The sequence below is a fragment of the Actinocrinis sp. genome (assembly GCF_035653575.1).
Classification (GTDB): domain Bacteria; phylum Actinomycetota; class Actinomycetes; order Streptomycetales; family Catenulisporaceae; genus Actinocrinis.
The window spans coordinates 1-42,205 of record NZ_DASRBQ010000092.1 but is presented as its reverse complement, the minus strand read 5'-3'; the positions used below and the strand labels follow the sequence as shown (position 1 = coordinate 42,205).

Below are 42,205 nucleotides of genomic sequence, written 5' to 3'. Positions count from 1 at the left end.
GTCGTCACCACCGTCTAAGGCAGCTGACGCAGCTGAGCAGCGAGCGAGGAAGGGTCAGGGCGTCCTAAGCGCCGCACCACCACCCACCACGCTGTAACCCCGCAAAGCGCTGTGGCCCGCCGGATTCCGGCGGGCCACAGCGCTTTCGTCAGTGCGCGAGGCGGGACTCGAACCCGCACGCCTTATCAGGGCACTGGGACCTAAACCCAGCGCGGCTGCCAGTTACGCCACTCGCGCGCGCCCACCATGGTACGGCACCGGCAGGCTCGGGCGGGGCCGATATCACGCCTGCTCAGGCGGCGAGATCGGCGGGGATCAGGGAGAACAGGACCATGTCCTGCTGGCCGTGGTGGGTGAAGCCGGAGTTGCGGGCGACGCCCTCGCGCACGAAGCCCGCCTTCTCGGCGACGCGCTGGGAGGCGGTGTTGCCGGTGGCGGCGAAGAGTTCCACGCGGTTGAAGTCCTGCTCGCACAGGATCCACTCGGCGGCCGCGCGCAGTGCCTCGGGGGCGTAGCCGCGGCCGCGGGCCCAGGGCGCCATCGCGTAGCCGATCTCGGTGGAGCGGCGCAGCCAGTCGGTGCCCTTGACGCCGATGCCACCGAGGTAGCGGCCTGACTGAGCGTCGGTGATGGCCCAGTGGATGCCGTCGCCCATCGCGCGCAGCAGGTGCGCGGTGTCGGTGCACCAGCGGCGGCCCTCTTCGAGGGTGTAGGGCTGGGGCGCGGAGAGCCAGCGCTCGGACAGCTCGTCGCCGAACATGGCGACCGTCGGCTCGATGTCCTGCTCGCGGTGTGCGCGCAGCAGCAGCCGGGCGGTCTTCAGTTCGGTCATCGGGAACATGTGCACGAGCATCAGCCCAGCTTCGCAGGTCGCGTTTGAGAGTGGAATCACAGCCGGTAACGTGAAAACGCCGCTGGTTGGGTCGACGCGGCGTGGCAGCATGGGCTGGCATTCGGAAACGTCGGAAAGGGGCGATCGCGATGACGGCGCAGCCCAGCGTCTCGTATTCGATCACGGTGCGGCTTGAGGCCCCGGCGCGCGGTAGCGCGGTGTCTCACCTCACCAGGGTGGTCGAGGAGGCCGGTGGCGCGCTTACCGCGCTCGACGTATCCGGTTCCGGCAACGAGCGGCTGCGCATCGACGTGACCATCGCCGCGTCCAGCAGCGAGCACGCGAAGCGGATCACCGAGGCGATCGACGCCATCGACGGGATCGAGGTCGGCAAGGTCTCCGACCGCACCTTCCTGCTGCACCTCGGCGGCAAGATCGAGATGCAGTCGAAGGTTCCGCTGCGCACCCGCGACGACCTCTCGATGGCTTACACCCCGGGCGTCGCGCGCGTCTGCATGGCGATCGCGGAGAACCCGGAGGACGCGCGCCGGCTGACCATCAAGCGCAACGCGATCGCCGTGGTGACGGACGGCTCGGCGGTGCTCGGGCTCGGCAACATCGGGCCGCAGGCCGCGCTGCCGGTCATGGAGGGCAAGGCGGCGCTGTTCAAGCGGTTCGCCGGGATCGACGCCTGGCCGATCTGCCTGGACACCCAGGACACCGAGGAAATCATCCGCACGGTCAAGGCGATCGCGCCGGGCTTTGCCGGGATCAACCTCGAGGACATCTCGGCGCCGCGCTGCTTCGAGATCGAGCGGAGGCTGCGCGAGCAGCTGGACATCCCGGTGTTCCACGACGACCAGCACGGCACCGCGATCGTGGTGCTGGCCGCGCTGACCAACGCACTGCGCGTGGTGGGTAAGGACATCGGCCAGGTGCGGATCGTCGGCTCGGGCGCGGGTGCGGCCGGAACGGCGATCCTGCGGCTGCTGCGCGACGCGGGGGCGAAGGACATCACGGTGGCGGACTACCACGGCGTGGTGCACGCGGGACGCGATGACCTCGGCGGCCCCGACTCGGATCTGCGCTGGGTCGCGGAGAACACCAATCCAGGCGGCTACACCGGGACGCTGCGCGAGGCACTGGTAGGCGCGGACGTGTTCATCGGGGTTTCCGCGCCGAACATCCTGACCGGCGACGACATCGCGACGATGGCGCCGGACGCGATCGTGTTCGCGCTGGCCAACCCGGACCCGGAGGTGGATCCGACGGCGGCGCAGGAGCATGCGGCGGTGGTCGCGACCGGCCGCAGCGACTTCCCGAACCAGATCAACAACGTGCTGGCGTTCCCCGGGGTCTTCCGCGGCCTGCTGGACGCGCACGGCCACAAGGTATCGCAGGCGATGCTGCTGGCCGCGGCGCGCGCGTTGGCGGATGTGGTGAAGGAGGAGGAGTTGAACGCGAACTTCATCGTGCCGTCCGTCTTCAACCCGGAGGTGGCGCCGGCGGTGGCCGCGGCGGTCCGCGAGGCCGTCGACGGCAAGAAGTAGTAGCCGAAGAGCCGACACGGCCGAGAGGGCTGGAAGAGCCGAAAGAGCCGAAACCCCGGCCCGCTCATCGGAAAGGCGATGAGCGGGCCGGGGTGTTTTGCGGGCGGTGCGCTTACCGCTGAGGCGCGGCCGAGACCAGGCCTATTGCTCCGAAATGAGCAGCACCCGCGACGCGAGAGGCGCGGGCAGCACGGCTCGAAGCCTGGCCTACTGCTCGGGGATGAGCAGCACCTTGCCGGTGGTCGCGCGCGAAGCGAGAGCCGTGTGCGCGGCCGCGGCTTCGGCGAGCGGGTAGCGGGAGCCGATCGTGATGCTCAGCTTTCCTTCGGCGATCGCGCCGAGGAGCTCGCCGGTGCGCCACGCCAGCTCCTCAGGGGCGGCGATGTGGTGCGTGAGCGTCGGGCGGGTGATGAACAGCGAGCCGGCCGCGTTGAGGCGCTGGAGGTCGAACGGCGGGACCGGGCCGCTCGCCGCGCCGTAGAGCGCCAGCAGGCCGCGCGGGCGCAGCGACGCCAGCGAGGCGTCGAAGGTGGTCTTGCCAACCCCGTCGTAGACCACGTCGACACCGCGCCGGTTCTCCGTCAGGTCGCGCACCGCGCCGGCCAGGTCGTCGACCTCCGTGTAGCGGATGATCTCGTCCGCGCCCACCGAGCGCGCCAGATCTTCCTTCTCCTTCGTGGACACGGTGCCGATCACCCGGCCGCCGCGCGCCTTGATCATCTGGGTGAGCAGCAGGCCCATGCCGCCCGCGGCCGCGTGCACGAGCGCCGTGTCGCCCGCCTTGACCGGCCAGGTCGACGTGGTCAGGTAATGCGCCGTCAGACCCTGCAGCATCGCCGCGGCTGCCGTCTCCAGCGGGATCTCCGGCGGGACGCGCACCGCGCGGGTCGCCGCCACCAGCGCGCGCTGCGCGTAGCTGCCGCTGATGCTGTCCACCGAGGCGACGTGGTCGCCCACGCTGAATCCGGTCACTCCCTCGCCGACCGCTTCCACCGTGCCGGCGAACTCGGCTCCGGGCGTGAACGGCAGCGGCTTCTGGTAGATGCCGGTGCGCTGGTAGATCTCGATGAAGTTCACGCCGACCGCGGCCACCTTGACCAGCAACTGGCCAGGTCCCGGTTGCAGGTGCGGCCCCTCGGTGTACTCCAGCACCTCAGGGCCGCCGGTCTTGCTGATGACGATCGCGTTCATGCGCGCCTCCGCGTTGGTCGATGGTTATCGGACCAAAGAGCGTGCCGGGCGGCGTTATTCCGGCTGTTACGGGCTATCGCAGGCGTCCGGTCTCGCTGCGTCAGTCGGTGAGGAACTCGCCGAACTCGAACCGGGCACCGAGCGCGTTGAGCTTGTCCGCGAAGTCCTCGTAGCCGCGGTTGATCAGCGAGATGCCGTGCACCGTCGAGGTGCCCTGCGCCGCGAGCGCCGCGATGAGGTACGAGAAGCCCGCGCGCAGGTCCGGGATCTCCAGCTCGGCCGAGTGCAGCTTGGTCGGCCCGGAGATCACCGCCGAGTGCATGAAGTTGCGCTGGCCGAACCGGCAGGGCGTGCCGCCGAGGCATTCGCGGTACAGCTGCACCTGCGCGCCCATCGAGATCAGGGCACTGGTGAAGCCGAGCCGCTTCTCGTACACCGTCTCGTGCACGATGGACAGGCCCTGAGCCTGCGTCAGCGCGACCACGAGCGGCTGCTGCCAGTCGGTCTGGAAGCCGGGGTGCACGTCGGTCTCCAGCGCCAGCGCCTTGAGCGCGTCGCCGGGGTGCCAGAACCGGATGCCCGGGTCGCCCGGGGTGTCGTCGACCTCGAACGCGCCGCCGACCCGGCGGAAGACGTTCAGGAAGGTCATCATCGAGCCCTGGTGCGCGCCGCGCACGAGGATGTCGCCGCCGGTGGCCAGCGCCGCGCAGGCCCACGAGGCCGCCTCAAGCCGGTCCGGCAGCGCGCGGTGCGTGTAGCCCTCAAGCCGGTCGACGCCGGTGATGTGGATGACCCGGTTGTCCAGTACCGAGATGATCGCGCCCATCTTCTGCAGGACCGCGATCAGGTCCACGATCTCCGGCTCGGTGGCCGCGTTGCGCAGCTCGGTCACGCCCTCGGCAAGCACCGCGGTCAGCAGCACCTGCTCGGTGGAGCCGACGCTCGGGTACGGAAGCGTTATCTTCGTGCCGCGCAGCCGCTGCGGGGCCTGGATGTGCAGGCCGTCGGGCCGCTTCTCGACCACGGCGCCGAACGCGCGCAGGGCGTCGAGGTGGAAGTCGATCGGCCGGTCGCCGATGCGGCAGCCGCCGAGGTCCGGGATGAAGGCGTGCCCGTTGCGGTGCAGCAGCGGGCCGCACAGCAGGATCGGGATGCGGCTCTCCCCGGCGTGCGCGGCGATCTCGGCGTGATCCGCGGCGTCCACCGAGGTGGGGTCGAGGACCAGCTCGTCGCTCACGTCGCCGGTGCGGACGGTGACGCCGTGCGCCTCCAGCAGGCCGGTGACGATACGCACGTCACTGATCCGCGGGACGTTGCGCAGCCGGCTCGGGCTGCTGCCGAGCAGCGCGGCGACCATGGCCTTGGGCACGAGGTTCTTCGCGCCACGCAGGGTGACCTCGCCGGTCAGCGGCGTGCCGCCGGTGACGTGGATACGGTCGGGCCGCGGCGCGAGCGCGCGGGCGGCGTGTGCGACCGAGTCGGGCACGGGCGCGGCGAAGGGACGGGGCAGGGCGGTTGCGGGTGCGCTGTTCATGGCTCCGTGTCTGCTTCGGCCCGCGGACGGGCTCCTCAGGACTTGGAGTCCCGACCCGTCCTGCTTTCCGGCGGCCCTCCGGATCTCGGGGCGGAACAAGCGGTAAGTCTGCCAGACGCGCAGTGCCCGGTTCCAACACCACTATGCGGCGGTTCGAACAAGCGCATCGCGGGCCCTCGGACCGGCCCTGGCCGCCGGATCAGCGCCTAAACGCCTGGAAACCGGCCGATCGGGCACGTCAGGTTCGGTGAGAAGAGTGAGCGGCGGCGGCGGATCGGTCGGCGGGAAAGCCCCTGCGCGCGCGGCCGACACCCGATCGCGACCAACGCTCCGCGCCGGATGATCCTCCTGAGAAGATGGCTTCATGACCGAGGTCGCATTGACCGGGCGACTGCTGATCGCCACGCCGCTGCTGGTGGACCCCAACTTCGACCGGACCGTGGTGCTGGTGCTCGATCACGACGGCGACGGCACGTTGGGCGTGGTGGTCAACCGGCCGACGGCGGTGCCGGTGCGCGAAGTGCTGCCCGCGTGGAGCGAGCTGGCCGAGCCGCTGCCGATGGTGTTCCAGGGCGGTCCGGTGGCGCTGGACTCGGCCCTCGGCCTGGCCGAGCTGCGCTCGGTGCCCCGACCGGGGGCGGGCGAGCCGCTGGGCTGGCGCCGGGTGCACGGCGATCTCGGCCTCGTGGACCTGGACATCCCGCCGGAGATGCTGGCCACGGAGATATCGGCGTTCCGGGTCTACGCCGGATACGCGGGCTGGAGCTCGGGGCAGCTGGAGCGGGAGCTGGCCCAGGGCGCCTGGTACGTGGTCGATCCGGCGCCCGGTGACGCTTTCACGCTCGATCCGGATCGCACCTGGCGGGCGGTGCTGCGCAGGCAGCGCGGCGAGCTCGCGCTGCTCTCGACGTTCCCGGAAGACCCGGCGATGAATTAGATCGTCCGTTGTTACTTCGTATCGCCAACTGCTCCACAGCGAGGCGCATGCACTCGTAGACTCGCCTCATGAGTACGGCAGAAAAGCTCTCGGGTGGCACCGCCACTATCACCGACGAGCGGGTCGAGTACAGCACCGACAACGGTGATCACGAGCGGTTCTCCCATTACGCGGAGAAGGACAAGATCACCGAGGCGCTGGTGCTCGGCACCCCGGTGACCGCGCTGTGCGGCAAGGTGTGGGTGCCGAGCCGCGATCCCAGCCGCTTCCCGATCTGCCCGACCTGCAAGGAGATCTTCGACGATCCGAACTTCTTCTACGACGACGACAACGAGTCGTCCGGGGCCGGGGAGAAGTAGCGGCGATGGGATCGGGGACCGTGGTCGCCGAGCGGGCGGTCACGTTCCCCGGCTCGGTGCGTGAGGCGCTCGACGTCCTCGCGGCGTGCCCTGACGCGACCGTGGTGGCCGGCGGCACCGAGGTGATGGCGCTGGTCAACGCGGGCGCGGTGGTCCCGTCCCGGCTGGTCGTGATCGACCGGATCGAGGAGCTGCGCGGAGTGTGGTTCGCCGACCAGGAGATCGTGCTGGGCTCGGCGACGACGTGCATGGATCTGATGCACAGCGATGTGCGTGGCGTGCTGCCCGCGCTCGCTCAGGCGGCGCGCGCGATCGGCGCGCCGGGGATCCGCAGCCGGGCGACGCTGGGCGGCAATCTGCTCTCCGGCAAGCGGTCCGGCGGCCCGACCGCCCCGGCGCCGACCCGCGACCTGCTGACGGTGCTGGTCGCGTTGAACGCGGTCGCGGTGTGCCGGTCGGCGGACGGCTGGCGGCAGATCCCGGTGCTGGAGCTGTACGCGCGCGACGGCGGCGTGGACCTGCCGCCCGGCGAGCTGCTGACCGCGCTGCGGGTGCCGATGAGCGGCGGTCCGCAGGGCTTCATGAAGGTGGGCACGCGGGCCGGGGCCGCGCGTCCGCTGGTGACCTTCGCGTTGGCGGCGGACTTGCCCACCCGGACGGTGACTTGCGCGATCGGCGGGTTCTCCCCGGCGGCGGTGCGGGTGGATCACGCCGGTCAGTGGCTGGCCGAGCATGTGGACTGGGAGAACTGCGCCATCCCCGATCCGACGACGTACCCGCGGTTCGCGCGGCTGATCGCGGAGGGGCTCGTGGTCCCCAGTTCGGCCGGCCCGGCGGGCTGGACCACGGCCACAGTGCCGCAGGAGTACCGCGAGCTGGCCGCCGAGGTCTGCGCTCGGCGGGCGCTCGTGCGGGCGCTGCCGCCGGCCGGCTGGCTGGAGCAGGTGGCCGAGTATCAGCAGCGCGCCGAGTTCCTGCGGCACCGGGCGAAGGTGGAGCGTGCCGAGCGCGGCCTGCGTGCCGAGCCGCCGGTGCCTGGTCAGGGAGCCGGGTTCGAAGGGATGCGCGGTGAGTGAGCCGGGTTTGAGCGGGCCGGGCCCGGAGGACTCGGGTACCCCGGGGTCAGCCGGCGTGCAGTCCGGCGCCGTGGCGTGGGCGACCGCCGGTTTCGAGCTGACCGTCAACGGGGTGGCGCAGCCGGTCTCCGACGCGTGGATCGGCGAGAACCTGCTGTTCGTGCTGCGTGAACGGCTCGGGTTCACCGCCGTGAAGGACGGCTGCGGCGAGGGCGAGTGCGGGGCGTGCACGGTGCTGATGGACGGTCAGCCGACCGCCGCCTGTCTCGTTCCCGCGGTCGCGGCGGCCGGACGCGAGATCGAGACTCCGGAGCTGCACGCGGTGCCGCAGCCCGACGCGGTGGCCTGTGCGCTGGCCGCGCACGCGGGTGCGGGCTGCGGGTTCTGCCTGCCGGGGATCGGGATGGAGCTGCGCGCGCTGCTGGCCCGCAATGCCAAGCCGAGTGCGGCGGCGATCCGCGAGGCGCTGAGCGGGCACCGCTGCCGTTGCCTGCCGCCGGAGCGGTTCATCGCGGCGACCGACCAGGCGGCCACGGCGCTGGCGCGCGAGCAGGCGCGGGTCCAGGCCCAGGCCGAGGCCCTCACGCAGGCGGAACTGGACGCGCGAGCGCAGCCGATGCGCGAGTCGCCGGTGCTGAAGTCCGCGAACTACGGGCGCGTTCCGGCCCAGGGCGCGAGCCGGAGCCATCCGACCGGCGAGCATGAGCAGTCCGGGGTGCGGGCGTGACCACCCCGACCTCGCTGCCGGGCTTCCTGATCGGCGAGCAGCTGCCGGAGCGATCCGAGGACGCGGCCCAGCCGGTCGAGTCCGAGCTCGCCGAGTACGGTCCGAACCTCAGCGAACCGAGCCCGGCGGCCGGGGACGGGGTCGGGAAGGTCGTGCCGACGGCCAAGGCCAACGGCCGCTATCCCTACGCGGCCGACTTGGGCGTGCCCGGCATGCTGTGGGCGGCGATGACGCGCAGCCCGCATCCGCACGCCACCATCGTGGGCTGCGATACCGAGGCGGCTAAGGCGCTGCCGGGTGTGCACGCGGTGCTCGCGGGGCCCGATCTGGGCGTGAATCAGGTCGACTACCTGGGGCAGTGCGTCGCCATCGCGGCCGCTGAGCACCCGGCTATCGCTCAGGCCGCCCTGAACGCCATCACCATCGATTACCAGCCGCAGGAGCCGCTGACCGATCCGCGGCAGGCGTTCAACGCCGCGCCGATCCACGCGGACGGGAACGTGGCCGCGCACCGGTTCTTCAGCACAGCGCACGATGCGACGGCCGCTCAGCCGCGCAAGCCCTCGCCTTCGGCGCGGCGCGCGGAAGCGTTGCAGGGCTTGACGGGTGCGAACGCGCAGGCCGCCGACGGGCCCGAGGTGCCGCCGCGCAGCGTGTCGGTCATCCACGGGTACGAATTCGCCCGGCCCGCGGACTGGCCCGCCGGTCCGGGCACCGTGTTCGCCGTGCCGCACGGAGACGGCGTCGAGATTCACACGCTGAGCGTGGATCCGGGCCGTGACCGCCGCGCGCTGGCCGCCGCGCTGGGCCGGCCCGAGGCGGAGATCCGGCTGGTGCCCGCGCCGTTCACCGGCGGGTCCATCGCGGATGACGCGGACCTGCGGGTGGCTGCCGCGCTGCTGGCCGCGCGCACCGGTCGGCCGGTCAAGGCTGTGGACGGCAGCGTCGGGCACTGGCCCGCCGGTACCGCCGAGCCCGCGGCCCGGGTGCACGCGATCCACGTCGCGGACCAGGACGGCACGCTGCGTGAGGTGCGCCTGGAGCTGGTGATCGACGGCGGCGCGGAGCCCGCGGCGGCCGAGGCGCTGCTGGACGAGTACTGCCGGCTGGCCGCGGGCCCGTACCGGGTGCCGAAGGTGGAGGTGCAGGGCTGGGTCGTGCGCACGCACAATCCGCCGCTGGCCCCGTGGCCCGGAGGCGGCGCGGCGCTCGCCGCGGTGGTCGCCGAGGCACAGATGGACGCGGTGGCCGCCGAGCTCGGCATGACCGGGCTCGAAGTCCGGGTGAAGAACCTGATGCGCACCGGGGACAAGCTGCCGGACGGCCGCAAGGTGGTCGCCGCGGACATGCTGCCGGAGCTGGTGACCGCGGTGCTGGACGCGTCGGTGCCGCCGTTCCCGCCCGGCCCGGACGTGCGCGAGTTCCCCGGCACGGTCGGGCGCACCGGGGAGATGACCCGGCTGCGGCGCGGGGTCGGCGTGGCGCTGGCGATGGTCGACCTGGTGCCGCCGGGCCTTGCCGAGGAGCTGGCCACGGCGCAGGTGGCGCTGACCTCCGACGTGCACGGCCCGATCGCGCACGTCAGCACGGCGATGGTGGACACCGGCGCCGGGCAGCACGCGCTGCTGCGGCGGATCGTGCGCGAGGTGCTGGGCGTGCAGCGGGTGCTGGTGCGCCGGCCGACCGCGCCGGGGGCGCTTCCGGCGACGCCGCTGGCATCCGGGCGCGCGGCCTGGCTGCACGGCATGGCGGTACAGCGGGCGGCGCGTGCGGTTCGTTCGCAGGCGCTCGCCGCGGTCGGCGCGGAACTGGCGATCTCGCCGGAGCTGCTGGAAGTTCGCGGGGACCGCGTCGTCAGCTACGACGGCATGCTGTCGCGGCCGCTGGACGCGGTCTACCGGGCCGCGCTGCGCGGCGCTGCGGTGTATCTCGCGGACGGCGAATTCCGGGTACGCGGCTCCGGGCCGGCCGAGCCGGGCGTTTTCGTTCCGGAGCCCGGACAGGCGCACGTGGCGTTCGCGGTCCACCGGGCGGTCGTCGACGCGGACACGGAACTCGGGTTGATCCGGCCGGTGCGGGTGACGGCAGCGCACGACGCGGGCCGCGCTCTGGTGCCGGGGCGGATCGAGGCGGCGATCGCGGCCGGGGTGATGTCGGCGGCCTCCGCGGTGTTCGCGGACGAGGCTCCGGCGGCGCGAGCCGAGGCCGGGGCGCTGGCCTGCGCGCAGCTGCCGAGCGCGCTGGACCTGCCGGAGGTGGACGTGCTGCCGCCGATCCAGTCCTCGATCGGGGAGCTGGAGACCACGGCGCTGCGGCGGCGCGGCTTCTCGGCTCCGCTGCCGCTCGGCTACCAGCCGGTGGGCCGGATCGCGCACGCGGCGGCGGCCGCGGCGCTGGCCTGCGCGGCACGAGACGCGTTGGGCGCACACCGCACGGCGATCCCGATCCGGCCCTGGGAAACCGGCCGCGACAGATAAGCCTCCTTACAGGCCCCTGCATGCGTAATGGCCAATATCCACTTGCGCCCATGACGTAGGCTGGAGAGATGGCCAGCTTCGTCGAGACCTCACCGGACCCCGTGCAGACCACCGAAATCGTTCAGCTCGACGGGCTGTTCTCGTCCAAGTACCTGGCCGTGACGATCGGCATCATCGCCTCGGTGCTGCTGACCGCGTTCGAGGCGATGGCGGTCAGCACGGCGATGCCGGCCGCAGTCGCCGACCTGCACGGCCTGCCCTACTACTCGCTCGCGTTCAGCGCCTTTCTGACGCTGAGCCTGCTCGGCATGGTGCTCGCCGGGCAGCGGGCGGACGCTCGCGGGCCGCGGCTGCCCTACCTCGGCGGGTTCGGCCTGTTCGGCGTCGGGCTGCTGGCGGCCGGGACCGCGACGAGCATGGCGCAGTTCGTGCTCGGCCGCGCCCTTCAGGGTTTCGGCAGCGGGCTGATGATCGTCTCGCTGTACATCCTGGTGGCGCGGGCGTATCCGGAGCGGCTGCACAGCAAGGCGTTCTCGGTGATCGCGAGTTGCTGGGTGCTTCCGGCCATCATCGGGCCGTTCATCTCCGGAGTGCTCACCGAGGACGTTTCCTGGCGCTGGGTGTTCCTCGGCGTCGCGGCGCTGATCGCGGTTCCACTCGGCTTCCTGGTGCAGCCGCTGCGCAACGTGCCCGACCTGCCGGCCCCGCCCGAATCCGCCGCCGCGGACGCCGCTTCCTCGAAGGAGGCTGCTTCCTCGACGGACACCGCTTCCTCGACGGACACCGCCGCTCGGCAGCGCACGGTACGGATCTGCGCCGCGCTGACCGCGCTCGGCGCCGGGCTGTTCCAGTTCGGCAGCCAGCAGCTCAACTGGGTCGGCGCGGTGCTGGTGCCGCTGGCGGTGGTGCTGCTGGTGCCGAGCGTGCCGAAACTGCTGCCGCGCGACATCTTCCGGGCCGGGCGCGGGCTGCCCACCGTGGTGGCGATGCGCGGGCTGATGGCCGGGACCTACTTCGGCATCGAGGCCTTCATCCCGCTGATGCTGGTTCAGGAGCGCGGGATGAGTGTGACCGCCGCCGGGCTCTCGCTGACCGGGGCGGCGATCAGCTGGGCCGCCGCGGCGTGGGCGATCAACCGGCCGTGGCTGCGCGCGCGGCTCTCCCAGGCGGGCATGGTGCGGCTCGGCGCCGGTATCACCACGACCTCGCTGCTGCTCGCGATCGCGGCGATCAGCCCGCACGTGCCGCAGTGGACCGCGGCGGCGGCGATGTTCTTCGCCGCCGCCGGGATGGGCCTGGTCTGGCCGAACGTCAGCGTGCTGACGCTGGAGCTCTCGGCTCCGGGCGACCAGGGCGCGAACGCCGCCTCGCTACAGGTCGCGGACGGGCTGAGCAGCACTCTTTCCATTGCTGTCGCCGGGGCCGTCTACCATGCGCTGCACACCTCGGCGGCCGCGGATCGGCCGGTGTTCGCGCTGATGTACGGCATGTTCATCGCCGTCGGCGCGGTCGCGTGGCTGATCGCGCCCCGGGTGCGGGTACGGTAGATCTCCGCGCTCGCACGCGCGGTGTCCGGCGGTAGGCGAATGAAGGGGGCAGAACTCTGAGCACGTCCGCAGCGTCCCACCTGTCCCCGGCCTATCCCGACCGAGCCCCGTGGGGCACCGCCGGGCGCCTGCGCGCCTGGCAGCAGGCCGCGCTGGAGTCGTATCTGGCCAACGAGCCGCGTGACTTCCTCGCGGTCGCCACGCCCGGCGCGGGCAAGACCACGTTCGCGCTGCGCATCGCCACGGAACTGCTGGACCGTCACATCGTGCAGCAGGTCACGGTCGTGGCGCCGACCGAGCACCTCAAGCACCAGTGGTCCGAGGCGGCGAAGAAGGTCGGGATAGGGATCGACCCGACCTACTCAGGCGCGTCGGGCGGCACCTCGCGCGATTACACCGGCATCGCGGTCACGTACGCGGGCGTCGCCGCGCACCCGATGCTGCACCGGCGTCGCGTGGAGAATCGCAGGACCCTGGTGATCCTGGACGAGATCCACCATGCCGGGGACGCGTTGTCCTGGGGTGACGCGGTCTTCGAGGCCTTCGAGCCCGCCGCGCGCCGCCTGGCGTTGACCGGAACCCCGTTCCGTTCGGACACCGCGCCGATCCCGTTCGTGACCTACGCCCCGGACGCCGACGGCGTGCGCCGCTCGGTCGCGGACTACACCTACGGCTACGGCGGTGCGCTCGCGGACGGCGTCGTGCGGCCGGTGATCTTCCTCTCCTACGCGGGGCAGATGCGCTGGCGCACCAAGGCCGGCGACGAGGTGGCCGCGAGCCTCGGCGAGCCGATGACACAGGACGCGGTGGCGCAGGCCTGGCGTACCGCGCTGGATCCGGAAGGCAACTGGATGCCCGCCGTGCTGCGGGCCGCCGATCGCCGGCTCGACGAGGTGCGCCGCGCGGTCCCGGACGCCGGCGGCCTGGTCATCGCGACCGACCACAACGCGGCGCGCGCCTACGCGAAGATGCTGCGGGAGATCTCCGGCAAGCCGGCGACCGTCGTGCTCTCGGACGATCCCAAGGCTTCGAGCCGGATCGCGAAGTTCAGCGAGTCCGAGGACAAGTGGATGGTCGCGGTGCGGATGGTCTCCGAGGGCGTGGACGTGCCGCGGCTGGCCGTCGGCGTGTACGCGACCTCGATCTCGACCCCGCTGTTCTTCGCCCAGGCGGTCGGCCGGTTCGTGCGGGCGCGGCGGCGCGGCGAGACCGCCTCGGTGTTCCTGCCCTCGATCCCCTCGCTGGTCCAGTTCGCCAACGAGCTGGAGCTCGAACGCGACCATGTCCTCGACCGCAAGAAGCGCGGCGAGGGCGACTTGTGGAGCGAGGAGGAGGACCTGCTCGCGGACGCCAACAAGACCAAGGACGAGGCGCCGCTTGAGGAGTTCACCTTCAAGGCGCTCGAGTCGGAGGCCAACTTCGACCGGGTGCTCTACGACGGCGGCGAGTTCGGCGTCGCGGCGGAGGTCGGCAGCGCGGAGGAGGCCGACTTCCTCGGCATCCCCGGCCTGCTGGAACCCGAGCACGTACGCACTCTGCTGCAGAAGCGGCAGGCGCGGCAGATCTCCCGGCAGCGCGGGTCGCGCGGCGGCGCGGCGGCGGTGCCGGCGGAGCAGCGTCCGGTGGTCAGCCACCAGCAGCTGCTCGAGCTGCGCCGGGAGCTGAACAACCTGGTCGGCGCCTGGCACCACCAGACCGGGCTGCCACACGGGGTGATCCACGCGGACCTGCGGCGCAGCTGCGGCGGGCCGCCGACCGCGCAGGCCACGGCCGCGCAGCTGCGCAGCCGGATCGACACGGTACGCAAGTGGGCCGCGAGCCGCGCATCGTGAGGGTGAGCCCTGAGCGGCGAGCGGATTTGACGAGCTTCTCGACCGCGCGTCCTAGACTCTCGCTGTGACGACGACCACGCACCACCCGGAGACCTCGCAGACCCTGGACCGGGGCCTGCGCGCGCTCGAAGAGCTGGCCGACGCACCCACGGGGCTCACCGTCACGGAACTGGCCGACCACCTCGGGGTGAATCGCACCATCGTCTACCGGCTGCTGGCCACGCTGGAGCTGCACGGTCTGGCCCGCCGGGACGCGGCAGGGCGGGCGCGGCTCGGCATCGGCGTGCTGGCGCTGGCCCGCCGCGTGCAGCCGCTGTTGCGTGACGCGGCCGCGATCCCGCTGCGCCGCCTGGCGGAGGAGGTCGGCGCGACCGCGCATCTGACGGTCGTCGACGGCACCGAGGCGCTGGCGGTCGCGGTGGTCGAGCCGACGTGGACGGACTATCACGTCGCGTACCGAGTGGGTTCGCGACACCCGCTGGATCGGGGCGCGGCCGGCCGCGCGATCGTGGCGTACCGCGACAGCGGGACGAAGACGTACAGCGTCACGCAGGGAGAGCTGCAGGTCGGCGCGTTCGGAATCGCGGCGCCGCTGGTGGACGTGCCGGGGATCGAGGCCTCAGTCGGCGTGATCTCGTTCGGCGAGCTCGATCCGGCCCGCACCGGACCCCGCATCGTGCGCGCCGCCGCCGAGGTCGCCAAGGCGCTGCGCTGAGACGGCGTTCTCGCGGGCGACGGCGCAGGCCGGAGTCGAACCCGGCAGCCGGTACCGGTTCACCGAGATGAGGTGATACGCGCCGGCCGCCAGCCATGAGATCGGCGGGACCAGCATCAGCGCGCCGATCGGCCGCCACGGCCAACGCGAGCGCAGCAGCACCCGCGCCACCGCCGCCGCTCCGGAGCGGATCGGCGCGTCCGCGGCTACCGGAAGCCATTGCACGGCCTTGCTCACCTGCTGCTCGGTGAGCCCGTGCGCGGCGAGGTCGAGCATCTGCCAGGGCACGAACCGCACGTCAGGCCGGCACCAGGATTCGAGAATGTGCACCGAGGCCGTGCAGAAGCCGCAGTCGCCGTCGAAGACCAACGTCGGGCGCACCGCCGCGGGCTGTCGTCCGGTACTGATTCCGTCTGCGTTCGTCTCGCCTGCGCTCATGCTTTGAGCGTAGGCCGGTCCGAGCAGGCGGCGCCCGACCGCCGCCCAGAACCGGTCGGGCAGGAAGATCGCGTCACCGACCAGCATGATCGCGGAGAAGAAAGGCAAGGCGAGCAGCACCGCGATCGAGACGTGCATGAGCACGAGGACGGCCAGGGCCGGGTACTTGAGGCGTGGGCTGAAGACGATGAACGGGAAGCCTGCCTGCACGAATACGGTGACGTACCCGGCGATCGCGATGGCGATCGCATGCCCGGCGAGCCAGGCCGACAGTCCGGGCCAGGGATGGAACCAGTTAAGTCGTAGGACGTAGCTGAGCGCCGAGCCGTTCTGCCACATCGAGCCCTGGACCTTGAGGAAGCCCGCGGTTCCGTAGATGACGCAGATCTGCGCGGCGATCACGAGCACGGCGCCGTTGTGCGCGACTATCGCCATCCGCCGCCGCGCCTCGGCCAGCTCGGCGCGCCAGTCCGGTGCGTATTCGACTGCGCGATCGAGCGCCGAGTCAGAGCTCTGCGCTGGCAAGTCACCTGCGAGCAGCGCCGCCCGCGCCTGCGCGTTTGCCCGCAATCCGCGCCTGCGCGCATCAAGCGACCAATGCGTACCGCAGGCCGTGAAGACGAGATAGACCGACATCAGCGTCAGTACGTTGTCGCCGCCGTCGGTGAGCAGCGGTGCGCGGTTTTCCAGTGCCACCACGACGAATGCGAACAGGATGGAGACGATTCGCGTGTGCCAGCCGAGCACGAAGGCCACGCCGACCGCGATCGCGGCGATATAGAAGAGGTCGAATTCAGCGCTGGTGAGGCCTGCCACCGCGGTGAACCACGCGCGCAGCAGTCCCGACCAGCCGGATCCCGTGGCGTACGCGCGATCGAGCGCCGGGCTCCAGGTGGCGTCCGGACCCCACATGGCCTCGCGCTCGCCCCACTCGCGCAGCAGGAACAGGACCCACAGCGTGCCGTACCCGAGGCGCAGCACCGCGAGGCCGCGCGCGGCGATCAGGCGCGTCGTCACGGTCTCGTATCGGTCGCCGAACCACCACAGAGCGCGGCTGAGCAGGCCCGGGTTCATCCGGTGCCTACTTGCGTGACACTCGAATCGCTCGAATTGTGCGTCACGGACCACCAGTCGAGCGTGCGAGTCTGCGGTGCGGTCTGCGCGGGCGTGCGGCCGGGTCCGGGGATCAACGTCGTGATGGCGCGGATCTGCACCGAGCCGATCGTTCCGCGGCCGACGTGCCCGCTGAGCCGTTCGAGGGCGACGGCCATCAGGTACTTCTGCATGACGTCGGCGTTCGCGCCGGTCGGGTTGCCGTTGCTGTCGTGCGTATCAAGCCATTGGAACCAGGCGTTGCGCAGCTGGTTCTCGGTGATGTGGCCGGGTACCGGATTCCCGAGCTCCGCCGCCTCGTCCTGCGCCGAGAGGTTCACCCAGCCGGTCAGCCGTCCGTCCGGGTCCAGGCTGGCGCGCGCGTCGATCTCGATGTTCTCCGAGACCGGGTTCGGCGCGAACAGCTGCCAGTTCTGGGTGAACAGCGGCTGCATCCACCGGTTCACCGAGCTCGCGTAACGCTGCGAGACCGGGTTGGCCGGGGCGTTGTAGAGGAAAGTCGCCGCCAGATGCAACGCCACGACCAGGAGCACGGCCAGCGTTGTGCCGCCGACCAAGGCGCGCGACCAGGAACGGGTCAGCGGCCTCGGGTTCAGTGCAGGCTCGCGCCCGGGCGCGGTGCCGGAACCGGGAGTCGAGGCGCTCATAGCCGTCCGAGCGTACCTGCGGATGTGCGGCGCCGGGACTGCTTCGCGCGGGTGCCTTTCCGCTAATCTCCCCTAGTACAAGTTGCGGTGACGTGGCGACTTAGGGGATTGCGGGGCGGAGCCATGACTACGGGACCAGAGGCCGGTTACTACGCCGATCCGTCCATACCGGGGTATATCCGCTACTGGGATGGCACTCAATGGGTGCCGGGCACGAGCCGACCGGGCCCGGAGTTGCAGCAGCAGGAAGATCAAGCCGCGCTTCAGCAGTCCGTGGCCGCGCAGTTGACGCAGGCGCTTCCGGCGCAGGTTCCGCCGCAGACTCAGGCTCAGGCTCAGATTTCGGCGAACCCGGCTCCAGCGCAAACGCCGACGCACACACCGACGCCGACCCCGACGGCACAGACCGGTTATCCGTGGCAGCAGGACGCGGCCGATATCGATAACCAGGCCGTCAGCTCCGTCGCAACGATGGTCGTTCCCTCCGCTTTCGCCAACCGGGGAGCATACGGATCCGGGTGGTCCAGCGGCAGCAGCTCGCCGTTCGACGCGATACCGGGCCTGTACCGCGCGAACGAGCAGGAGGAATCGAAAGAGGCGGAGGTGCGCGTCGTCGAGTTGGCATCGGCAGGCTCGCGCATCCTGGCGCGCATCATCGATCTCTGTATCGCAGTCGTGCTCTCGCTCCCGGCGACGGTCACGCTGATGCTCATCGCCCATCGGCACGACCACGCGTACGTCAACGAGCTACGGCTCCACGCCACGACGACGTACCGCACGCTCGGCATGGACGCGATGGGCATCACGCTGTGGGCCGCAACGATCGCGGTCGTGCTGTTGACCGCGATCATCCTTGAGGCATACCGGCTCCCGCGCACCGGGCAGACGACCGGGCGCCGGATGGTCGGTGTCCAGGTGGTGACTGCGGGCACGGCCGAAGAGGTGTCCGGTGGCGCGGCCTCGACCCGCGCGTTCCTGTTCTGGTTGCTGGCGCTGATCCCGGTCGTGGACGTGCTGGCGCTCGGTGGCGTGCTGTGGGGCCGTCCCTATCGGCAGGGCCTTCACGAGAAGCTGAGCAGAACGCTGACCATACGCGCCTGATCGACAGCGGCGACGGAACGCGACAACGGAACCAGCCGCGAGAGCCGTCAGCCGCCGGCGAGTCGAGGAATCCGGGCGCGGCCGGCGCAGAGTACCGGCAAGCTCGAGTTAGCGCACTTACCGGACGCCGGCCCCGTCCCACGATTCCGGCATCACCTTGGGCAGCAGGTCGAGGTCCCGCAGCGAGTCCACCACGGGCGCGACCCGCGGTACCGCGAAACCGTCCAGCAGGGATCTGATCTGCCGCGCGGTCTCATCGTCGAGCTCGCATATGTCGTCGACGATCTCGACCCGATCCGTCCGGGCGAGTTGGGCACCGATCTGCGCTCCGCCGCCGCCGCGCAGTGCGGTGGCCGTGGCGAGCAGCACGTTGAGAATCCCGGGCAGCTGCGCGTCCCAGGGATCAGTGACCGCCCGCCACAGTCCACAGGACCAGGAGAAGGAGCAGCGCTCAGCCACCGCCGCGCGGATCGCCTCGACCAAGATCGGGGCGTCGGGCGCGTCCACGCCACAGACCGCGAACCGGACCGACCGGCCGCGCGCGATGATCATGCTCAGCGCGTCTCGCCAACCGGGCTCCAAGGCCAGTCCCACGGTGACCGGAACCGTCCGGGGAAGTTGGGTCAAACGGGCTAGGCTCCGGTGCACCGACTCGCCGCAGTGCCGATCCCGCTCATGCGGGATGTCGATGCCCACCGCCGGCCGCGAAGCCGCCGCGCTGCGATAGCCGGCCAGCGCCCGCGCCGCCGTGCCGTGGATCATCACCGGCAGGTCCGGCACCCCGTCCGCAGGGGCCGCGGCCGCATCAGGCCAGGCCTCGGCGTGTACTACCCGCCGCCCGATCGCCGGAGAGACCGGCTCCGCGGAGCGCGGCGCTCCTCCGGCGCGCCCGGCCCCGCCTCCCGCGCCCGGCCTGCGGATCATCGAGAAGTCGTCCAGCAACGCGTTGAGAAGGAGCCTCGGTACTGCCTGTGACATGCCGGTCACGGTAGCGCCGAGCCCAGCTCCCGACAATGCGGACGATGTTAATTCGGGGCGTCGATTCACCACTAAACCGAACAAGCTGCCCGGCCTCATCGCGGGCACCCTCTGTCCACATTGTGAAATACCGTGCGCTCGCTTCACGGCAGGCCCAAGCTGGAGACAATTAATAGGGAGGGACCATGAATATTAATCGGCCAGGGCGCTCCGGGGCCTTCGGGGGCCGCGCGGCGGGGCAAGCCGAGGGCGGCATCACGGCCGAGAACCTCACCAAGGTCTTCCACGTCTCGGCCCGCAGACCCGGCCGCTTCTCCGCGGTCAGATCCCTGATCAGCCCGCAGCGCGTGGCCAGGACGGCGGTCGACGGCGTCAGCTTCCAGATTCAGCCGGGCGAGCTCGTCGCGTTCCTCGGGCCGAACGGCGCGGGCAAGTCGACTACCATCAAGATGCTGACAGGTATCCTGACGCCGAGCAGCGGCCGGGTGGAGGTCAACGGCCTGGTCCCGCACCGCGAGCGGATCGCGAACGCGCGGCGGGTCGGCGCGGTCTTCGGCCAGCGCTCGCAGCTGTGGTGGGACCTGCCGGCCCGTGACTCGCTCAGCGTGCTGGCGGACATCCACGGCGTCGGGCCGGAACTCTTCCGCGAACGGGTCGCGGCGTTCGACCGCATCCTGGAGCTCTCAGCGTTCTGGGACACCCGAGCCCGGCAGCTCTCGCTTGGCCAGCGGGTGCGCTGCGACCTCGCGGCGGCGCTGATCCACGACCCGGCGGTGCTGTACCTGGACGAGCCGACGATCGGCATGGACGTGGTGGTCAAGGAACAGGTCCGGGAGTTCCTGCGGGACCAGGTCGAGAACCGCGGCCGCACAGTCGTGCTCACGACGCACGACATGACCGAGGTGGAGCGGCTGGCCGAGCGGGTGATCCTGATCAACCACGGCCAGATCGTGTACGACGGCGATTTGAGCACGCTGCGCAGGAACCATTCGGACACTGATGAGCCCGACGGGAACGCGGACCTGGAAGACGTCATGCGCCGCGCCTTCGGCCGCCAGGCCAGCGAGCTGCTGGGCGAACGCGCCGAGTCGGAGTCAAGCACTCGTCTCGGCGGCACAGGCGAACGCGCGGGAGCCCAGAACGCGGACAAGCCGCAAGCGGCGATGTCGTCGTGAGCGAGGTCGCGCTTAATCCGATGACAGGTTCCGGGGCGCCGCAGGCACCGCTTCGTACCCTCGCCGACGGGCGGCAGTCGCGGCGAGCCTGGCGAGCCGCGCGCGTCACCGTGCTCAGTGAGTTCTACGAGTGGGGACGCGTCGCCTCCACCCTCGGCATGCTGGTGATCCGCGCCGCGCTCACCTACTGGCTCTGGCAAGCCCTCTACGCCACCACCAAGTCCAGTGCCGGCCTCGACTCGCGCCAAGCCACCACCTACGCCCTGCTCGGCGTCTTCTACGTGGCCTTCCGGGCGGTCAATCGGTGGGCGGCGCGGGACAACATGGTCCAGCACATGCTGGAGGGCACGATCGCCTACTGGTTTCTGCGCCCGGTGAGCCCGCGCAGGTTCTACTGCATCAAGGCCTGCGGCGACCTCGGCTACGGCGCGTGCTGGGGCGCGATCGCCTACATCGTCTGTCTCACGACCGGCGTCATCGCACCGCCGGTCAGCGCGCGAGCGGGCTTGGCCGCGCTCGCGTGCATGGCGCTCGGCCTGGTCACGCTGTACTACCTCAGACTGCTGATCGACCTGGCCTGCTTCTGGACCGTGGTGAACAACCAGTTGGTGATCATGTACGAGATCGTGCAGAACGTGCTGGCCGGAGCCCTCGTTCCGCTGTGGTTCTTTCCGGCCTGGTTCGCCGCCTTCGATCGGCTGCTGCCGTTCCAAGGCACGCTCAACGTGCCGTTGTCGCTGTACATCGGCCGCACGCCGGTGAACCAGTTCGCCGGCGCGCTGGAGGTTCAGGCGCTGTGGATCGCGATCCTCGCGGTGCTCTCCACGCTGGTCTGGCGGCGCGCGTCCGCCCGAGTGACGGTGCTTGGAGGCTCAGATGACCACGACGATGGACGCGGGTCGCGCACGCGGGATCCGCGCTGACCTCGACCGCAAGCCAGGCCTACGCGAGCAGGCCGCGCTGTATTACCGAATCAGCCGGCTTAACCTCAAGGCGCAGACGGCGTACCACGGCGAGTTCGTTCTCGGCCTCCTGTTCGGCCTGGTGTGGCAGGGCTCGATGGTGCTGTTCGCCGGGGTGTTGCTGCTGCGGTTCCCCGGCCTCGGCGGCTGGAAGCAGGGCGACGTGCTGCTGATCGCCTCGATGCGGTTGGTCTCGCACAGCTTGTACGTGGCCTGCTTCAGCAACATCGCGATGCTGTCCATGACGGTGCAGGAGGGCCGGATGGACGGCTTCCTGCTGCGGCCGATGCCGGTGTATCGCCAGGTGCTGCTCTCCCGCTTCCAGGTCAACTCCTTCGGCGACCTGCTCGCGGGCGCAGGCATCTTCGTGCTCGCGCTGTTCCGGCTCGACCTCGGCTGGACGCCGCTGAAGGCCGTGTACGTGGTCTGCGGCATCCTCGGCGGCACGTTGGTCGAGGCCGGGGTGCAAACCCTGCTGGCGATCGGGGCGCTGCGCTTCACCGGCCTGTTCACCTGGACAAGCTGGGTGGACCAGACGATCTCCACCTTCGGCAACTACCCGCTGAACGTGCTGCCGAGCCCGGCGAAGGACGCGCTGACCTTCGTCTTCCCGGTCGCGTTCATCGCGTACCTGCCGGCGGCGATCGTCACCGGCCACACCGCGACCACCGGCCTGCCGCTGTGGCTGACCGCGGCGGCCCCGCTGCTCGGCCTCGGGTTCTTCCTCCTGGCCAAGGCGGTCTGGTACCGATCGCTGCGGCTGTACCAGTCGGTGGGCGGCTAAACGGTAGCTGCGGCGTTAGTCTTCCCAGGCGCAGAACTCGATCAGCGTGCCCTCCGGAGCGCGCACGTGGGCGACTCGCATGCCCCAGGCCGGCTGGTCCACCGGTGCCGCCGCGGACTGAGCGCCGCGCCCGATCGCCTCGGCGTAGGCGGCGTCCACGTCCGGCACCCGGAAGGCGAGGACCACGTGGTCCGCCGAACCACGCTCGCCTGCGCCATCGCCCCCGACCGCCTTGGCCATCAGCGCGCGGTCGAACAGCGCCACGTCCGTGCCGCCTTGCTTGTCCTTGAAGGCGCCGTACGGACCGGCCTCAGCCTGGGCCGGGTCCTCGCCGGTCTCCTGCGGCGAGAGTCCGAGCACGTCGCGGTAAAAGCGGTAGCTGGTGGGGAAGTCGTCCACGAGAATTCTGATCTGGCTCAGCATGGGCCCATTCTCGCCCAGGAGCGATCATCTACGGAGGGAACGCGTGGAACTCGATCTCTTTCCTCCCTCCTTGCCAGTGGTCGCGACGGTGAACCAGTACGACGACGGTCCGGCCTGGCTCGCGAGGTTGCCCGGAGTCGTCGAGGAACTACGCGAGCGTTGGTCGCTACGCCTCGGCGCGCCGTTCCACGGCGGTAGCTGCTCGTGGGTGGCGCCTGCTTGGACGCCTGATGGCGAGCCCGCGGTGCTCAAGGTGACCTGGCCGCATCGCGAGGCGATAGGCGAGGCGGAGGGCCTGCGGCTGTGGTCCGGGCGCGGAGCGGTGCTTCTGCTCCAGGAGGATCGCGAACAGCTCGCGGTGCTCATCGAGCGGTGCGAGCCCGGAACGACACTCGCGGAATCGGATCAGCTCACCCCGGACAGGCGGCTGCTGATCGGCGCGCAGCTGTTGTACGAGCTGTGGTCGGCGACGCCGCCGGAGCAGACCGGCCTGGAACCGCTCGGCGAGGTGACCGCCGAGTGGGCCGACCTGGTCGAGGCTCGGATGGCGCGCTTCAAGCCGGACTTCGATCCCGGCCTCGTCGCGCTCGGCGCGCGACTGCTGCGCGAGCTTCCCCACAGCGCCGAACGCCGGGTCGTCGTGCACGGAGACTTCAACCCGGGCAACATCCTCGCGGCGCAGCGCAAGCCCTGGCTCGTGATCGACGCCAAGCCGATGATCGGCGACCCGGCCTACGATGTGTGGCCCTTGATATCGCAGATCGACGACCCGTTCGCGCACGACGACGCCCAGAGCGTCCTCGCCGAGCGCATGTCGCTGGTCGCGGGCATGGTCGGCGAGGACGTGCGGCGCTTGGCGGCGTGGGCGTTGGCGCGTGAGATCGAGTTGGCGTTGTGGTCGCTCGCGCATCCGGACGCGCCGCCGCCCGCGGGTTCGATCGAGAAGGCCCGCGCGTTCGCGAAGCTCGCCGAACTGTAAAGCAAGATCCACGAAGAGCCCGATGCGCGTCGGCCTCTGAGCGTCAGGGCACCGCGACGACCCCGGCGTCCTCGAAGTCCGTCAGCGCCTTGGCCAGCGTCACCGGGGACACAGCCGCGGTCTTGTCCAGCAGCACGCGCACCGCGAGGCCGTTCGCCGCTGCGTCCAGAGCCGTGGCCCGGACGCAGTGATCCGTGGCGATGCCGACGACATCGACCTCGGTCACGTCGTGCTCGCTCAACCAGGCTGCCAGGGACTCGCCGTCGGTCGTCGAGCCCTGAAAGCCCGAGTACGCCGCCTCGTGCGCGCCCTTGCGGAATTCAGCGTCGAACGAGAGGCCCGCCACTGCCGGGTGGAAGTCAGCGCCCTCGGTCCCGACGACGCAGTGCACCGGCCAGCTGTTGACGTAGTCCGGGCCGTCCGGCGGTGTACCGAAGTGCGCGCCCGGATCCACGTGGTAGTCACGGGTAGCGACGGTGAACTGCGCCCCTCCGGAACCCTCCGCGACGTACCGCGCGATCAGCTCGGCTGCGGCGGCGCCCCCTTCCACCGGCAGCGAACCGCCCTCGCAGAAGTCGTTCTGCACGTCCACCACGATCAGTGCCCTGTTCATCAGCGCGCTCGTCCCTCTTCTAAGGCGTTCAAGGACATCAGACGTTCTCGTAGACGGTAGGGATCACCGCGTCGCCGCGCGAGAGCTGCGTCGCGGAGATCGGCAGCTCGGCGAGCGAACGGCGGTGCAGCTCGCGGGCCTCCTCCAACGTCGCCCGGTCCACCAGCTCGCCATCCACCATCAGGGTCTTGATCAGGCTTCGGCCGCGGTCGGCCAGGTCCGCCGGGGGTTCGCCGATGCCGATGACCTCCGCGGTGGCCACGCCGTCGCCGTCGATGCGGCGGTAGGCGTACTTGCGGCCGCCTTGGCTGGGCTTGTCCGGCGACCGCTTGGATACGGGCACGAGCTCGCCGTCGGGCTGCTCCGATTCGGCCCGCGCGACCAGCTTGTAGACCATCGACGCGGTCGGTGCGCCGCTGCCGGTGACCAGCTGCGTGCCCACACCGTAGGAATCCACCGGAGCGACCGCGAGCGCGGCGATGGCGTACTCGTCGAGGTCGCTGGTGACCACGATCTTCGTGTTGCGCGCGCCGAGCTCGTCGAGCTGCTTGCGCACCCGGTGCGCCATCCACAGCAGGTCGCCGGAGTCCAGCCGCACCGCGCCGAGGTCGGGACCGGCCACCTCCACCGCGACGCGCACGGCCTCGGCCACGTCGAACGTGTCGACCAGCAGCGTGGTGCCCTTGCCGAGCGTGGCCACCTGGGTCTGGAACGCCTCGCGCTCGGTGTCGTGCACGAGCGTGAACGCGTGCGCGCTGGTGCCGACTGTCGGCACGCCGTAGCGGAAACCCGCCGCCAGGTTCGAGGTGGACGCGAAGCCGGCCAGGTATGCGGCTCGCGCGCTCGCGACGGCGGCTTCCTCGTGGGTACGGCGCGAGCCCATCTCGATGCACGGCCGGCCGGCCGCGGCCGAGGTCATCCGCGAGGCCGCGGCGGCGATGGCCGAGTCGTGGTTGAGCACGGAGAGGATCAGCGTCTCCAGGAGAACCGCCTCGGCGAACGTGCCCTCGACCGCCAGGATCGGCGACTGCGGGAAGTAGGACTCGCCCTCGGCGTATCCGCGCACGGTGCCGCGGAACCGGTATCCGGCCAGCCAATCGAGCGTGGCGCGGTCGACCACGCCGGTCCGGTCGAGGAACGCCAACTGCTCGTCGTCGAAGCGGAACGCCGCGATCGCGTCGAGCAGGCGGCCGGTTCCCGCGACCACACCGTAGCGCCGCCCGTCGGGCAGCCGCCGCGCGAAGACCTCGAAGACCGAGCGCCGGTGCGCGGCCCCGCTGCGCAGCGCGGCCTGCAACATCGTCAGCTCGTAATGGTCCGTCAGCAGCGCGGTCGAGGCCGCGGCCGCGGGCGTGGAGTGCTCCTCGGCACCGTCCCGGCCCCCACTTATCGTCATCATGACGATAAGTGTACTCCGGTGCGCCGGCTATGTCGCGTCCACTGCACCGATCCGGGGTGTGAGGCCGCTCTCAGATGATGCGAAGATGGGATGGTGACCAGCGCACCGGTTGAAGTCGACCGGCCGGACGTCCGCGGCGAGGAGGAGGTCGCCGAGGAAACCGACCGGCCGTGGACCACGATCGTGTGGAACGACCCGATCAACCTCATGAGTTATGTCACCTACGTCTTCGAGAGCTACTTCGGTTACCCCAAGACCAAGGCGCACAAGCTCATGCTCGACGTCCATCACCGCGGCAAGGCCGTCGTCGCGCACGGCAGCCGCGAGGAGATGGAGCGGGACGTGTCCGCCATGCACTCCTACGGCCTATGGGCCACGATGCAGCGCGCGTGACCGCCGAAGCGGAGCCGCGCGGCGGCGCTGAAACCTGCCGGGCGGCGCCGGCCAGTATCGTTCCCGACGGCCACCGGCCGCACCCAGGCGAAGGCTCGTGAGAGAGAAGTGCCCTTTCGAAAGGACAGACGTGCCGTGATCGCGGCGTTCACCCGCGGACCCGACGACACCGTGCTCGTCGACCTGCGCTCCGCCGAGGCGCGGCTGCTCGCCGACCTGTTCGGCGACCTGCTCGAGCTGCTGGCCGGGGAGGATCCGCAGTCCCTGCGGCCGAACCAGGCCGATCCGCTGGCCGCGCAGCTCGGCCTGGACGGGCTCGGCGACGACACGCCACCGGCCCGCCCGGACGATCCCGCGCTGGCCCGCCTCTTCCCCGACGCCTATCCGGACGACCCGGACGCCACCGCGGAGTTTCGCAGATACACCCAGGCGGATCTGACCGCGGAGCGGCGGCGCCGGGCGAACGTGGCGCTGGAGACCCTCGATCGGATCAAGGGCGGCGGCCGGCTCAGCCTCATCCCGGTCGAGGCGGCCGCCTGGCTCGGCGCGCTCAACGACCTGCGGCTCGTGCTCGGCACCCGGCTTGAGATCACCAGCGACGACCAGGAACCCGGCCAGGACTTCGGCCCGGCCGACCCCCGCACGGCGTACATCCCGGTGTACTACTACCTCGGTTACCTCCAGGAGACGCTGGTCGAGGCGCTGTCCGCCTGACGTGGCGGGGCCGCGTGCGATCGGCCGGGTGCCCTACCCTGGTTCCGTGTTGACCATCGACAAGAGCATCTACGACGCGATCGTCGAGCACGCCCGCGCCGACCACCCCGACGAGGCCTGCGGCGTGGTCGCCGGCCCGGCGGGCTCGGACCGGCCCGAGCGGTTCATCCCGATGGCCAACGCGGCGCGCTCGCCCACGTTCTACGAGTTCGACTCGGCGGACCTGCTGAAGCTCTACCGCGAGATGGACGACCGCGACGAAGAGCCGGTCGTGATCTACCACTCGCACTCTTCGACCGAGGCGTACCCGTCGCGCACGGACATCTCATACGCCTCGGAGCCGAACGCGCACTACGTGCTGGTCTCCACGCGCGACGCGGACGGCCTCGGCGAGTTCCAGTTCCGTTCGTTCCGCATCGTGGACGGCGTCGTCTCGGAGGAAGAGGTCGTCGTCGGCTAGGCGGCGAGATGCCGCCCGGCTTTCCACATCACGAATCGTGCATGACGGTTCGGCAACGGTCGCGTCCTGAGCCGGTACGGGGCCGATTTACACCGATTGCCGCCCGTACCATCGACTGGGGCGGTCACGGGTACGTGGCTACGCCTGTAAGTCAGCCAAGGGCCGGATCGCCGGTGACCACGGAGGGATGAGCGAGCGATGAGCCCGGAGACGAGCCCAGGATCGAGCGCTTTGCGGCGGCTCGCCTCGGCGCCCGTCTTCGCCCCGCGGTATCGGCGCGTCGGGTTCTGGTGGGCCGGGACCCGCTTCCTGCTGATGCTCTGGGCGCTCCAGGCCATGCCGTACTTCTCGCGCGGCTCGGTCATCGGCGACGTCTATATCTACAGCGGCTGGGCCAACACGATGACCCACGGATCGTTCCCGTCGAGCGATCCACAGTGGCAGTACCCGCCGGCCGCGGCCCTGGTGATGATCTTCCCGAAGCTGATCGCGCATGTCGGCATCGGGTACGTCAACTCCTTCTTCTTCTTCGCGCTGGCCGCGGACGCCGTGGTGTTCACGCTGCTGATCGGGCAGGCGGACCGGATCGCGGCGCAGACCGGCCGCGAAGCGCACCTGTCCGGGGTGTGGGCGTGGGTGCTCGGGGGCTTCGCGCTCGGTCCGATCCTGTTCATGCGGTACGACGTCATCGTTACCGCGCTCGCCGTAGGTGGCCTGGTCGCGACGGTCAAGGCGACCGAGCGGCGCACGCCGGAGCAGGCCGAGAAGTGGACCTGGAGCGTGCGCGGCGTCCTGCTCGGGCTCGGCGCGGTGGTGAAGGTCTGGCCGGTGGTGCTGCTCGCGGGTCTGCCGGGTGGCAGGCGCGGGGTGCGGGCGGTGGTCTCGGCGGTCGTCGGCGCGGTGGTGATCTGCGCTCTGATCGCCGCGGGGCTGTCCGGGGCGCTGTCCTTCCTCGGGCATCAGTCCAGCCGGGGCATCGAGGTCGAGGCCGTGTTCGCCTCGCCGTTCATGATCGCCTCCTGGTTCGGCTACCCGGTCAGCACGGTGCACGAGGACGGCAATTTCCAGCTCGCCGGGCCGGGCACCGGCCTGGTCGCCTCGGGCGCGATCCTGCTCACGCTGCTCGGATTCGGCATCGTGCTGTGGTGGCGGGCGCGGCGGTTCCACCCGGAGCGCTGGTCCCCGGCGCTGATGTACGACGCCGGATTCACGGTGCTGCTGGTGATGGTGGTCACCAGCCGGGTGCTCAGCCCGCAGTATCTGATCTGGCTCATCGGCCTGTCCGCGCTCTGCCTGGCCGAGAATGTGCCGGACCGCCGACGCACCCTGATGGCCACTCCGGCGCGGATGGTGATGGCCTGCACGCTGGTCAGCCAGCTCGAGTTCCCGATCCTGTTCCTTCAGGTCATGCACCACGGCTTCCTGGGCACCGCGGTGGTGGCCGCGCGCAACCTGGTGCTGCTGGCGGCCACGGTGATCGCGCTGCGCAAGCTGTGGTCCGCGACCACGGCGAAGGAGCCGGACCCGGCGGGGCCGGCCGGCTCCGCCCCCGGCGCGGTGCCAGGAGCCCGGTCCGAGGCGGAGGCCCACGCCGCAGCCGGCGCGGTCGTGCCGCCGGTCGGCGACCTGGTCGCCTTGCAGCCGGCGGGGGCCGGTCCGGCTCCGGCCGGCGCAGAACCCAGGGGCGCCTCAACGAGGTAGGGACTATCATCACGCGCGGGTCCCGACCGTGGATCCGCCGGGGTCGCGGGGACGTGTGAGGGAGCGATGAGCGAATCGGCCGCGCGGCCAGGAGGCGGGACCGCCACCTCGCCGAGTGTGCTGCCCGGACCGCTCGACGAGCGCTCCCCGCGCAGCTCCAAGCCGGTCGGACCGCGCCGGCTGCTGACCGAGCTGATCGAGTTCATCTACCGGCTGGCCGGCTCGACGCTGGCCACACCGAAGGTCGCGGTCGGCGTCTCGCTGGCCGGGCTGCTGCTGATCATGCTGGTCGGCGTCCTGTCGCCGAACTTCAACACGCTGCCGCCGAACCACACCGGCGACCCGGCCAACCTCAAGCCGCTGGTCCTGCCGCTGTCCGGGCACCTGTGGCAGCTGCCCTGGTTCGTCTCCTTCCCGCTGACCTATCTGGCGATCGTGCTGCAGTGCCTCGGCCTGGCCGGGCTGCTGTGGGCCAACAGCCGGGGCTGGCGGCCGAACCCGCGGCACCTGTTCCTTGCGGTGAGCGCGATCGTCGCGGTGATGGTGAACATCACCCCGGTCGGCTCCTCAGACGCGGCCAGCTACGCGGCGTACGGGCACGTGGCCAATCACGGCTTCGATCCGTACACCAACGGTCCCGACATCCTCGGCCAGCAGAACCCTTACACGCAGTCGGTGGGCCCGATGTGGACCCGCACCCCCTCCGTGTACGGGCCGATGGCCACCTGGGTGCAGCAGCTCGCCGCCTGGCTCGGCGGCCTGAGCCCCGGCTCGACCGTGCACTATCTGATGATCTTCAACGGGGCGGTCTTCCTCGCCGTCGGCTACTTCCTGCTGAAGACGGCCGACGACCCGGTGCGCGCCTCGCTGATGTGGGTCGCCAACCCGGTGCTGATCCAGCAGCTCGTCGCGGGCGGCCACCTGGACACCTACGCGGCCGCCGCGGTGGTCGTCGGGGTGCAGATCGCCCGGCGCGGAACGCAGGGCTGGCGTTATCTCGCAGCAGGGTTGGCCGTCGGCGTGGCCTGCGCGTTCAAGATCAACGCCGGGCTGGTCGGCGCCGGCCTTGCCTGGGCGCTGGCGATGCGGCGCGACTGGTGGAACCTCGGGCGGCTGGCGGTCAGCGGCGTCGGCTCGGTGGTCTTCTTCTACTCCTTCTACGGCCTGCACGCCTTCAAGCAGCTGCTCACCGCGTCCAGCCTGGTGGCGACCCCCTCGCCGTGGCGGGCGCTGCAGCTCGCCCTGCAGGGCGGCTTCGCCGTGTTCGGAGCTGGGGACCTGGGGCAGAACATCGGTTCCGCGGCCACCTCGATCCTCTGGCCGATCCTGATGATCGTGGTCGCGGTGCTGATCTATCGCCGCTTCTCCCCGGACCAGCCGGCCATGGTGACCGTCCCGTTCGCGCTCTGCTTCGCCTGGATCGTGGTCGCGCCCTGGTCGCTGCCCTGGTACGCCGCGCTGGCCTGGGTGGTGCTGGCGCTGCTGCCGCGCAACCCGATGACCCGCTGGCTGACGCTGGTCACGGTGTTCCTCGCGCTCATGCACTCCTCCGGCGGCGGCCCGGCGCCCTGGGCGAACTCCTGACCGCCCGGCTCTCGCCGACCTGACCACCCGGCTCTCGCCGACCTGACCACACTGCGAGCACCGAGGGGCCGCTACACCGGGAATCGATAGCATGGCTATATGCGTTCCCCGGTGTGCCCATGGCCGCCAACGCGCCAAGAGCCCATACCGTCCAGGAGCTGAATTCATGGCCGTCCAGGTCTCCATCCCGACCATCCTGCGCAGCTACACCGACGGCGCCAAGCGCGTCGAGGCCGAGGGTGGCACGCTGCGCGAGCTGATCACCGACCTCGACCAGCGGCACCCCGGCATCGGCGAGCGGCTGATCGAGAATGGCGAGCTGCGCCGCTTCGTGAACGTGTACCTGAACGACGAGGACGTCCGCTTCACCGGCGGACTGACCACGCCGCTGGCCGACGGCGACGCGGTCACCGTCCTGCCCGCGGTCGCCGGCGGCGCCCGCTAATCGCGACGATGCGCTACGACTCGCTGCTCGACTCGCTCGGGCACACGCCCCTGGTCGGCCTGCCCAACCTCTCGCCGAACCACGAGGTGCGGATCTGGGCGAAGCTGGAGGACCGCAACCCCACCGGCTCGGTGAAGGACCGGCCCGCGCTGGCGATGATCGAGGCCGCGGAGGCGGAGGGCAGGCTCGCGCCCGGAGCCACCATCCTCGAGCCCACCAGCGGCAACACCGGGATCGCGCTGGCGATGGCGGCCAAGCTCAAGGGTTACCGGCTGATCTGCGTGATGCCGGAGAACACCAGCGAGGAGCGCCGCCAGCTGCTGCGCATGTGGGGGGCCGAGATCATCCCCTCCCCGGCGGCCGGCGGCTCAAACGAGGCGGTCCGCGTCGCCAAGGGCCTGGCGGCCGAGCATCCGGACTGGGTGATGCTGTATCAGTACGGCAATCAGGCCAACTCCGGCGCGCACTACGCGGGCACCGGTCCCGAGCTGCTGGAGGACCTGCCCACGATCACGCACTTCGTGGCGGGACTGGGCACGACCGGCACGCTGATGGGCGTGGGCCGGTATCTGCGCGAGAAGGTGCCGGGCATTCAGATCGTGGCCGCCGAGCCTCGCTATGACGATCTGATCTACGGACTGCGCAACCTGGACGAGGGCTTCGTCCCCGAGCTTTACGACGAATCGGTCCTGACGACCCGTTACTCGGTCGGCTCGACGGACGCGCTGCGCCGCACTCGGCAGCTGCTGGAGGTCGAGGGCATCTTCGCGGGGATCTCCACCGGCTGCGCGCTGCACGCCGCGCTCGGCATCGCCCGCAAGGCCGCGCAGGCAGGCGAGCGGGCCGACATCGCGTTCATCGTCGCGGACGGCGGCTGGAAGTACCTGTCCACCGGCGCGTACGAGGGCACCCTCGACGAGGCCGGCGACCGGCTCGAAGGGCAGCTGTGGGCTTAAGCACGCCTGGTCCTTCCCGGGCTTTACACACCGGCACGTTCAAGGCGGCCCTTCTGCGGTTATGGTTGCCCGGTGGCTGACGCACCGATCGGAATCTTCGACAGCGGCTACGGCGGATTGACCGTCGCACGCGCCGTTCTGGACCAGTTGCCGCACGAGCCGATCCTGTACTTCGGCGATACCGCACGGCAGCCGTACGGCACCAAGTCGATCGCGGACGTGCGCAAGTACTCGCTCGAATGCCTGGACACGCTGGTGGACCAGGGCGTGAAGATGCTGGTCATCGCGTGCAACTCGGCCAGCTCCGCAGTGCTGCGCGACGCCCGCGAGCGGTACTCGGTCCCGGTGATCGAGGTGATCCACCCGGCCGCCCGCCGCGCCGTGGCCGCCACCCGCAACGGCCAGGTCGGCGTGATCTGCACGCAGGCGACCAAGACCTCTGAGTCGTACGAGGACGCCTTCGCCGCCGCCCCGCACATCCGGCTCATCACGCAGGCCTGCCCGCGTTTCGTCGAGTTCGTCGAGGACGGGGTCACCGGCGGCGAGGAACTGATCAAGGTCGCGACCGAGTACCTCGACCCGGTCGCCGCCGCCGGAGTCGACACGCTCATCCTCGGCTGCACCCACTATCCGCTGCTGACCGGCGTGATCTCTTATGTGATGGGCGAAGGGGTCACGTTGATCTCCAGCGCCGAGGAGACCGCCAAGGACGTCTACCGGCGGCTGGCCAAGCTCGGCCTGATGCGCGACGAGTCGCTGCCGGCGCCGGTGCACGAGTTCCACACCACCGGCGATCCGGAGCGGTTCAAGGAGATCGGCCGCCGCTTCCTCGGCCCAGAACTGAGCCGCGTCTCCGCGGCGACTACGCTCGAGTCATGACCCAGGGATCTTCCCCGGCGGCCGGGTCGCAGCCGCCTTCGAACACTGCTTCGTCGAACCCCAGTTCCGACGCCTCCGGCTCCGGCGGCCGCATCGACGGCCGCTCCCCCGACCAGTTGCGCCCGGTGACCATCACCCGCGACTGGCTCGACCACGCCGAGGGCTCGGTGCTCGTCGAGTTCGGCCGCACGCGGGTGCTGTGCGCCGCGTCGGTGACCGAGGGCGTACCGCGCTGGCGCAAGGGGTCCGGGCTCGGCTGGGTCACCGCCGAGTACGCGATGCTGCCGCGTGCGACGCACGACCGCTCCGACCGGGAGTCGGTGAAGGGCCGCATCGGCGGGCGCACGCACGAGATCTCCCGGCTGGTCGGCCGGGCGATCCGGGCCGTGGTGGACTACAAGGCGCTCGGCGAGAACACCATCGTGCTGGACTGCGACGTGCTCCAGGCGGACGGCGGCACCCGCACGGCGGCCATCACCGGCGCGTATGTCGCGCTGGCGGACGCGATCGCCTGGCTGCGGAAGAACGGCTCGCTGCGCGGCGGCAAGGAACCGCTGACCGGCTCAGTCGCGGCGGTGTCGGTGGGCATCATCGACGGCGTGCCGATGCTCGACCTCTGCTACGAAGAGGACGTGCGCGCGGAGACGGACATGAACGTGGTGTGCACCGGCGACGGCCGCTTCGTCGAGGTCCAGGGCACGGCCGAGGGCGCGCCGTTCGACCGCGCGGAGCTGGCCGCGCTGCTGGACCTGGCCACGGCCGGCTGCGCCGACCTGACGGCGATTCAGCACAAGGCGCTCGGACAGTGAGCGGAGCGGATCCGGTGGCCGATTCGAGCCCTGTCTCCCCGGCCGCCGCCGCGAGGCCGCGCGTGGTGCTCGCCACGCGCAACCGGCACAAGATCGACGAGCTGCACGCGATCCTCGCGGCCACCGGCATCGAGGTAGAGCTGCTCGGCGTCGCCGACTTCCCGGACCTGCCGGACGTGCGCGAAACCGGGGTCACCTTCGCCGAGAACGCGTTGCTGAAGGCCGTCGACGTGGCGGGCCGCACGGGTCTTCCCGCCATCGCCGACGACTCAGGGCTCTGCGTCGACGTGCTCGGCGGAGCTCCCGGCATCTTCTCCGCGCGCTGGGCCGGCAGGCACGGCGACGACAAGGCGAACCTGGACCTGCTCCTCGCGCAGCTCGCCGACGTCGCGGACACGCACCGGCAGGCTCACTTCGCCTGCGCCGCCGCGCTGGCCCTCCCCGGCGGCGGCCAGGTAGTGCGCGAGGGCCGCATCGACGGCACGCTGCTGCACGCTCCGCGCGGCACGAACGGCTTCGGCTACGACCCGATCTTCCTCCCGGACGGCTACGACCGGACCACCGCCGAGATGCCGGCCGAGGAGAAGAACGCGATCTCGCACCGCACCCGCGCTTTCCAGGCCCTTGCGAAAGACCTGGCGAACCTGCTCTGACCCGGGCAGAGTCCTCACGCGGCGCCCGGCCTGAAGGCCGGGCGCCGCGGCGTTTCCGCGGTGTCGATCTTCCCTACCCGTTCCACCGAAAGATCGCCTACGTTCCCCCGAAGGTAACATTTTCATAACTGGTATAGACCGGTCCGCCTTCTGGTCTAGACCAGACCGAACCGGCGGGCCTACGGTGACCGCACTCCGGAAAATTCGGCGCTCCACTCCCTCCCGGTCCGGACTGACGCCACCTTCGGTGAAAGGCAACCCCCATGAAGCAACGCCTCGCGGCCGCCGCCGTCCTCGGGCTCAGCGCCACGCTGGCGCTCGCCGCCTGCAGCAGCTCGTCGAACTCCTCCTCCTCGGGTGGCTCGGCCTCCGGCGCGGTCACCATCAAGCTGGTCGCGGCCGACTACGGCACCGGCGCGTCGAACACCTCGCAGACCTACTGGCAGGGTGTCGCGGACGCCTTCCACAAGGCGAACCCGAACATCACCGTCCAGGTGCAGACCATCGACTGGAACGACCTGAGCTCCAAGGTCCAGACGATGATCCAGAACAAGCAGTACCCGGACGTCCTCGAGGGCCTGACCTACGCGCAGTACGTCCAGGACGGCATCGCGTACAAGGCTTCTGACGTGCTCGACGCCGCGACGCTTTCGAACATCAACCCGATCTTCGCCAAGGCCGGCGAGGTGAGCGGGACCGAGTACGGCATCCCGTGGACCACCTCCTCGCGGGCCATGTTCTACAACAAGAAGCTGTTCACCCAGGCCGGCATCAGCACCCCGCCGACCACCTGGGACCAGCTGAAGGCCGACGCGCTGACGATCGCCCAGAAGACCGGCAAGACCGGCTTCGGCCTGCCGCTCGGCTCCGAGGAGGCGCAGGCCGAGTCGCTGCTGTGGTTCCTCGGCAACGGCGGCGGCCTGACCGACGCCTCCGGCAAGTACGCGATCAACTCGGCGCAGAACATCGCCACCTACCAGTACCTGCAGGGCCTGGCCAAGTCCGGCGCGACCGAGCCGGACCCGGCCACCAAGAACCGCACCGACCTGTGGCAGCAGTTCGCGCAGGGCAACATCGGCATGATCAACGGCTCCCCGGCGCTGATCCCGATCATCCAGAAGGCCGGCGTGCTGCAGCCCGCCGACTACGGCGTGGTCGCGGTGCCCGGCAAGACCGCCCCGCTCACCTCTACCGTCGGCGTCGCGGACTACGTCGTCGCGCTGAACAACAACAACCACCAGGCGGCGATCAAGTCCTTCCTGGACTTCGCCTACAACGACCAGAACCAGCTGGCCTTCGACAACGAGTACGACCTGCTGCCGGCCACCACCTCGGCGACCAACAGCATGTCGAGCAACCCGCAGTTCGCCGGCTTCGTGAAGAACCTGGGCACCGCGACGCTGTACCCGAGCTCGCAGGCCAACTGGAGCACCGTGCTGACCGCGATCCAGAAGCAGATCGGCACCGCGATCACCGGCGACCCCAAGTCGGTGCTCGACCAGATCCAGCAGACCGCGACCTCCGGTCAGTAATCCGGGCCACGCCCGCCAAAGCTTCGGGTCCCGGCCGTCCCCCTCCTCGGCGCGGGCGGTCCTGATCGGCCGGGACCCGAAGGCCCCTGACACCTCGCCAACCAGCCCGCTGCACGGCTCACTGGCGCCGCGCCGGACGTACCCGCATGTGCGTCCGGCGCGGTGAACCCGTCCGGCCCAGCAAACCGTCCGGCCCACTAAACCGTCCGGCGCATGCACCCGCCGGCCGCCTGGCCGCCCCGGCCCTTCCCGAACTCGGCGGAGAGACCATGTCACTACCCCCCAACCCCCCGCTGCGGCGGCTCGGCCGGGCGGCCGCTCCCCTCGGCTGGGTAGGCCCCGCCGTCGCCCTGATCGGCTTCGCGGTGATCTGGCCGGTCTACGAGATGTTCCGGATCTCGTTCCAGCACTACAGCCCGGACGGCTTCCTGCTCGGCTCGGCCGGCTTCAAGAACTACACCAAGCTGTTCCAGGACCCGAACTTCGGCCCGATCATGATGCGCAGCCTGATCTGGGTGGTCGCGGTGGTCGGCCTGACCATGACGATCTCGCTCGGCGTGGCGCAGCTGTTCAACCAGCGCTTCCCGGGGCGGCGGATCGCGCGCTGGGCGCTGATCGCGCCGTGGGCCGCGTCCGTGATGATGACCGCGATCATCTTCCGCTGGATGCTCGACCCGAACACCGGCGCGATCAACCTGCTGCTGCGCAATCTCGGCCTAATCTCAAGGCTGGGCACCAGCCAGGCCGACTGGCTCGGCCGCCCCGACGCCGCGTTCGTCTGGATGATCGCTGTGGCCGTGTTCGTCTCGGTCCCGTTCGCCACCTACACGATCCTGGCCGGCCTGCAGACCATCCCCGGCGAGGTCTACGAGGCGGCGAAGATCGACGGCGCCTCGCATCTGCGCACCTACTTCGCGATCACCCTGCCGCTGCTGCGCCCGGCGATCCTGGTCGCCACCCTGATCAACGTGATGAACGTGTTCAACTCGTTCCCGATCATCTGGGAGATGACCCGCGGCGGACCCGGCTACGAGACGAACACCTCGACGGTCTACATGTTCAACCTCAAGCAGAACTTCATCGGCGAGTCCGCCTCGATGTCGGTGGTGAACTTCGCCGTGATCATCGTGATGGTGCTGGTGTTCCTGCGGGTCAGCAACTGGAAGAAGGAGGTGGCCTGAGCATGGCCGCGACCACCGCACCCGCCGCCACGCGGGCCGCCGCCGACCGCACCGGCACCCCGCAGGCCCGCCGCAACCCGCCGAGGCTGCGCACCGTGATCGTGGCCGCCGCGGCGTATGTCGTGGCCCTGATCTTCATCCTGCCTTACATCGAGATGGCGCTGACCGCGCTGCGCCCGCCGAAGGAACTGCTGGACGCGGACTACGTCCCGCACCACTTCGCCTGGTCGAACTTCACCTCGCTGTGGTCCACCGGCCTCGGCTCGAACCTGCGGGTCTCGCTGATGGTGGCCGGCGGTGCGACCGCGCTGGTGCTGCTGGTGGCGATCCCGGCGGCGTATTACACGGCGCGCCGCAGGTTCCGCGGCAGGTCGGTGTTCCTGCTGCTGGTGCTGGTGACCCAGATGTTCCAGCCGACCGCCCTGGTCGTGGGCATCTTCGGGCAGTTCAACCAGCTCGGCATGATCGACGACCCGACCGCGCTGATCCTGGTGAACGCGGGCTTCAACATGGCCTTCGCGATCTGGATCCTCAACGCCTACTTCGGCGCGATCCCCAAGGAGCTCGAGGAGGCGGCGCTGGTCGACGGCTGCACCCGGCTCGGCGCGATGTTCAAGGTGATCATCCCGCTGGCGCTGCCCGGCATCGTCACGGCCCTGATCTTCACCTTCATCGCCGCGTGGAACGAGTTCATCGTCGCGCTCACGCTGACCTCGACGCCGAGCAACGAGCCGCTGACCGTCGGCCTGAACAACTTCATCGGCGCTTACTCGGTGGACTGGCAGCACCTGTTCGCCGGCTCGGTCATCGCCACCATCCCGGTGATCATCCTGTTCGCCCTCATCGAGCGCAAGGTCGTCTCCGGCCTGACCGCCGGCTCGGTGAAGTAGCTCCAACGGCGCGCACGTGTCACCGGCCGATGGAAGCATGGAGGCAGTCGAGGGGAGGTCCAGTGGAGTTCGCGTTCACCGGCGAGATCTGGCACTGGCGCGGTCCGTCGCCGTTTCACTTCGTCACCGTTCCGGAGGAGCAGGCGGCAGACATCCAGGCGCTGGCGGCAGACGTCACGTACGGCTGGGGCATGATCCCGGTGCGAGTGCGGCTCGGCGGCACCGCTTGGAAGACCTCGCTCTTCCCCAAGGACGGCGGCTACGTGCTGCCGCTCAAGGACTCGGTACGCCGCGCCGAGTCGGTCGAACTCGGTGACATGGTCGAGGTGGAACTGACCGTCCTCGGCGGCTGACGCTTCGACACCTGCCGTCCGGCGGCGACTGGCCCGGTCAGGAATCGAGAAGCGAAGCCACTCCAGTCCCTCATAGCATCGAGGAAGCGCCCCCGCGTGAGAGACGGAGACACGATGAGCAAGGCCACGAGGACGGACACGGACTCTCCCGCGTCGGCCGGGGCGGACAGTCACGAGGTGATCCGCGTGCACGGCGCACGCGAGAACAACCTCAAGGACGTCAGCGTCGAGATCCCCAAGCGCCGCCTGACCGTGTTCACCGGAGTCTCCGGCTCGGGCAAGAGCTCCCTGGTCTTCGACACGATCGCCGCCGAGTCGCAGCGGCTGATCAATGAGACCTACAGCGCGTTCATCCAGGGCTTCATGCCGACGCTGTCGCGGCCGGAAGTCGACGTGCTCGAAGGTCTCACCACGGCGATCATCGTCGACCAGCAGCGCATGGGTGGGGACGTACGCTCGACGGTCGGGACCGCCACCGATGCGAACGCGATGCTGCGGATCCTGTTCAGCCGGCTCGGCAAGCCGCACATCGGCTCGCCCAAGGCGTACTCCTTCAACGTCGCGTCGATCAGCGGCGCGGGCGCGGTCACCGTTGAGCGCGCCGGAAAGACCGTCAAAGAACGCCGCTCCTTCAGCATCACCGGCGGCATGTGCCCGCGCTGCGAGGGTCGCGGAACGGTCACCGACATCGATCTCACCCAGCTCTACGACGAGAGCAAGTCGCTGCACGAGGGTGCGATCACCGCCCCGGGCTACACCGGCGGCGGCTGGAACACCCGGCTGTACGCGGAGTCCGGCTTCTTCGACCCGGACAAGCCGATCCGCAAGTTCACCAAGAAGGAACTGGACGACTTCCTGTATCGCGAGCCGACCCGGATGAAGATCGCCGGCATCAACATGACCTACGAGGGTCTGGTGCCGCGGATCCAGAAGTCGATGCTCTCCAAGGACAAGGAGTCGATGCAGCCGCACATCCGCGCCTTCGTGGAGCGCGCGGTCACCTTCACCTCGTGCCCCGACTGCGGCGGCACCCGGCTGAGCGAGGCGGCCCGCTCCTCGAAGATCAACGGGGTCAGCATCGCCGATGCCTGCGCGATGCAGATCAGCGACCTGGCCGAGTGGGTGCGCGGGCTTGCCGAGCCGTCGGTCGCGCCGCTGCTCACCTCGCTTGGCCAGACGCTGGACTCGTTCGTGGAGATCGGGCTCGGCTACCTCTCGCTCGATCGGTCCTCGGGCACGCTGTCCGGCGGCGAGGCCCAGCGCGTCAAGATGATCCGCCACCTCGGCTCGGCGCTGACCGAAATCACGTACGTCTTCGACGAGCCGACCGTCGGGCTGCATCCGCATGACATCCAGCGGATGAACGAGCTGCTGCTGCGGCTGCGCGACAAGGGCAACACGGTGCTGGTCGTGGAGCACAAGCCAGAGGCGATCGCGATCGCCGACCATGTCGTCGACCTGGGTCCCGGGGCCGGCGCGGCGGGCGGCACGGTCTGCTTCGAGGGCACCGTGGCTGGGCTGCGCGCCAGCGGCACGCTCACCGGCCGGCACCTCGACGACCGCGCGCGCCTGAAGCCCTCGGTGCGCAAGGCGACCGGAGCGCTGGAGGTCCGCGGCGCCAACGCGCACAACCTGCAGAACATCGACGTCGACATCCCGCTCGGCGTACTAGTCGTCGTCACCGGCGTCGCCGGCTCGGGAAAGAGCTCGCTGATCGACGGCTCGGTATCCCGCCGGGACGGGGTTGTGTCGGTGGATCAGGCTCCGATCAAGGGGTCGCGCCGGAGCAACCCGGCGACGTACACGGGCCTGCTCGACCCGATTCGCACCGCCTTCGCGAAGGCCAACGGCGTGAAGCCGGCGCTGTTCAGCGCGAACTCCGAGGGCGCGTGCCCCAACTGCAACGGCGCCGGGGTCGTCTACACCGACCTGGCGATGATGGCCGGGGTCGCGACGACGTGTGAAGACTGCGAGGGCAAGCGATTCCAGGCGTCGGTCCTCGAGTACACGCTCGGCGGCCGCAACATCGCCGAGGTGCTGGAGATGTCCGTGGTGCAGGCCGGCGAGTTCTTCGGCCGCGGCGAGGCCCGCACCCCGGCCGCGCACGCGATCCTCGACCGGCTCACCGACGTCGGGCTCGGATACCTCAGCCTCGGCCAGCCGCTCACGACGCTGTCCGGCGGCGAGCGGCAACGGCTGAAGCTGGCCTCCCGCATGGCCGAGAAGGGCGGCGTCTACGTCCTCGACGAGCCGACCACCGGCCTGCACCTGGCCGACGTGCAGCAGCTGCTCGGCCTGCTCGACCGCCTGGTCGACTCCGGAAAGTCGGTCATCGTCATCGAGCACCACCAGGCGGTCATGGCGCACGCCGACTGGATCATCGACCTCGGCCCCGGCGCCGGCCACGACGGCGGCCGGATCGTCTTCGAGGGCACGCCCGCCGACCTCGTCGCCAAGCGCTCGACGCTCACCGGCGAGCACCTGGCGGCCTACGTCGGGGCCTGACGGCCACCCACCACCGCCGCGATCCGCCGAAAACTCCGGTTCGGGCGCGTCGTCGTTGTGCGCTCGAGCCGGTAGTGCTGTCATAGCGTCACCGGCAGCGCCGCTCGAAGAACGGCTCGGCGTCCGACGTGGAGCGGAGGATGCGATCGATGGACCCTGAGCAGGTCGTGGCCGAATTCGACCGCGCTGTCGATGCCGGGGATGTAGATGCGCTCGACGCCGTATGCGACCCCGATATGATCACTCACTCTTTCGGCCCCTCCATGCCACAAGGCATCGAAGGGATGCGCAAGTTCGTCAGCGCGCGCAAGGCGACCGGCGGGGTCGGCGAGTGGGAACAGGTGGTCGTGGTCGCGAGAGGCGAGTACGTCGTGCAGTTCGGCACCCGCACCTACGACTGGCCCGGCGGAAAGTTCAGAGGCTTTGACGTTCCCGCCGGCAGTGCACGCCGGGACTGTGCGTTCCTGTTCCGCGTGCGAAACGGCCTCATCACCGATCGGTGGGCGATCCGCGACGACCTGGCCATGCTCGCGCTACTAGGCGCGGTAACCCCGACTCGGCCAGACGAGCTGCTGCATGGCACGGTAACTTCGTACCGCGACCGGCCCTTCGACTGAAGCGGACGGCCGATCCAGCGAGCGCATCGTGCTAGCAGGTCGGCCAAGGCGTTGTCCGACCACGCGTCCGGCACCAGAGCCGTGCACCTAGTGCCGCTGCCGACGCGGCTTTGGATGCAAAACAACCCCGGCCGATTCCGACCGGGGTTGTGCTGTGGAGATGGCGCTCGCCTACTCAAACCGCGTCTGACGTTGACGGCCGACCTCACCTTCCACTGCTAGGTGTAGAACATCGGACAGTCAAGCCTCATCGAGTTCTCAGCGGCTCGGAGGTACATCGCCACATAGAAGGCTGTACCGAGGTCGTCTCGCCAGCGCGCCGCGCGGTTCAAATTACCAGGCTCAGGCTCTTCACGGTCCATGAAGTACGTCGTCAACTGAAGATTGTCGCAATACGCCGGAACGTCGTCGGGCAGATCGATGACCGCCGCAAGGCGCCTGGCGACGGGCAACATGGGCTGTGCGCTCCTTACGGTGGTCGTGCTGCTGTAGCTCGACGGAAGCGGAAGGTCGATCGCTCCTTCAAAGTCGATTGGTATCAGAAGGTCCCACTCGAAGACTTCGGACTCCCCAGCCTCCAACTCGTCCGCGCAGAGAGCCGAGAAGCCGTCCATGGACGGTATGAGCTTCTCTTCGAATTCATTGCCTGAACCGCGCGGAAGCTGCTGCGGCTCAGGGATGTGCAGCGGAGTGCGGACGCCTCGCTTCTCAAGCTCCGTGACCAGCGCTTCGAACACCTTCGGCCAGCACGACTCCTCGTCGAAGTACCACGTGCTCGCGCTCACGAGATATACGCCCATAGGCATGCAGCGTACGCAGCAACCCCGACATAGCCGGTCATGATGAGCTCACCTTCCTGGCTTCGCAGCTTGTAGGCGCTGACGTCAGAACGGCGCACTACCGTGAGCTCGCATATCACCGCTCACAATGAGAAGGGCCTGCCATGGCCTTTGCCGCTCCAACCGACATCGACCAGCTCTTCACCCTCGGGCGCACGTACCAATTCCCGAAAGGTCAGCTACTGATCTCGAAAGGTTGGGGTTACGGGGGCTGGAGGGCGAGTCCGGTTCCGGCGATGAAGCCGTCCAGGATGCGTGGCCGGTATTGCAGGCTCTTGAGGCGGTTGCGTACGAGGGTCTCGAGC

General features: G+C 70.1%; 40 protein-coding genes, 1 tRNA gene and 1 pseudogene. 30 read left to right on the top strand and 12 right to left on the bottom strand.

Features of this window, described 5'->3' with window-relative positions; all coding sequences use genetic code 11:
- Nucleotides 1-152: 152 nt before the first annotated feature.
- A tRNA-Leu gene (locus VFA06_RS13310) sits at nt 153-237 on the bottom strand.
- A 55-nt stretch (nt 238-292) separates the two neighbouring features.
- Complete coding sequence (locus VFA06_RS13305; protein ID WP_324840839.1) at nt 293-853, bottom strand: GNAT family N-acetyltransferase; 561 nt, start codon at nt 851-853, stop codon at nt 293-295.
- Between the two features lie 128 nt (nt 854-981).
- Between VFA06_RS13305 and VFA06_RS13300 the strand changes: the two genes are divergently transcribed.
- Complete coding sequence (locus tag VFA06_RS13300; protein ID WP_324840838.1) at nt 982-2,382, top strand: NAD-dependent malic enzyme; 1,401 nt, start codon at nt 982-984, stop codon at nt 2,380-2,382.
- Between the two features lie 207 nt (nt 2,383-2,589).
- On the opposite strand, the gene VFA06_RS13295 is transcribed toward VFA06_RS13300, so the two are convergent.
- Together VFA06_RS13295 and murA are read right to left on the bottom strand one after the other, a co-directional pair.
- On the bottom strand, nt 2,590-3,573 hold the full coding sequence (locus tag VFA06_RS13295) for a quinone oxidoreductase (RefSeq protein ID WP_324840837.1): 984 nt from the start codon (nt 3,571-3,573) through the stop codon (nt 2,590-2,592).
- Nucleotides 3,574-3,673: 100 nt separating this feature from the next.
- Nucleotides 3,674-5,107, bottom strand: a complete 1,434-nt coding sequence (gene murA / locus VFA06_RS13290) for a UDP-N-acetylglucosamine 1-carboxyvinyltransferase (protein WP_324840836.1) — start codon at nt 5,105-5,107, stop codon at nt 3,674-3,676.
- A gap of 364 nt (nt 5,108-5,471) precedes the next feature.
- On the opposite strand from murA, the gene VFA06_RS13285 reads away from it, so the two are divergent.
- The 8 genes from VFA06_RS13285 (at nt 5,472) to VFA06_RS13250 (ending at nt 14,777) form a co-directional block, all read left to right on the top strand.
- A complete protein-coding gene (locus VFA06_RS13285; protein ID WP_324840835.1) occupies nt 5,472-6,044 on the top strand; it encodes a YqgE/AlgH family protein in 573 nt (190 codons plus the stop codon).
- Nucleotides 6,045-6,112: 68 nt separating this feature from the next.
- Nucleotides 6,113-6,403 (top strand): DUF3039 domain-containing protein, encoded by a 291-nt coding sequence (locus tag VFA06_RS13280; RefSeq protein WP_324840834.1) that lies wholly within the window; start codon nt 6,113-6,115, stop codon nt 6,401-6,403.
- Between the two features lie 5 nt (nt 6,404-6,408).
- Complete coding sequence (locus VFA06_RS13275) at nt 6,409-7,479, top strand: FAD binding domain-containing protein (protein ID WP_324840833.1); 1,071 nt, start codon at nt 6,409-6,411, stop codon at nt 7,477-7,479.
- Nucleotides 7,472-8,206 (top strand): (2Fe-2S)-binding protein, encoded by a 735-nt coding sequence (locus VFA06_RS13270; RefSeq protein ID WP_324840832.1) that lies wholly within the window; start codon nt 7,472-7,474, stop codon nt 8,204-8,206. Before VFA06_RS13275 ends, VFA06_RS13270 begins: the two co-directional genes overlap by 8 nt.
- On the top strand, nt 8,203-10,683 hold the full coding sequence (locus tag VFA06_RS13265) for a xanthine dehydrogenase family protein molybdopterin-binding subunit (RefSeq protein WP_324840831.1): 2,481 nt from the start codon (nt 8,203-8,205) through the stop codon (nt 10,681-10,683). Before VFA06_RS13270 ends, VFA06_RS13265 begins: the two co-directional genes overlap by 4 nt.
- A 68-nt stretch (nt 10,684-10,751) precedes the next feature.
- Nucleotides 10,752-12,230, top strand: coding sequence for an MFS transporter (locus VFA06_RS13260; RefSeq protein WP_324840830.1), 1,479 nt, complete (start codon nt 10,752-10,754; stop codon nt 12,228-12,230).
- Between the two features lie 56 nt (nt 12,231-12,286).
- Entirely contained in the window at nt 12,287-14,062 is a 1,776-nt protein-coding gene (locus tag VFA06_RS13255; protein ID WP_324840840.1) for a DEAD/DEAH box helicase, read from the top strand.
- 64 nt (nt 14,063-14,126) lie between these two features.
- Nucleotides 14,127-14,777, top strand: a complete 651-nt coding sequence (locus VFA06_RS13250) for an IclR family transcriptional regulator (protein ID WP_324840829.1) — start codon at nt 14,127-14,129, stop codon at nt 14,775-14,777.
- On the opposite strand, the gene VFA06_RS13245 is transcribed toward VFA06_RS13250, so the two are convergent.
- Both VFA06_RS13245 and VFA06_RS13240 read right to left on the bottom strand, forming a co-directional pair.
- Nucleotides 14,682-16,289, bottom strand: a complete 1,608-nt coding sequence (locus tag VFA06_RS13245) for a DCC1-like thiol-disulfide oxidoreductase family protein (protein WP_324840828.1) — start codon at nt 16,287-16,289, stop codon at nt 14,682-14,684. The genes VFA06_RS13250 and VFA06_RS13245 overlap by 96 nt on opposite strands.
- A complete protein-coding gene (locus tag VFA06_RS13240) occupies nt 16,286-16,975 on the bottom strand; it encodes a DUF5819 family protein (protein WP_324840827.1) in 690 nt (229 codons plus the stop codon). Before VFA06_RS13240 ends, VFA06_RS13245 begins: the two co-directional genes overlap by 4 nt.
- A gap of 123 nt (nt 16,976-17,098) precedes the next feature.
- On the opposite strand from VFA06_RS13240, the gene VFA06_RS13235 reads away from it, so the two are divergent.
- On the top strand, nt 17,099-18,076 hold the full coding sequence (locus VFA06_RS13235; protein ID WP_324840826.1) for an RDD family protein: 978 nt from the start codon (nt 17,099-17,101) through the stop codon (nt 18,074-18,076).
- A gap of 117 nt (nt 18,077-18,193) precedes the next feature.
- Here VFA06_RS13235 and VFA06_RS13230 read toward each other — a convergent pair whose 3' ends face one another.
- Nucleotides 18,194-19,054: a hypothetical protein gene (locus VFA06_RS13230; RefSeq protein WP_324840825.1), complete on the bottom strand. Its 861-nt coding sequence runs from the start codon at nt 19,052-19,054 to the stop codon at nt 18,194-18,196.
- Nucleotides 19,055-19,239: 185 nt separating this feature from the next.
- Here VFA06_RS13230 and VFA06_RS13225 point away from each other — a divergent pair, with 185 nt between their 5' ends.
- Genes VFA06_RS13225 through VFA06_RS13215 form a run of 3 tightly spaced genes read left to right on the top strand, consistent with a single transcriptional unit; the run spans nt 19,240 to nt 21,975 of the window.
- The gene (locus VFA06_RS13225; protein ID WP_324840824.1) at nt 19,240-20,229 is read left to right on the top strand and encodes an ABC transporter ATP-binding protein; all 990 of its coding nucleotides are present in this window, start codon (nt 19,240-19,242) and stop codon (nt 20,227-20,229) included.
- The gene (locus tag VFA06_RS13220; protein ID WP_324840823.1) at nt 20,226-21,152 is read left to right on the top strand and encodes an ABC transporter permease; all 927 of its coding nucleotides are present in this window, start codon (nt 20,226-20,228) and stop codon (nt 21,150-21,152) included. Before VFA06_RS13225 ends, VFA06_RS13220 begins: the two co-directional genes overlap by 4 nt.
- Nucleotides 21,106-21,975 (top strand): ABC transporter permease, encoded by an 870-nt coding sequence (locus VFA06_RS13215; protein WP_324840822.1) that lies wholly within the window; start codon nt 21,106-21,108, stop codon nt 21,973-21,975. Before VFA06_RS13220 ends, VFA06_RS13215 begins: the two co-directional genes overlap by 47 nt.
- Nucleotides 21,976-21,990: 15 nt before the next feature.
- Here the strand turns inward: VFA06_RS13215 and VFA06_RS13210 are convergent, their stop codons facing one another.
- Nucleotides 21,991-22,398 carry a VOC family protein gene (locus VFA06_RS13210; RefSeq protein ID WP_324840821.1) on the bottom strand — a complete coding sequence of 136 codons (408 nt, stop codon included), beginning with the start codon at nt 22,396-22,398 and terminating at the stop codon, nt 21,991-21,993.
- Nucleotides 22,399-22,441: 43 nt separating this feature from the next.
- Here VFA06_RS13210 and VFA06_RS13205 point away from each other — a divergent pair, with 43 nt between their 5' ends.
- On the top strand, nt 22,442-23,377 hold the full coding sequence (locus tag VFA06_RS13205) for an aminoglycoside phosphotransferase family protein (RefSeq protein WP_324840820.1): 936 nt from the start codon (nt 22,442-22,444) through the stop codon (nt 23,375-23,377).
- A gap of 43 nt (nt 23,378-23,420) precedes the next feature.
- Here the strand turns inward: VFA06_RS13205 and VFA06_RS13200 are convergent, their stop codons facing one another.
- Both VFA06_RS13200 and VFA06_RS13195 read right to left on the bottom strand, forming a co-directional pair.
- Nucleotides 23,421-23,990 carry an isochorismatase family protein gene (locus tag VFA06_RS13200; RefSeq protein ID WP_324840819.1) on the bottom strand — a complete coding sequence of 190 codons (570 nt, stop codon included), beginning with the start codon at nt 23,988-23,990 and terminating at the stop codon, nt 23,421-23,423.
- 37 nt (nt 23,991-24,027) lie between these two features.
- Complete coding sequence (locus tag VFA06_RS13195; protein ID WP_349260171.1) at nt 24,028-25,386, bottom strand: nicotinate phosphoribosyltransferase; 1,359 nt, start codon at nt 25,384-25,386, stop codon at nt 24,028-24,030.
- Nucleotides 25,387-25,479: 93 nt separating this feature from the next.
- Here VFA06_RS13195 and clpS point away from each other — a divergent pair, with 93 nt between their 5' ends.
- The 16 genes from clpS to VFA06_RS13115 all read left to right on the top strand — a co-directional run bounded on the left by clpS (nt 25,480) and on the right by VFA06_RS13115 (nt 41,061).
- Nucleotides 25,480-25,782, top strand: a complete 303-nt coding sequence (clpS, locus tag VFA06_RS13190) for an ATP-dependent Clp protease adapter ClpS (protein ID WP_349260170.1) — start codon at nt 25,480-25,482, stop codon at nt 25,780-25,782.
- Between the two features lie 135 nt (nt 25,783-25,917).
- Entirely contained in the window at nt 25,918-26,496 is a 579-nt protein-coding gene (locus VFA06_RS13185; RefSeq protein ID WP_324840816.1) for a DUF2017 domain-containing protein, read from the top strand.
- A gap of 46 nt (nt 26,497-26,542) precedes the next feature.
- Nucleotides 26,543-26,956 carry a M67 family metallopeptidase gene (locus VFA06_RS13180; RefSeq protein ID WP_324840815.1) on the top strand — a complete coding sequence of 138 codons (414 nt, stop codon included), beginning with the start codon at nt 26,543-26,545 and terminating at the stop codon, nt 26,954-26,956.
- Between the two features lie 198 nt (nt 26,957-27,154).
- A complete protein-coding gene (locus VFA06_RS13175; RefSeq protein ID WP_324840814.1) occupies nt 27,155-28,657 on the top strand; it encodes a glycosyltransferase 87 family protein in 1,503 nt (500 codons plus the stop codon).
- Between the two features lie 66 nt (nt 28,658-28,723).
- A complete protein-coding gene (mptB, locus tag VFA06_RS13170) occupies nt 28,724-30,241 on the top strand; it encodes a polyprenol phosphomannose-dependent alpha 1,6 mannosyltransferase MptB (RefSeq protein WP_324840813.1) in 1,518 nt (505 codons plus the stop codon).
- 166 nt (nt 30,242-30,407) lie between these two features.
- Nucleotides 30,408-30,686 (top strand): MoaD family protein, encoded by a 279-nt coding sequence (locus VFA06_RS13165; RefSeq protein WP_324840812.1) that lies wholly within the window; start codon nt 30,408-30,410, stop codon nt 30,684-30,686.
- 8 nt (nt 30,687-30,694) lie between these two features.
- A complete protein-coding gene (locus VFA06_RS13160) occupies nt 30,695-31,642 on the top strand; it encodes a cysteine synthase (RefSeq protein ID WP_324840811.1) in 948 nt (315 codons plus the stop codon).
- Between the two features lie 72 nt (nt 31,643-31,714).
- On the top strand, nt 31,715-32,521 hold the full coding sequence (gene murI / locus VFA06_RS13155; RefSeq protein ID WP_324840810.1) for a glutamate racemase: 807 nt from the start codon (nt 31,715-31,717) through the stop codon (nt 32,519-32,521).
- Nucleotides 32,518-33,330 (top strand): ribonuclease PH, encoded by an 813-nt coding sequence (rph, locus tag VFA06_RS13150; RefSeq protein ID WP_324840809.1) that lies wholly within the window; start codon nt 32,518-32,520, stop codon nt 33,328-33,330. Before murI ends, rph begins: the two co-directional genes overlap by 4 nt.
- A gap of 14 nt (nt 33,331-33,344) precedes the next feature.
- Entirely contained in the window at nt 33,345-33,983 is a 639-nt protein-coding gene (locus VFA06_RS13145; protein WP_324840808.1) for an XTP/dITP diphosphatase, read from the top strand.
- Between the two features lie 263 nt (nt 33,984-34,246).
- Nucleotides 34,247-35,515 carry an extracellular solute-binding protein gene (locus VFA06_RS13140; protein ID WP_324840807.1) on the top strand — a complete coding sequence of 423 codons (1,269 nt, stop codon included), beginning with the start codon at nt 34,247-34,249 and terminating at the stop codon, nt 35,513-35,515.
- A 269-nt stretch (nt 35,516-35,784) separates the two neighbouring features.
- Nucleotides 35,785-36,696, top strand: coding sequence for a sugar ABC transporter permease (locus tag VFA06_RS13135; RefSeq protein WP_324840806.1), 912 nt, complete (start codon nt 35,785-35,787; stop codon nt 36,694-36,696).
- Between the two features lie 2 nt (nt 36,697-36,698).
- Complete coding sequence (locus VFA06_RS13130) at nt 36,699-37,586, top strand: carbohydrate ABC transporter permease (RefSeq protein ID WP_324840805.1); 888 nt, start codon at nt 36,699-36,701, stop codon at nt 37,584-37,586.
- 62 nt (nt 37,587-37,648) lie between these two features.
- On the top strand, nt 37,649-37,939 hold the full coding sequence (locus VFA06_RS13125) for a DUF1905 domain-containing protein (RefSeq protein ID WP_324840804.1): 291 nt from the start codon (nt 37,649-37,651) through the stop codon (nt 37,937-37,939).
- 114 nt (nt 37,940-38,053) lie between these two features.
- Nucleotides 38,054-40,444 carry an excinuclease ABC subunit UvrA gene (locus VFA06_RS13120; protein ID WP_324840803.1) on the top strand — a complete coding sequence of 797 codons (2,391 nt, stop codon included), beginning with the start codon at nt 38,054-38,056 and terminating at the stop codon, nt 40,442-40,444.
- Nucleotides 40,445-40,593: 149 nt separating this feature from the next.
- The gene (locus VFA06_RS13115) at nt 40,594-41,061 is read left to right on the top strand and encodes a nuclear transport factor 2 family protein (protein ID WP_324840802.1); all 468 of its coding nucleotides are present in this window, start codon (nt 40,594-40,596) and stop codon (nt 41,059-41,061) included.
- Nucleotides 41,062-41,279: 218 nt separating this feature from the next.
- Here the strand turns inward: VFA06_RS13115 and VFA06_RS13110 are convergent, their stop codons facing one another.
- Nucleotides 41,280-41,861 (bottom strand): hypothetical protein, encoded by a 582-nt coding sequence (locus VFA06_RS13110; protein ID WP_324840801.1) that lies wholly within the window; start codon nt 41,859-41,861, stop codon nt 41,280-41,282.
- 241 nt (nt 41,862-42,102) lie between these two features.
- Nucleotides 42,103-42,205: pseudogene (locus VFA06_RS26205) on the bottom strand (transposase); the annotation flags it as partial.

What these genes read in the sequence shown, in the direction of transcription:
- VFA06_RS13305 (WP_324840839.1), bottom strand. Translation starts at nt 853, where the DNA reads ATGCTCGTGCACATGTTCCCGATGACCGAACTGAAGACCGCCCGGCTG.
- VFA06_RS13300 (WP_324840838.1), top strand. Translation starts at nt 982, where the DNA reads ATGACGGCGCAGCCCAGCGTCTCGTATTCGATCACGGTGCGGCTTGAG.
- VFA06_RS13295 (WP_324840837.1), bottom strand. Translation starts at nt 3,573, where the DNA reads ATGAACGCGATCGTCATCAGCAAGACCGGCGGCCCTGAGGTGCTGGAG.
- murA (WP_324840836.1), bottom strand. Translation starts at nt 5,107, where the DNA reads ATGAACAGCGCACCCGCAACCGCCCTGCCCCGTCCCTTCGCCGCGCCC.
- VFA06_RS13285 (WP_324840835.1), top strand. Translation starts at nt 5,472, where the DNA reads ATGACCGAGGTCGCATTGACCGGGCGACTGCTGATCGCCACGCCGCTG.
- VFA06_RS13280 (WP_324840834.1), top strand. Translation starts at nt 6,113, where the DNA reads ATGAGTACGGCAGAAAAGCTCTCGGGTGGCACCGCCACTATCACCGAC.
- VFA06_RS13275 (WP_324840833.1), top strand. Translation starts at nt 6,409, where the DNA reads ATGGGATCGGGGACCGTGGTCGCCGAGCGGGCGGTCACGTTCCCCGGC.
- VFA06_RS13260 (WP_324840830.1), top strand. Translation starts at nt 10,752, where the DNA reads ATGGCCAGCTTCGTCGAGACCTCACCGGACCCCGTGCAGACCACCGAA.
- VFA06_RS13245 (WP_324840828.1), bottom strand. Translation starts at nt 16,289, where the DNA reads ATGAACCCGGGCCTGCTCAGCCGCGCTCTGTGGTGGTTCGGCGACCGA.
- VFA06_RS13240 (WP_324840827.1), bottom strand. Translation starts at nt 16,975, where the DNA reads ATGAGCGCCTCGACTCCCGGTTCCGGCACCGCGCCCGGGCGCGAGCCT.
- VFA06_RS13235 (WP_324840826.1), top strand. Translation starts at nt 17,099, where the DNA reads ATGACTACGGGACCAGAGGCCGGTTACTACGCCGATCCGTCCATACCG.
- VFA06_RS13230 (WP_324840825.1), bottom strand. Translation starts at nt 19,054, where the DNA reads ATGTCACAGGCAGTACCGAGGCTCCTTCTCAACGCGTTGCTGGACGAC.
- VFA06_RS13225 (WP_324840824.1), top strand. Translation starts at nt 19,240, where the DNA reads ATGAATATTAATCGGCCAGGGCGCTCCGGGGCCTTCGGGGGCCGCGCG.
- VFA06_RS13215 (WP_324840822.1), top strand. Translation starts at nt 21,106, where the DNA reads ATGACCACGACGATGGACGCGGGTCGCGCACGCGGGATCCGCGCTGAC.
- VFA06_RS13210 (WP_324840821.1), bottom strand. Translation starts at nt 22,398, where the DNA reads ATGCTGAGCCAGATCAGAATTCTCGTGGACGACTTCCCCACCAGCTAC.
- VFA06_RS13200 (WP_324840819.1), bottom strand. Translation starts at nt 23,990, where the DNA reads ATGAACAGGGCACTGATCGTGGTGGACGTGCAGAACGACTTCTGCGAG.
- VFA06_RS13195 (WP_349260171.1), bottom strand. Translation starts at nt 25,386, where the DNA reads ATGACGATAAGTGGGGGCCGGGACGGTGCCGAGGAGCACTCCACGCCC.
- clpS (WP_349260170.1), top strand. Translation starts at nt 25,480, where the DNA reads ATGGTGACCAGCGCACCGGTTGAAGTCGACCGGCCGGACGTCCGCGGC.
- VFA06_RS13175 (WP_324840814.1), top strand. Translation starts at nt 27,155, where the DNA reads ATGAGCCCGGAGACGAGCCCAGGATCGAGCGCTTTGCGGCGGCTCGCC.
- mptB (WP_324840813.1), top strand. Translation starts at nt 28,724, where the DNA reads ATGAGCGAATCGGCCGCGCGGCCAGGAGGCGGGACCGCCACCTCGCCG.
- VFA06_RS13165 (WP_324840812.1), top strand. Translation starts at nt 30,408, where the DNA reads ATGGCCGTCCAGGTCTCCATCCCGACCATCCTGCGCAGCTACACCGAC.
- VFA06_RS13160 (WP_324840811.1), top strand. Translation starts at nt 30,695, where the DNA reads ATGCGCTACGACTCGCTGCTCGACTCGCTCGGGCACACGCCCCTGGTC.
- rph (WP_324840809.1), top strand. Translation starts at nt 32,518, where the DNA reads ATGACCCAGGGATCTTCCCCGGCGGCCGGGTCGCAGCCGCCTTCGAAC.
- VFA06_RS13140 (WP_324840807.1), top strand. Translation starts at nt 34,247, where the DNA reads ATGAAGCAACGCCTCGCGGCCGCCGCCGTCCTCGGGCTCAGCGCCACG.
- VFA06_RS13135 (WP_324840806.1), top strand. Translation starts at nt 35,785, where the DNA reads ATGTCACTACCCCCCAACCCCCCGCTGCGGCGGCTCGGCCGGGCGGCC.
- VFA06_RS13130 (WP_324840805.1), top strand. Translation starts at nt 36,699, where the DNA reads ATGGCCGCGACCACCGCACCCGCCGCCACGCGGGCCGCCGCCGACCGC.
- VFA06_RS13120 (WP_324840803.1), top strand. Translation starts at nt 38,054, where the DNA reads ATGAGCAAGGCCACGAGGACGGACACGGACTCTCCCGCGTCGGCCGGG.
- VFA06_RS13115 (WP_324840802.1), top strand. Translation starts at nt 40,594, where the DNA reads ATGGACCCTGAGCAGGTCGTGGCCGAATTCGACCGCGCTGTCGATGCC.
- VFA06_RS13110 (WP_324840801.1), bottom strand. Translation starts at nt 41,861, where the DNA reads ATGGGCGTATATCTCGTGAGCGCGAGCACGTGGTACTTCGACGAGGAG.